Raw genomic sequence first — 56,541 nt, forward strand, 5'->3', positions numbered from 1 at the left:
CGCACGATCGGGATGGTCGCGAACGCGATGTTGCCGGCGGCCAGACCTTGCAGCTGCTCGACGAACTCCATCACATCCCAGCCGTCGGAGAGCACCACCGACCGCTGGATCGCCCGCTGGAGCCGGTCCAGCGTCGCCGGGCTGGACAGCGTCTTCGACGAGATGACCTCCCGGGCAAGCGAAGCCATCACGGTCTGCTGGCGGGTGACCCGGTCCAGATCACCGCGCGGCAGATCCTGGCGCTGCCGGACGAAACTCAGCGCCTGGGCGCCGTCCAGCCGCTGCCAGCCGGCCGGGAAGTCGGCGCCGGAGAGCGGTTCGTACACCGGGTTCTTCAAGCACACCTCGACCCCGCCCAGCGCGTCGGTGATCAGTGCGAAACCCAGCAGCCCGATCTCGGCGTAGTGGTCGACGGTGACGCCGGTGAGTTCGGCGACGGTCTCGATCAGCGCGCCGCGCGCGTCCTGGACGGCAAGCGGTTCGGCGACCTCCGGATCCATCCCCTGAACCTCGACGAGCTGCTTCATCGTCTCGAACTTGACCTCGCCGTACACCCCGTTGATCTTCATCTTGCCGCGGCCGGGCGCCTCCACGTAGGAGTCGCGGGGGATCGAGATCGCCGTCGCGGACCTGCCGTTGTTGGGGATCCGCACCAACACGATGGTGTCGGTGTTGGTGGCGACGTCGTTGCCGGCGCGCAGCGCGGCCAGTTCCTCCGCGGACAGCGGGTTGCCGTGCGCGTCGGTGCGGCTGTCCATGCCCACCAGCAGAATGTCGACCGCACCGTCCTCTCCGCCCTGACCCAGCAGCGGCGAGCTGATCTGGCTGATCCCGGCTTCGAAGGCGCGGATCCGGCTCCACGCCACACCGGTGCTGAGCACGATCACCACCGCGGTGGCGACCGCGAGGGCACGAATCAGTCGGGCGGGCACTTGCCCAGGCTACTGTCGAGACGTCCGCGAACGCGGTAGCCGTCACCGGCGTGCCAGACTCGACGCCATGACCAACAGCAGCGCCAAGCGCATCGTCATCCCCGGGGCCGGCGGCATGGTCGGAACTGTTCTGGCAGGTCAGGCCCGGACACAGGGGCGGGATGTGGCGGCGTTCACGTCGGCGCAGTGGGATATCACCGACGCCGCGGCCGCGGAGCACCTCATCCGCCCCGGTGACGTCGTGATCAACTGCGCCGCCTACACCGATGTCGACGGCGCCGAATCCGACGAGGACCGCGCGCACCTGGTCAACGCGGTCGGGCCGGGGCACCTGGCCCGGGCATGCGCCCGGGTCGGGGCGGACCTGGTGCACATCTCCACCGATTACGTGTTCAGCGGGGACCGGCGGGAGCCGTTCGAGATCGACGACGACACCACGCCGATGAACGTCTACGGCCGCACCAAGCTCGCCGGGGAACAGGCGGTGCTGTCCGCGCTGCCGTCCGCGCGGGTGGTGCGGACCTCCTGGGTCTACCGGGGCGACGTGGACGGCAAGGACTTCGTCGCGGTGATGCGTCGGCTGGCCGCCGGACCGGACCCGGTGAATGTGGTGGCCGATCAGGTCGGCTCACCCACCTACGCCGCCGACCTGGCGGCCGCGTTGCTGCAGGTGGCCGACGGGGCCGTCGACATCCCGGTGCTGCACGCCGCCAACGCCGGGGCGGCCAGCCGGTTCGAGCAGGCGCGGGCGGTGTTCGAACTCGTCGGCGCGGACCCGGACCGGGTGCGCCCCGTCACCAGCGATCAGGTGCCGCGGCCGGCTCCCCGGCCGGCCTACACCGTGTTGTCCGGGCGACGGTCCGCCGAGGCCGGGCTGACACCGCTGCGGCCGTGGCGGGAAGCACTTGCGTCTGCGCTGGCGAGTGCCGGTGAGCCCGCCGGTTACCCTCTACGCCGTGAGTGAGCATCAGGCGGTGACGTGAGCGATCATCTCGTCGTCGTGACGGTGACGTATTCACCGGGGCCGCACCTCGAGCGGTTCCTGGCGTCGTTGGAGCACGCCACCGAACGGCCGGTGACGGTCATCATGGCCGACAACGGGTCCACCGACGGCGCTCCGGAGGAAGCGCTCGAGCGGTACCCGAACGTCCGGTTGATGCGCACCGGCGCCAATCTCGGGTACGGCACCGCGATCAACCGGGCGGTCGCCGAACACCTCGCCGACACCGATCCGTCCGACTTCTTCGTCGTCGCCAACCCCGACGTGCAGTGGGGGCCGAACTCGATCGACAATCTGCTGGCCGCCGCCGCCCGGTGGCCGCGCGCCGCCGCGCTGGGACCGCTGATCCGGGACGCCGACGGCTCGGTCTACCCGTCCGCGCGGGAGCAGCCCAGCCTGATCCGCGGCGGCATGCACGCGGTGATCGGCCCGCTGTGGCCCGGCAACCCGTGGACGGCGGCATACCGGCAGGACCGGATGGAGCCCACCGAGCGTCCGGTCGGATGGCTGTCCGGATCGTGTCTGCTGCTGCGCAAGGCGGCCTTCGACGAGGTGGACGGTTTCGACGAGCGCTACTTCATGTACATGGAGGACGTCGACCTCGGTGACCGGCTCGCCAAGGCCGGCTGGCAGAACATCTACGTGCCGTCGTCGGAGATCCTGCACTACAAGGGCCACGCCGCCGGGCGAGATCCGGCCCGCAACTTGGTGGCCCATCACCGCAGCACCTACACTTTCCTGGCCGATCGGTATCCGAGATGGTGGCAGTCGCCGCTGCGGTGGACGATCAGGGGCGCCCTCGCCGTGCGGGCCAACCTGGCGGTCGGCAATTCCCGTCGCAAACAGGCACGAGTTCGCCCCGGCGAAGAACGTCCGGCGAGAAACCCGGCGAGAAACACTGACATGGGGACAACATGGTGAATCCGGCACAGGTGGATGCGGTCGTTCTGGTGGGCGGTCAGGGCACCCGGCTGCGCCCGTTGACGCTGTCGGCGCCCAAACCGATGCTGCCCACGGCGGGGCTGCCGTTCCTCACCCACCTGTTGTCGCGGATCGCCGAGGCCGGTATCGAGCACGTGGTGCTGGGCACCTCGTACAAGGCGCACGTGTTCGAAGCCGAGTTCGGCGACGGGTCCAAGTTCGGGCTGAACATCGAATACGTCACCGAGACCGAGCCGCTGGGCACCGGCGGCGCCATCGCCAACGTCGCCGACAAACTGCGGTTCGACACCGTGATGGTGTTCAACGGCGATGTGCTGTCGGGCGCGGATCTGCAGGGCCTGTTGGACACCCATGAACGCAGCGGCGCCGACCTGACGCTGCATCTGGTGCGGGTCGGTGATCCGCGGGCGTTCGGCTGTGTGCCCACCGACGCGCACGGTGTGGTGACCGCGTTCCTGGAGAAGACCCAGGATCCGCCCACGGATCAGATCAACGCCGGCTGTTACGTCTTCCAGCGCCACGTCATCGACCGGATCCCGCGGGGCCGTGCGGTGTCGGTCGAGCGGGAGGTGTTCCCGCAGTTGCTCTCCGAGGGGTTGCGCATCTGCGGCCATGTCGATGCGAGCTACTGGCGCGACATGGGCACCCCGGAGGACTTCGTGCGCGGATCGGCCGACCTGGTCCGCGGTATCGCGCCGTCACCGGCGTTGCGCGGTCAGCGCGGTGAGTCGCTGGTGCACGACGGCGCCGCGGTCGCACCGGGGGCGCTGTTGATCGGCGGCACGGTCGTCGGTCGCGGCGCCGAGATCGGGCCGGGCGCACGGCTGGACGGTGCGGTGATCTTCGACGGGGTGCGGGTGGAGGCCGGTTCGGTGATCGAACGGTCGATCATCGGGTTCGGCGCGCGGATCGGGCCGCGGGCGCTGATCCGCGACGGTGTCATCGGCGACGGCGCCGACATCGGCGCGCGCTGCGAGTTGTTGCGGGGTGCGCGGGTGTGGCCCGGGGTGGCCATCCCCGACGGGGGCATCAGATTCTCCACCGACGTCTGAGCGATTTCGGCGTGCGCACGGTCGCTCAGCGATCGTGAACACGCCGAAATCGCCCGACCAGCTGGGTCAACCCGAAGTCGGCGCCGGCGGGCAGGCCGTCCAACGGCCACCACCGCAGGTCCAGTGACTCGTCGCTGCAGGCGATCTCGGCGGCGGGCGGGGCGTGCACGACGAACTGCAGATCGAGGTGGCGGGTCGGCACGCCCAGCGAACAGGTGACCGGATGCACGTGCACCGCCGCGAGTTCGTCATCGACGCGCAGGCCGGTGATACCGGACTCCTCGGCGGCCTCACGCAGCGCCGCCGCCCGGATGTCGGCGTCACCGGGTTCACAGTGGCCGCCGAGTTGCACCCAGCGGCCGATGCGCGGATGCAGGGTCAGCAACGCCTGGGTGCCGGTGTGGTCGACCACCAGTGCCGAGGCGGTGATGTGGCCGGGCGCGCACTCCCGCCGGCAGCCGTCCGGGCGGGCGGCCAGGAACGACAGCACCGCGTGCCGCAGACTGTCCTGCGCCGGATCGGGCGCCCGCCACTCGGTCAGCAGCCGCACCGCCGAGGCGTGCAGCGGATCGCTCATCGGGTTCTTCGGCTCTTCGCGCAAGCGCTCATCGGGTTCTTCGGCTCTTCGCGCAAGCGCTCATCGGAAAACCAGCAGCCCCTCGGTCGGCGCCGGGTCGCGCGGGCCGGCCGGTTCGGCGGGATAGCCGATCGCCACCGCACCCAACGGTTCCCAGTCGTCGGGCAGCCCGAGCTCGGTGCGCACCACCTCTGGGGCGAAGATGGTCGATCCGACCCAGCAGCTGCCGATTTCGCGAACGGCCAGCGCCACCAACAGGGCCTGCACCGCGGCGCCGCCCGCAACGGTGAACATGGTGTGCTCGGCCGCGGCGCGGCGGGCGTCGGGGTAGTGGTGCGCACCGTCGGCGACCAGGAAGGGAACGATGAGTTCTGGTGCGTCGTAGAGGATTTGACCTCTCCCGACGCGCCGCTCCACGGCCTCGGGTGAGGCGCCGTCACCGGCGAGGTCGGCGCGCCATCGATCCTTCATCCGGTCCAGCAACCGGGTGCGGGCGGTCCAATTCTGCAGCCACACGAACCGCACCGGGCGGGTGTGGTGCGGCGCCGGCGCGGTGAGCGCCTCGGCGACCGCGGCCTCGATGAGGTCCGCGGGCACGGGCTCGGAGTCGAACCGCCGCACCGAACGGCGCAGCAGCTGAGCCTGGCTGCGGCCCAACCGGATGGCCTCCTCGGTGCCTAGCCAGAACAGATCGTCCTGGCCCGGCCGCACCAGCGTGCGGGCGGTGGACCCATCGTCGCGCAGGGTCAGACCCCGCACGACGGCCACCGGGACGTCGGTCAGCTTGCCCTTCACCAGGTCTGCGGCGGCGGCGATCTCATCGGCGACCGCCACCTCGGTGACGAACAACTCGTTGCCGTGCCGGTCGTGTGAACCGGCGTAGCCGTGCAGCACCGTGAGTCCGGCGGCGCCGATCGCGAAGTCGGTCTGCCCGGTGCGCCAGGCCCGCCCCATGGTGTCGGTGATGATCACCCCGACGTCCACCCCGAGCCGTTGCCGCAACCCCGCCCGCAGCGCGGCGGCGCTGGCGTCGGGATCGACGGGCAGCAACGCCAACTCGGTGGCCGCCACGTTCGACCCGTCGACCCCGGCGGCGGCCTGGACCAGACCCAATGCGTTCTCGGTGATCAGGGTGCGGCCCTTGCGGGCCAGCACCCGCACGGCCTCTTCATCGATGAGCTTGCGGCGCAATGCGTCCCGCTGCTCCGGATCGGCGGGGGCGGCGATGATGCGGCCCTCGCACTTGGACACCACCTTGCTGGTGACCACGACGACGTCGTTGTCGCGCAGCCACGGCGCGGCGGCCGCGACCGCGGCGGTCAGATCGTCACCGGGACAAAACTGCGGCAGACCGGTGACCGGGAACAGTTCGATGGCGGCCGCGGTGCCGTGGTCACCGGAACCCGTTTGCCCCGCGCCGCCGGCGGTGCTCACCGGCGCTCCCCGGCCAGACCGGCCAGTTGCAGGCCGGCGCGCACCATCTCCGCGGTGGCGGCCGGCTCGGTCATCAGCAGGGGGACGGCGCGGACGTCCACCCCGTCGATGTCGGCGTGGTCGCCTTCGTGGACCAGCCAGCCGTCCAGGATCCCGGTGTGCTTGCGGCTGCCGTAGTGCCGGCCGACTCCCTCGGAGGTGGACGGCACGCCGATCACCGACAGGCATTCATCGGCCATGCCGCGCAGCGGTTTTCCGGCGATGATGGGGGAGTACCCGATCACCGGTGCCGGGGTGGTGCGTAGCGCGCCGCGGATGCCGGGGACGGCCAGGATGGCCCCGATGCTGACCACCGGGTTCGACGGCGCGATCAGCACGACGTCGGCCTCGGTGATGGCCTCGACGACTCCGGGGCCCGCCTTGGCCTGTTCGGCGCCCACGAACGCGAAGCTGTGGGTCGGCACCTTCGCGCGGTGGCGCACCCACCACTCCTGGAAGTGGATGGCGCGCTGCTGCCCGGCGTGTTCGCCCGGGCCCGGGTCGGTGACCACCACGTGCGTCTCGACCCGGTCGTCGCTCGCCGGCAGCAACCGCGCCCCCGGCGACCACCGGTGACACAGCGCCTCGGTGACCTGGGAGAGCGGATAGCCGGCCCGCAGCATCTGGGTCCGCACCAGGTGGGTGGCCAGATCGCGGTCGCCCAGCCCGAACCAGTCCGGCTGCACCCCGTAGGCGGCGAGTTCCTCCTTGGCGTGCCACGTTTCGTTGCGGTGTCCCCACCCGCGTTCGGGGTCGATTCCGCCGCCCAGGGTGTACATGCAGGTGTCGAGGTCCGGGCAGATCCGCAGCCCGAACATCCAGGCGTCGTCACCGATGTTGACGACCGCGGTCAGCTCGCCGTCAACCTCGGCGTCACGTGCGCTGAACTGCCCCAGGCCGAGCAGGTGCTGCACGCCCAGCAGAAAGCGTGCCCCGCCGACCCCGCCGACCAGAACCGTGACCTTCACATCGATCGACATTAGGCGGTGTCCGCCGACGGGGGTCCGCCGCGGTCAAGATCGGGCGTCGGCGACTCGGTCACATTTGGACACGCCGAGTGAGTCGACACACCGAAATCGGGTCACGGGATGGTATGAAATCCTGTTCTTCCGCTTGACCGGAGCAGCTAACACGTGTGTAATCACACCAGTGTCATTTCCCGGTTGGTCGATCGCTTCTGGTGTCGCAGACCGAGATTCGATCACTTGTTCGAATCGAGATGGCCGCACAGCACAATAGTGAGGCTTTGTCCAGGGATCTACGAAACCAGTGAGGAGGCGGAGAATGTCTTATGGGCCAGGGGATTTCGAGCGCGCTCTTCGGTATGAGAACCGATTGCTCGGCTCCGTAGGCAGTGTGCCGCAGCCCGAAATCGGATCAGATCCGAAGAGGGCGGACACGCGGCCGAAATTGACATTGATATCCGATGAAATGGATGTTGCTCCGGCAACCATCGATAAACCCGCCGACGAACAATGGCAGGAACGCGCATTGTGCGCGCAAACCGACCCCGAGGCGTTCTTTCCGGAAAAGGGCGGCTCGACCCGTGAGGCCAAGCGGATCTGCATGGGCTGCGAGGTCCGCGACGAGTGCCTGGAGTACGCCCTGGCCCACGACGAACGGTTCGGCATCTGGGGCGGCCTCTCCGAACGGGAGCGTCGCCGCCTCAAGCGCGGAATAATCTAGACACCGCCACGATCAGTCATCGATCGTCGGGTCGATGACCGAAGGTTCCACGCCCAAATACGTAGCGACCTGAGCGACCAGAACTTCATGTAGCAACTCGGCGAGCTCCTCGGAATCCTTGGCCCGCCGTTCAATCGGCCTGCGGAACAGCACAATTCTCGCCCGCGTGGCATTACCGCGAACATCGACCCCGGCCGGTATCAGCCGAGCCAGCGCGACCGGCCCGTCCGCCACCACCTCCGGTGGCCACTGCACACTGTCGGGATCTCGCGGCGCGATCCGCGGAATCTCATCGACCGCGACGTCCAGCGCCGAGACCCGATCCTTCCACCGCCGCTCGATCGGCTCGTACGCCTCGAGCACCGCCATGTCGAACCGCTCGGCCCGGCTGCGCCACCCCGGAACGGTGGGCGGCAGCAGCGGGCCGCGGATCTCGCGCCGGCCACGCCGGCTGCCCGGAAGCCTCGGCAATGCCATTGCTCGATCGTATGACCCCATTCGTAACGGTTGGTTATCGGCCGACGGGCCGCTGCGCGTGTCCGGCACCCCCCGGCGGGGCCGCGCGATAGCCTCAGTCGCGTGAATGTTCCCCGTCGCTGCTGCCGGCCCGGGTGTCCACAGTATGCGGTCGCGACATTGACTTTTGTCTACTCGGACTCGACCGCAGTCGTCGGCCCACTGGCTACTGTCTCGGAACCGCATTCCTGGGATCTGTGCGTTGGCCACGCCAGCCGGATCACCGCCCCGCGCGGTTGGGAGTTGGTGCGCCACGCCGGCCCACTGCCCACACATCCGGACGAGGACGACCTCGTCGCCCTCGCCGACGCCGTCCGGGAGCGTCCACGGACCGCGCCACCCGCCAATGGCGTGGTTGCCGGTTTCAGCGACCCGGCTCCCGACCAGCCGGGTGGCGCGGTCATCGCACCACCCCGCCGGCCGGAGTCGGGTGGACGCCGCCGCGGCCACCTCCGAGTCCTGCCCGACCCGACCGACTAGCCGGAAGTAGATGCGGTAGCCGCCAGAACGGTCACAGATTGGCAGTAGGCTGGCGCCAAACGGTCCCCGTTCTCGAGGAGTCGAATGTCCTGGCCAGCCGAGGCTGTTCACCGCGTCATCAAGGCCTATGACGTGCGCGGCTTGGTCGGTGAGGAGATCACCGAGGAGTTCGTCGCCGACGTGGGGGCGGCGTTCGCCCGGTTGATGCGCAGTGAGCTCGCCGAGACCGCGACCACCGGGCCGACCGTGGTGATCGGCCACGACATGCGGGCCAGTTCGCCCGGACTGGCGGCGGCCTTCGCCGACGGCGTGACCAAACAGGGCGTCGACGTGGTCCGGATCGGGCTGGCGTCCACCGATCAGCTGTACTTCGCCTCTGGTCTGCTGGACTGTCCCGGGGCGATGTTCACCGCGAGCCACAATCCGGCCGCCTACAACGGGATCAAGTTGTGCCGGGCCGGTGCGAAACCGGTGGGCAGGGACACCGGGCTGACCCAGATCAGCGACATGGTGATCGCCGGCGTGCCCGAACACGACGGCGCGGCCGGCGCGGTCCGCGATCAGGATGTGCTCGCCGACTACGGCGACTTCCTGCGTTCGCTCGTCGACCTCACCGAACTGCGCCCGTTGCGGGTCGCGGTGGACGCCGGCAACGGGATGGCCGGCCACACCACCCCGGCGGTGCTCGGCGAGGTGCCGGCGATCACCCTGCTGCCGCTGTACTTCGAACTGGACGGCACCTTCCCCAACCACGAGGCCAACCCGCTGGATCCGGCGAATCTGGTGGACCTGCAACGGCACGTGGTCGCGACCGGGGCCGACATCGGACTGGCGTTCGACGGTGACGCGGACCGGTGCTTCGTCGTCGACGAGAAGGGCGGGCTGGTGTCACCGTCGGCGGTGACGGCGCTGGTCGCCGTCCGGGAGTTGAACCGCGAGATCGGCGCGACGATCATCCACAACCTGATCACCTCCCGTGCGGTGCCCGAACTGATCACCGAACGTGGTGGGACGCCGGTGCGCTCCCGGGTCGGGCACTCCTACATCAAGGCGCTGATGGCCGAGACCGGCGCCATCTTCGGCGGCGAACACTCCGCGCACTACTACTTCCGCGACTTCTGGGGTGCTGACTCCGGAATGCTGGCCGCGCTGCACGTGCTGGCCGCGCTGGGCGAGCAGGACCGCCCGCTGTCCGAGGTGATGGCCGACTACCAGCGGTACGAGGCCTCCGGGGAGATCAACTTCACGGTCGGCGACGCCGCCGCATGTGTCGAGCAGGTGCTCAAGGCGTTCGGCTCGGAGATCCAGTCCATCGATCACCTCGACGGTGTGACGGTGGACCTGGGCGGCGGCCGCTGGTTCAACCTGCGCTCGTCGAACACCGAGCCACTGCTGCGGCTCAACGTCGAGGCCCGCACCACCGAGGAGGTCGACGCGATCGTCGAGCGGGTGGCCGCCCGGATCACCGCGACGGGATCGGGTGCGTCGTGAACGCGACCCACGCCCCCGTGGACCTCGACGACCCCGACGGACTGCAGGCGGCCGACCGTAACGGGCTGCTGTGGTCCGCGGCGATGGCCGGCGCGCAGGTCCGTTCCACCGCGGCCGCGCTGGATGAAGGCGTGCTCGACCCGCTGCGGTCCGACGAACGTCCCCGCACGGTCATCTGGGTCGCCGGCCGCGGTGCGGCCGAGTCCGCCGGCTCCATGCTCGCCGCCGCGATGGCGAGTTCGGCGGCCGCGCCGATGGTGGTCCTGCCGGAGGCCCCGCCCTGGCTCGGCGCCCTGGATGTGGTCGTGGTGGCCGGCGACGATCCGGGCGACCCGGCGCTGGTCTCGGCGGCCGCGACCAGTGTGCGCCGGGGTTGCCGGCTGGCGGTCGTGGCGCCGTACGAGGGTCCGCTGCGTGACGCCGCCGCCGGCCGTTCGGTCGTGCTCGCACCGCGCGTGCAGGTTCCCGACGACTTCGCGCTGTGCCGGTACCTGGCTGCCGGGCTGGCGATCATGGACTGCGTCGACCCGCGGATGCGCACCGATCTGTCCGCGCTGGCCGACGACCTCGACGCGGAGGCGCTGCGGAACAGCGTCGGGCGGGAATCGTTCGTCAACCCCGCCAAGACGTTGGCCGACCGGATGCTGGGGCGTGCCGTGGTGCTGGCCGGCGACAACGCCGCCACTCTGGCGTTGGCCCGGCACGGCGCCGCGATCATGTTGCGGGTGGCCCACCAGCCGGTGGCCGCCACCTGTCTGGCCGATGTGCTCGTCGCCCTGCACGGCGGGCTCGGCGTGTCCTCCGGTGCGCGGTCGCAGTCGTCGATCTTCCACGACGAACAGATCGACGGCCCGCTGCCGCCACGTGTCCGCTCGTTCGTGCTGACCACCGGCGCGGACCGCCCGGTGGTCGCCGCGCGGGTCGGCGGATTCGACGACGTCGACATCATCGACGCTGAAGATGTCCCCGACGCGGTCGCCGCCGCCGACGAGGTGCCCGCCGGCGCGCCGACGCCCAGCGCCGGACGGTTGGAGCAGCAATTGGCAAGACTGGCCGTGCGATTGGAGATGACGGCCGTGTACCTGCGACTGGTTCGAGGTTGAAATAAGTGCACCTGCTACGCGGAGCGGTGCGGACCTATGCCTGGGGTTCGCGAACCGCGATTGCCGATTTCACCGGGCGGCCGAGCCCCACGATGCATCCGGAGGCGGAGTTGTGGTTCGGCGCCCATCCCGCGGATCCGGCCTACCTGCAGACCGACGACGGTGAGCAGTCCCTGCTCGACGCGCTCGCCGCGGACCCGGAGGGGCAGCTGGGCCCGGTCGCTCGCGGCCGGTTCGGTGACAGCGTCCCGTTCCTGGTCAAGGTGCTGGCCGCGGACGAACCGCTGAGCCTGCAGGCCCACCCGAGCGCCGAGCAGGCCGCGGAGGGCTACGCCCGCGAAGACCAACTCGGCATCCCGGTGTCCGCGCCGATGCGCAACTACCGCGACCGCAACCACAAGGCCGAACTGCTCGTCGCGCTCGGGCCGTTCGAGGCGCTGGCCGGTTTCCGTCCGGTCGCCGAGACCGTCGAACTGCTGCAGGCGCTGTCGGTGCCCGAACTGCAGACGGCGATCAACCTGCTGGACGGCCAGCCGGACGCCGACGGGCTGCGCACGGTGTTCACCACCTGGATCACCGCACCGCAACCGGATCTCGACGCTCTGGTCCCCGCGGTGCTGGAGGGCGCGGTCAGGTATGTCCAGTCCGGGCACACCCGGTTCGTCGCCGAGGCCAAGACGGTGCTGGAGCTGGGGGAGCGCTATCCGGGGGATGCCGGGGTGCTCGCCTCACTGCTGCTCAACCGGATCAGCCTCAAGGCGGGCGAGGGCATCTATCTGCCGGCCGGGAACCTGCACGCGTATCTGCACGGGATCGGCGTCGAGGTGATGGCGAACTCCGACAACGTGCTGCGGGGCGGTTTGACGCCCAAGCACGTCGACGTCCCCGAGCTGCTCCGGGTGCTCGACTTCACCCCGACGGCGGCCGCCGATCTGCATCCGGCCGTCACCCGAAACGACAGCGAACTGGTGTACCACACCCCGGCGCCGGAGTTCGCGGTGTCGGTGGTGACCGTCGACGGGGATCAGCTGGGCCACGAGATCGACGCGCCCAGCCGGCATGACGGACCGCAGATCCTGTTGTGCACCGAAGGCGCGACGATCGTGCGGGCCAAGACCAACTCGGTCACCCTGGAGCGTGGCGCGGCGGCCTGGGTGTCGGCCGATGACGGCCCGATCCGGTTGGAGGCCCACAAGCCGACGAAACTGTTCCGGGTGACGGTCGGGATCTAACCGCCGGTCTCGGGGCCGCGGCGCCGGTTGAGCCCCGGCAGGCGCCTGATTCCGGCCTGTGCGAGCGCGACGGCGGTGCCGACCGTCAACCCGATCACCGCCGACGCCAACGTGTTCACCAGCCATGCCAGTGGTCCGCCGAACGCCCCGGTGGCGGCGCGCACCGACTCCTCGGCGGAGTGGATGAGCCCGTAGGGCCAGTGCCAGCCGAGGGTGTCGGTGCCGAGCAGCAGGATGTGACCGCCCACCCACAACATGGCGATGGTGCCGATCACCGACAGCGCGGCCAGCACCTTCGGCATCGCGGTCACCAGGCTCCGGCCCAGCCGCCGGGTGGCCTGGGTGGCCCGTTGGGCCAGTCGCAGCCCGATGTCGTCCATCTTCACGATGAGCGCCACCACGCCGTACACCGCGGCCGTGATGACCAGCGCCACCACCACCAGGATGATCAGTCGCGGCAGGAACGGCTGGTGCGCCACCTCATTGAGCGCGATCACCATGATCTCGGCCGACAGGATGAAGTCGGTGCGGATCGCTCCGGACGCCATCTGATTCTCCGCGTCCGGGCCGACCAGGCTGCTCGGCACCGCGGGATGGTGGTGACCATCGCCCGGTCCGATGCGCGCCCACACCTTCTCGGCGCCCTCGAAGCACAGGTAGGTGGCGCCCAGCATCAACAGCGGGGTGAGCAGCCAGGGCAGGAACTGACTGAGCAGCAGCGCCGCCGGCAGGATGAACAGCAGTTTGTTGCGCACCGAGCCGATGGCGATGCGTTTGATGATCGGCAGCTCGCGCTCGGCGGCGATGCCGTGCACATACTGGGGCGTCACCGCGGTGTCGTCGATGACGACCCCGGCTGCCTTGGCCGTCGCCCGGCCCGCGGCGGCGCTGATGTCGTCGACCGACGCCGCCGCCATCCGGGCGAGGGCCGCGACATCGTCGAGCAGCCCGAACAGTCCCGCGCTCATCGCGTGCCGTCCATGGCATCGGAGGTTACCCGCGACGCCGCCGAACCGCGCATCACCTCGAGACGACGGGGCCGTCGCGCCACACTGGTGCTGAACACACTGGGTACATTCCCCTGAGCGGACCGGATTGAGGGGTGGTATGACCGACAGATTGCGGGTCAAATCGGTCGAGCAGTCGATCGCCGACACCGATGAACCTGACTCCCGGTTGCGGAAAGACCTGAGCTGGTGGGATCTCACGGTCTTCGGGGTGTCGGTGGTGATCGGCGCCGGCATCTTCACCGTCACCGCCTCGACGGCCGGCAACATCACCGGACCCGCCATCTCGGTGTCCTTCATCATCGCGGCGATCGCCTGCGGACTGGCCGCACTGTGCTACGCCGAATTCGCCTCCACCGTCCCGGTCGCCGGCAGCGCGTACACGTTCTCGTATGCGACCTTCGGCGAATTCGTGGCCTGGATCATCGGCTGGGACCTCATTCTGGAGTTCTCGGTGGCCGCCGCGGTCGTCGCCAAGGGGTGGTCCAGCTATCTCGGCGAGGTCTTCGAGTTCGCCGGGGCGACCACCCGGCTCGGGCCGATCACCCTGGACTGGGGCGCCCTGCTGATCATCGGCTTCGTCACCGTGCTGCTGGCCACCGGCACCAAGCTGTCGGCGAACGTCTCGCTGGCGATCACCGTCATCAAGGTGGGGGTCGTGCTGCTGGTGGTGATCGTGGGCGCGTTCTTCATCAAGGCCGCCAACTACACCCCCTTCATCCCGCCCGCCGAAGCCGGTGGTGAGGCCGGCAGGAGTCTGGACCAGTCACTGTTCTCACTCATCACCGGGGCCGAGGGCAGCAGCTACGGGTGGTACGGCCTGTTGGCCGGCGCGTCGATCGTGTTCTTCGCGTTCATCGGTTTCGACATCATCGCCACCACCGCGGAGGAGACCAAGAACCCGCAGCGCGATGTGGCCCGCGGCATCATGGCCACGCTGGGCATCGTCACGGTGCTCTACGTGGCGGTCTCGCTGGTCCTGACCGGGATGGTCCACTACACCGAACTGCGGGCCGCCGGTGAGAACGCCAACCTGGCGACCGCGTTCGCGGCCAACGGTATCGACTGGGCCGCCAAGGTGATCTCGATCGGCGCCCTGGCCGGGCTGACCACCGTGGTCATCGTGTTGGTGCTCGGCCAGACGCGGGTGCTGTTCGCGATGTCCCGCGACGGGTTGCTGCCGCGGCCTCTCAGCAAGACCGGGCCCCGCGGCACGCCGGTGCGGATCACGGTGCTGGTCGGTGCTCTGGTCGCGATCGCCGCTTCGGTGTTCCCGGTCGGCAATCTCGAGGAGATGGTCAATATCGGCACCCTGTTCGCATTCGCCTTGGTGTCAGCGGGTGTCATCGTGCTGCGGCGGACCCGGCCCGACCTCAAGCGCGGGTTCCGGGTGCCGTTCGTGCCCTGGCTGCCGCTGGCCGCCATTGCGGCCTGCCTGTGGCTGATGCTCAACCTCACCGGGTTGACCTGGGTCCGGTTCCTGGGCTGGATGGCGCTCGGACTGGTGCTCTACTTCTTCTACGGCCGGCATCATTCGATGCTCGGGCGGGGCATGACCGACATCTCGGCACGCCGGACGGGCTGACTCCTCTTTACAAATCGGTCATCGATGTCTAGACATCCGACAACGAGCTCTGTATCGTCTAATTCACGTGTGGTGCAGCTCTCAGGAGGAGTGAGTCATGACGACCGAGCTGTCGAACGTCGACGCCACGGTGTGGCGCGACAAGAAGCGGTATCTGTGGCTGCTGGGTCTGGTCGCCCCGACCGCCCTGTTCTTCATGCTTCCGGTGGTGTGGGCGTTCAACAAGCTCGACTGGCACATCGCCGCCCAGGTGCCGTTCTGGATCGGCCCGATCCTGGTGTACGTGCTGTTGCCGATCCTGGACCTCCGTTTCGGTCCGGACGGCCAGAATCCGCCGGATGAGGTGATGGAGCGGCTCGAGAACGACAGGTACTACCGCTACTGCACCTACCTCTACATCCCGTTCCAGTACGCCAGCTTCATCGTCGGGGCGTATCTGTTCACCGCCACCGACCTGGGCTGGCTCGGCTTCGACGGCGGCCTGGGCTGGCCGGCCAAGCTGGGTCTGGCGTTGTCGGTCGGCGTCCTCGGCGGCGTCGGCATCAACACCGCGCACGAACTCGGCCACAAGAAGGACTCACTGGAACGCTGGCTGTCGAAGATCACCCTGGCGCAGACCGGCTACGGCCACTTCTACATCGAACACAACCGCGGTCACCATGTCCGTGTCGCCACCCCCGAGGACCCCGCGTCGGCGCGGTTCGGGGAGACGTTCTGGGAGTTCCTGCCGCGCAGTGTCTTCGGCGGGCTGAAATCCGGCTGGCAGCTCGAGGCGCAGCGGCTCCGCCGGGCCGGCAAGAGCCCGTGGCATCCCAGCAACGACGTGCTCAACGCGTGGGCGATGACGGTGGTGCTGTGGGGCGTGCTGATCGCGGTGTTCGGCGTCGGAGTGATCCCCTACCTGCTCATCCAGGCGGTGTTCGGCTTCAGTCTGCTCGAATCGGTCAACTACCTCGAGCACTACGGTCTGCTCCGGCAGAAGACCGCAAGCGGCCGCTACGAACGCTGCACCCCCGAACACAGCTGGAACTCAGACCATCTGGTGACCAACCTGTTCCTGTACCACCTGCAGCGCCACAGCGACCACCACGCCAACCCCACCCGTCGGTACCAGACGCTGCGCAGCCTCGACGGCTCGCCGAATCTGCCCAGCGGCTACGCCACCATGATCGGGTTGACCTACATCCCGCCGCTGTGGCGTCGGGTCATGGACCATCGGGTGCTCGAGCACTACGGCGGTGACATCACCAAGGTGAACGTGCACCCGCGGGTTCGGGAGAAGGTGGTGGCCAAGTACGGAGGCGCCCGGTGAGCGCCTACCGCTGCCCGGTCTGCGACTACGTCTACGACGAGGCCAAAGGGGCCGCGCGGGAGGGATTTCCGGCCGGAACTCCGTGGAGTGAAGTGCCCGACGACTGGCCGTGCCCCGATTGCGGGGTGCGCGACAAGGTCGACTTCGAACCGGTGACCGGCTGACGGCAGACATCGGCGCAGAGGGCACATCGACGCAGAGATACGGAGAGAACCGTGGATTACAAGCTCTACATGTGCGTGCAGTGCGGCTTCGAGTACGACGAGGCCAAGGGCTGGCCGGAGGAGGGCATCGCGCCGGGCACCCGCTGGGAGGACATCCCCGACGACTGGAGCTGCCCGGACTGCGGCGCGGCCAAGTCGGATTTCGAGATGGTGGAGGTTGCCCGCTCCTGACCGCTAGATTTGCGGTGTGGTGAGCCGGCGCGACAAGCGGGTCCCGTACGCCGAGGCGTCCAGGGTGCTGCTCCGGGATTCGATCCTGGACGGAATGCGAGAGTTGCTGCAGACCCGTGACTGGTCTCAGATCACCCTGGCGGACGTGGCGAAGGCCGCCGGGATCAGCCGGCAGACCATCTACAACGAATTCGGGTCCCGTCAGGGACTGGCGCAGGGGTACGCGCTGCGGCTGGCCGATCGCCTCGTCGATGAGGTCGACGAGGCGATCGCGAACAACGTCGGCGACATCCATGCCGCGTTTCTGGCCGGATTCCGGAAGTTCTTCGCCGAGTCGGCCGCCGATCCGCTGGTGATCTCGCTGCTCACCGGAAGCGCGAAACCGGACCTGTTGCAGCTCATCACCACCGACAGCGCACCGATCATCACGCGGGCGTCGCAACGGCTCACCGAATCGTTCCAGAGCAGCTGGGTGCGGGCCAGCGAGGAGGACGCCGGAGTGCTGGCGCGCGCGATCGTGCGACTGGCCATGAGCTACGTGTCGATGCCACCGGAGGCCGACCACGACGTGGCCCACGATCTGGCCCGGCTGATGACGCCGTTCGCCGAACGTTACGGTGTCATTGAAGAGGTTTAGCGGCGCCGCCGATCGCGAGGCTAATCTCGACCGAATCAAGTAGTTCTGACTGCGCGAGTGAGGAAGTAGATGACCACGACCGAGAAGATGACCGCCGATGTCCGCAATGGCATCGACTTCAAGGTCGCCGACCTCTCGCTGGCCGAATTCGGCCGAATGGAGATCCGGCTCGCCGAACACGAGATGCCCGGGCTGATGGCGTTGCGCCGCGAGTACGCCGATGTGCAGCCGCTGAAGGGGGCGCGCATCTCGGGTTCACTGCACATGACCGTGCAGACCGCGGTGCTCATCGAGACGCTCACCGCGCTGGGCGCCGAGGTCCGGTGGGCGAGCTGCAACATCTTCTCCACCCAGGACCACGCCGCCGCGGCCGTGGTCGTCGGCCCGCACGGCACGCCGGAGGAACCCAAGGGTGTGTCGGTGTTCGCCTGGAAGGGCGAGACGCTCGAGGAGTACTGGTGGGCCGCCGAGCAGATGCTGACCTGGCCGGGCGAGCCGGCGAACATGATCCTCGACGACGGTGGCGACGCCACCATGATGGTGCTGCGCGGCGCTCAGTACGAGAAGCAGGGCGTGGTGCCGCCGGTCGAGGAGGACGACCCGGCCGAGTGGAAGGTCTTCCTGTCGACGCTGCGCAAGACCTTCGAAACCGACAAGACCAAGTGGACGAAGATCGCCGAGTCGGTCAAGGGGGTCACCGAGGAGACCACCACCGGTGTGCTGCGGCTGTACCAGTTCGAGGCGGCCGGTGAGCTGCCGTTCCCGGCGATCAACGTCAACGACTCGGTCACCAAGAGCAAGTTCGACAACAAGTACGGCACCCGGCACTCGCTGATCGACGGCATCAACCGCGGCACCGACGTGCTGATCGGCGGGAAGAAGGCGCTGGTCTGCGGCTACGGCGACGTCGGCAAGGGATGTGCGGAGTCGCTGGCCGGGCAGGGTGCGCGGGTGCAGGTCACCGAGATCGACCCGATCAACGCGCTGCAGGCGCTGATGGACGGCTTCGACGTGGTGACCGTCGAGCAGGCGATCGCCGACGCGGACATCGTCATCACCGCGACCGGCAACAAGGACATCATCACCCTCGAGCACATGCGGGCGATGAAGAACCAGGCCATTCTCGGCAACATCGGGCATTTCGACAACGAGATCGACATGGCCGGGCTGGAGCGGTCGGGGGCGAAGAAGACGAACATCAAGCCCCAGGTGGATCTGTGGACGTTCGAGGACGGCAAGTCGATCATCGTGCTGAGCGAGGGCCGGCTGCTGAACCTGGGCAATGCCACCGGGCACCCGTCGTTCGTGATGAGCAACAGTTTCTCCAACCAGGTGATCGCGCAGATCGAGCTGTGGACCAAGAACGACGAGTACGACAACGCCGTGTACCGGCTGCCCAAGCACCTCGATGAGAAGGTCGCCCGCATCCACGTCGAGGCGCTCGGCGGCACCCTGACCAAGCTCACCAAGGAGCAGGCCGAGTACATCGGGGTCGACGTCGAGGGCCCGTACAAGCCGGAGCACTACCGGTACTGATGATGACCACTCGTGCGGGGTGGTCGCGGCTGATCTTCGCAGCGGTCCTGTGCGCCGCCGGACTGCTGATCGCCCCGACCCCGAATGCTGTTGCCGCGGCGCCGAACTGGTCCTGGCTGGACGCCCGGCACTATGCCGGACCGATTCCGGCGGAACCGACGTTGCTGGAATCGGTGCGGCTCGACCCGGCGTTGTCGGTGCGCGGGGCGGGCGAGGCGTACCGGATTCTGTACTCGACGGTCAACCAATACGGTCAGCCTGCGGTGAGTACCGCCGCGGTGTTCGTGCCGCACGGCGAGGCGCCATCCGGCGGATGGCCGGTGGTCGCGTGGGCGCACGGCACGGTCGGATTGGGCGACGACTGCACCCCCTCGGCGTTGCCGCGCTCCGCACGTGACGACGAGTACCTGTCGCACTGGCTCGACCAGGGCTACGCGGTGGTCGCCACCGATTACGTGGGCCTCGGCACGCCGGGGCTGATGAGCTACCTCAACAGCGTGGCGACAGCCCACGCGGTCATCGATTCGGTGGTCGCCGCGCACCAGTTGGACCTGCCGTTGTCCCCGAAGTGGGCGATCGTCGGCCAGTCCCAGGGCGGCGGCGCGGCGGTGAACAGTGCGCGGTGGGCGACCGAGTTCAGTGCCGGCAGCGGTCTGGACTACCGCGGTGTGGTGGCGACCGGTACCCCGGCGAACATCGAGACCGTCGTCAAGATGGGTGCCCCGGACATGCAGCTGCCGCCGGAACTCGGGCCGGCGGCCAACAGCTACACCGCCTACATCCTGGCGGCGTTCCGGGAAGCGCGGCCGGACATCGACGTCGACTCGGTGCTGACGCCGGCTGGGCTGGAAGCCGTGGCCAAGGCCGAAACGGTGTGCAAACCGCAATTGGACTCCGAACTGGCCGGTATGACACCGGCGCAGTTCTTCAGCGCGCCGTTGGCCTCCGTGCCCGGACTCCCCGAAGCCCTCGACGAGTACATGGGCACCCCGGTCACCGGTTATGACCGTCCGATCTTCCTCGGGGTGGGCCTGCTCGACCGCGACGTGCCGCCGCAGTCGACGCTGAAGTTCTACGATCAGCTGGTCGCGCACAATCAGAACGTCGAACTGCGCATCTACCCGCACGAGGATCACAGCGGTACGGTGCTGGCGTCCCTGCCGGACTCCACGCCGTTCCTGGCCGCCGCATTCGCAGACTGAGTCCAAGCACGGGCGTCGCACAGCCCGCAGACCCGAGTGATGCTCATCGCCGCCTCCGCCCCGCACCCCCTGGTGCCTTGTTAACGTCACGAGATGGTGCGGGGATTCGCCGGATCGGTCTGCGTGCTGCTGATCGTGTCGATGGGTATGTCATCGCCGCTCGCACGGGCCGAAGATCCGTTCACACATGAACAGAAGTACACCGCGTTCTACACTCCGCCCGACCCGTTGCCGCCAGGCGAACCCGGGGACCTGATCCGCACCGAGCCGGCCCGCCTGGTGTTGGAACCGTCCGGTCAGCTCGGCGCGATCATGGCGACCGGTACGCGGATCATGTATCGCAGCACCGACAGTCGCGGCAACCCGAACGTGGTCACCGGGATGTACTTCGAACCACACAACGACTGGCCGCACGGCGGTCCACGCCCGCTGATCGCGTACGGTCCGGGCACCCAGGGCCAGGGTGATCAGTGCGCTCCGTCGCGGATGTTCAGCGAGGGCATCCACTGGACCAGTGGGGCGGACATCATGTTCAACTACGAGGAGATGTTCGTGGCGACGATGGTGGCGCGCGGGTTCGCCATCGTCATGACCGACTACGAGGGGCTCGGCACACCCGGGGTGCACACCTATGTGAACCGGTTGGCGCAGGGGCATGCGTTGATCGACGCCGCCCGGGCAGCCAAGCGGTTACCGGGAACATCGCTCGATCCCGATGGGCCGGTGGCGTTCTGGGGTTATTCGCAAGGCGGTGGGGCGGCCGCCTCGGCTGCCGAGCTGGCCTCGACCTACGGACCCGAACTCGACGTGGTCGGCACCTATGCCGGCTCCCCGCCGGCCGACCTGGTCGCACTGCTGCCGTTCGCCGACGGAAGCGTTCTGGTGGGTGCCCTCGGATATGCGCTCAACGGTGCGATCGCCGCGTATCCCGAAGCCGAAGAGAAGATCCGGGCGACATTGACCCCGCGCGGTGCGCACATGCTCGATGAGGTCAAAGACCAGTGTGTCGGTGAGACGTTGATGAAGTTCGCCTTCCGGCACCTGCAGCCGTACTTCAACGTGGACATCTTCACCGCGGTCGAGGAGGAACCCTTCAAGAGCCTGTTCGAACTCCAGCGGCTCGGCGGACTGAAACCCGAGGGGCCGGTGCTGATCAACGCCAACCGGTTCGATCCCCTGGTGCCGTGGGCGCCCGCCATGCAGATGGGCAGGGACTGGTGTGCGATGGGCGCCGACGTCGAGGCCCGCACCAATGAGCAGCCACCGCTGTTCAACAAGCTGATCGTCAATCACGGGCTACCCATGCTGGTGGACGGTGAACCGGCGATGCAGTGGATCGCGGACCGGTTCAAAGGGGTGCCGACCGCACCGAACTGCGGGCGGTTCTAGTGTCGGCCGGTGTGGCGTCACTGGATAGGATTCCGTCACTTACCACATGATCGCGGGGAGGACGGTCATCGACGGAGCGACAGACCACACCACGGCGGCCGGCGGTGACACCATCGCCGCGGCCGACGCCCACCTCGCCGCCGGTGACCATCGCCGTGCCGTGACGTTGCTGCGGTCCGCGTTGACCGACGCTCCCCATCATCCCCAATTGCTCGCACGCTGTGCGCAGGCATGCTACGGCCTGGGTGACTATGCGGGTGCGGCTGCGGCGGCGTACGCGGCGCTGACGGTCGCGCCGACTGACGAGAACGCCATGACGGTGTACGCGTTGGCACTGCAGCGTCAGGGCCGGTATGCCGAGGCGTTGCACATGGCGTGGACGACCGCCGACACCCATCGCGAGTCCGGACACGCCCAATACGTGTACGCCGGTGTGTTGGCCGAGTGCGGACATCTGACGGCGGCGCTCGACGTCATCGAGCGTGCGATCCGGCTCGACGGGGCGGTGGCGGACTATTGGACCCTGCGCGGCGACATCTACCGTCAGCTGTGGGGGCCGACCGGCGGCCGATCAGAGCCATCAGCAGGCGCTGCGTCTCGATCCGGACAATGCCGGCGTGATGCGGAATCTGGCGGCCAACAGATTGCCGCCCGGACCCATGGGCAAGAGACTTCGTCCTCTGGTGGCGGCGTACGAGACTCACCCCGAGATGCGGCCCTACCTGTACGGGGAGATCGCGAAGGCGTTGGCCCGGGTGCTTTGGGCCGGAATGCTACTGGCGATACCGCTTCTCATCGTGCTTGCAGCGCCTGAGGAGGGTCTCAACGGTTCGTGGGCCACGATCGCGCCCAGAGTTATCGCCGCAACAGGCACGGTGGCGTCGGTGGCGGTGATTGTGTGGGTGATGCGAACCGTTCCGGACCGCCTGTTGCGATCGATGTTACGACGGTACCGAATCGTGTCCGCGCGGCTGGTATTCGTGATCGTCGCGGTCTTCCTGGGGGTGACGGTCACCATCTTCGGTAAGACTCCGGTAACTCTTTCCCTTGCCCTGCCGCTGCTGATCATCGGTCTGTTCGTGTTGCGGTGGATGGGACCGTTCCGAATCAGTGATCGGATAGTGCGGCACGATTAGCGGCGGTCGGGAGGGTCTGCCGCCTTACCGCCTGAGCTTCAATTCGAAGGCTGTTCCTCGGTGTCCTCGCGATTTCTGACACCCAGATTGTTCAGGTTGCCGGCCGTATTCTCGATGTGATCGAGCACGGTTTCGTGAGCCGGCGGCTCGACTGGCGCGCGTTCACCGCCATGGCCGGCATCAGCGCGCTGCGCGGGCGGTCTCCCAGCCGGGGATGGGGCGGGCTCAACCCCACGTCCGGGGATGCCGGTTCCTGGAATCCCTGGGGTTCTCGCGTCGACTCCGCGGCCAAATGCGCTCGCAGCCCTGCCTAGGGATGTTGTCGCACGGGTTGTTCCGCCCAGCACGCCGACGGGGGTGAAGAAGGAGCCGACGTTGAAGATCGCTTCCCCAGCTGCACGGCCCGGATTTTCTCCTGACCACTTGTCCCACGCCACTATCGTTTTGCCCATTTCCGCAAGGATTTCCGGCATTTTCGTTGGGTCTGGTCCAACTGTGAGGGCCAGATTGGCCAGGCCCCTCCAGGTGTCGGCGTCGGCCAACGCCACCACGCCGGTGACCGTGCCGATCAGTCCCGTCACCACACCCACCCCGAGGTCGGTGCGGAGCTCGATGCGATCAGCCATGGCTCCACCCACCTGTTCGCCGAAGACCGCGACCAAGTTGGGCCGCAACCATTTCTGGAACGCGGTCGCAGCGTCGCCGATCAGGGTGGCGAGTTCCTCGAGGAGTCCTATCACCCCTTTGACCTGACGTTGGAAATTGTCCAGAACGGTGCGAACGTCGCGGGCGACCTCGCGAAGAATGTCCTTCCCGTCACCGGTGAGAATCCCCTTCACCGTGTGGAACAAGCCGCTGATCGACACTCTGCCCACCAGTCGGCGGATCGCGTCCTGGGTCCCTTGAACGGTGGCAGCGAAATCCTCGACCTCGCGTGCCACCTCCACGCTCGCATCCGTCAACGCCGAAATCCCCCGCGCCAGCTCGTCCAGGCCGGAGACAATGGCCGGGGTCTCAGGGGTGTTCTGCGCACTGACAACCGCTAGCACCGGCGCCAGCTGCGGCTCGAAGACGGCGAATCCGTGTGCGAAGTTGCGCCACTGCGCAACGGTCAACCTCAGCATCGCCGGATTTCCCGACGGCCACGCCATATTCAAGAACGGTCGGATCATCGCGAATCGAGGCGGAGGCGGCACCACCATCGAGTTCGGTCCGGCGGAGATGTCAGCGGCCGTCGTCATGCCCGGCTCACCGCCCAGACCGACCGGACCGCCTCCGCCGACAGTCGAAGCCGCGTCGGCGTTCTGGTAGTTCACACCGGTCGCCTCCAACCGGAATCCGACGCTAACCCGACCTTCACACCGGCCGGATCCAGACCGGACGCGATACCGCTCGACAATGCCGAGCCCAACGCGTCGGACAGCATGCCCAATTGCGAGCCGAGGGATCCCAAATGACGACCGGCGCGGATGACCGCTTCCGGATCAACCTCGATCCGCCCACCGGCTGTTCCGACAGTTACTGCCACATCTGCCCGTTCTTTGTCACCGCATCCGCATAGTTCCTGTGCGCAGTCTCAGCGACCTGGCGTAGTTGCGACAACGCCGGTCTTCATCTGCTCGACCCTGCCCGCAGCTGAGCGAAATCCACCACCAACACCGTCGATGTCTCCTACTCGGCCGGCCGGCTGCCGGCAGCCTGTCGTGCATCGCCGCTGAGGTGATGCGTGGCCGGCCGCTCCGAAACGTCATCGCGCTGCGCGGAGTCCGCAGACAGCTTCTCCGACGCTTCTGTGGGTACGGTTTCCGTTGCTCGGGACTCACCTACTTGCTGAGCCGGCCCGGTGGCGGGCTGACCGGCTTGCGCCACGGACTGGCCCGCGTGCATCTGCGAGCCGATCGCCTGAGCGCCGTGCTCATCGGTCTCGGCGTATTCCTTACCGGCCACCGTGAGCACCCGGACATCACGTGGACGGCGTGGATGACCTGCCCGGCGCCGTCATGCCACTGCTCCCATGCCGATCCGAACGCCGACGCCGCGTCACCTCTCCAGCCTGACCCGAGCGTCTCCCGGACTTGCAGATCCACGTTCGACAGCCCGTCCTGTAAACGCTGCCCGGCGTCGTGCAGGCGTGCGGCCGCCGTGTACAGCTCGGACACCGCGACTTGAAGCGAAGGTTCCATCTGGCGCAACCCCCGATCCCACCGACATCTGCCTCCTGCCTCGACCCTGATCGCAGCAAAGCGGGCTCCGGTGCACCAGTTACGCTGCGGCAGTGCTGATCGCTATTGAAGGTGTCGACGGTGCCGGTAAGCGCACGCTGACGGACGGGCTGCGGGCGGCGTTGGTGAGCAGCCACAGATCGGTCGCCGACCTGGCGTTCCCGAGGTACGGCCGGTCCATCACGGCCGACCTGGCGGCCGAGGCACTGCACGGTCAACACGGCGACCTCGCCTCGAGCGTGTACGCGATGGCGGTGCTGTTCGCGATCGACCGGGCCGGAGCCCGCGATCACATCACCGAACTGCTGGCCACCCACGATGTGGTGATCCTGGACCGCTACGTCGCGTCCAACGCCGCCTACAGCGCGGCCCGGCTGCATCAGGGCGTCGACGGCGAGGTTGTCGAGTGGGTGCGGGCGTTGGAGTTCGATCGGCTGCAGCTGCCCCGACCGGACCGGCAGATCCTGCTCGACGTGCCCGCCGAACTCGCGGCCGAGCGGGCGGAGCGCCGCGCCGAGCAGGAGGTGGACCGGGCCCGCGACGCCTATGAGCGTGACGACGGCCTGCAGCGCCGGACCGCGGCCGTCTACACAGCGCTGGCCGCTGCCGAGTGGGGTGGGCGCTGGTCGGTCGTCGGGCCCGACGTCGACCCGGCGGCACTGGCGGCGACGCTGGTGGACGGCTGACCGGCGAGGGTTCTGGCAGGAAACCCGACCGAAACGCGTGCGGATCTCCTAGCCTGGACCCTTCGGTGCACAAAACGCCCGGTGTGGTAGCTCCGATTTGTCGCGATTCGGTGACAACATGGACACCATGAGGCAGAGAATTCTCGTTGTCGATGACGATCCTTCGCTGGCCGAGATGCTCACCATCGTGCTTCGGGGCGAAGGATTCGACACCGCGGTCATCGGCGACGGCAGTCAGGCGCTCACCGCGGTCCGCGAGCTGCGACCCGATCTGGTCTTGCTGGACCTGATGCTGCCGGGCATGAACGGTATCGACGTCTGCCGGGTGCTGCGTGCCGATTCCGGCGTGCCGATCGTGATGCTCACCGCCAAGAGCGACACCGTCGACGTGGTGCTGGGCCTGGAGTCCGGCGCCGACGACTACGTGGTCAAACCGTTCAAACCGAAGGAGCTGGTCGCACGGGTGCGGGCGCGGCTGCGCCGCAACGAGGACGAACCCGCGGAGATGCTGTCGATCGGCGATATCGACATCGACGTCCCCGCGCACAAGGTCACCCGCAACGGCGAGCAGATCCAGCTCACTCCGCTGGAGTTCGACCTGCTGGTGGCGTTGGCGCGGAAACCGCGGCAGGTGTTTACTCGTGATGTGTTGCTCGAACAGGTGTGGGGCTATCGCCACCCCGCTGACACCCGTTTGGTGAACGTGCATGTTCAGCGGTTGCGGGCCAAGGTGGAGAAGGACCCGGAGAACCCGCAGGTGGTCCTGACCGTTCGAGGAGTGGGGTACAAGGCCGGCCCGCCATGATCCACACCGCCCGGCGGTGGCGATGATCTTCAGTTCCAGGCGCCGTATCCGCGGCCGGTCGGGTCCGCTGCTGCGCGGATTCGGCGCGCTCGGTCGTGCGCTGGGTCACCTGTGGCGGCGTTCCCTGCAACTGCGGGTGGTCGCACTCACGCTCGGGTTGTCGCTCGCCGTCATCGTCGTGCTCGGGTTCGTTCTGACCAGCCAGATCACCGACCGCATCCTCGAGGTCAAGGTGCAGGCGGCGATCGAGGAGATCGAACGGGCCCGCAACACCGTCAGCGGCATCGTGGGTGGCGAGGAAACCCGGTCGCTGGACAGCAGCCTGCAGTTGGCCCGTAACACCCTGATCGACCGCAAGGCCGATGAGGGGTCGGGGCTGGCCGGAACCTTCGACGCGGTGCTGGTCGTGCCCGGTGACGGGCCGCGTGCGGCGACGACGGCCGGACCCGTGCAGCAGATCCCCACCGGCCTGCGCGACTTCGTCAAGGCCGGTCAGGTGAGCTACCAGTACGCCACGGTGCACACCGACAACTTCGCCGGGCCCGCGCTGCTCGTGGGCAGCCCCACCGGGTCTTCGACGTCATCGGTGACCAACCTCGAGCTGTACCTGATCTTCCCGCTGAACAACGAGGAGAGCACCATCGCGTTGGTGCGCGGCACCATCGCCACCGGCGGTCTGGTGCTGCTCGGCCTGCTGGCGGCGATCTCGCTGCTGGTGGCGCGGCAGGTGGTGCTGCCGGTCCGTTCGGCGTCGCGGATCGCCGAACGGTTCGCCGAAGGGCACCTCACCGAGCGGATGCCGGTCCGCGGCGAGGACGACATGGCCCGGCTGGCGATGAGCTTCAACGACATGGCCGAGAGCCTGTCCCGCCAGATCACCCAGCTCGAGGAGTTCGGGAACCTGCAGCGGCGGTTCACCTCCGACGTCAGCCACGAGTTGCGCACTCCGCTGACCACGGTGCGGATGGCCGCCGATCTGATCCACGACAACAGTGCGGATCTCGACCCCGCGCTGCGTCGCTCGATCGAGTTGATGGTCAGCGAACTCGACCGGTTCGAATCGCTGCTCAACGATCTGCTGGAGATCTCCCGCCACGACGCCGGCGTCGCCGAGTTGTCGGTCGAGTCGGTCGACCTGCGTTCCACCGTGCGCAGCGCGTTGGACAATGTGGGGCATCTGGCCGACGACGCCGGTATCGAACTGCTCATGGATTTGCCCGAACACGAGGTGATCGCGGAGGTGGACTCGCGCCGGGTGGAGCGCATCCTGCGCAACCTGATCGCCAACGCCATCGACCACGCCGAACGCAAGCCGGTGCGGATCCGGATGGCCGCGGACGAGGACACCGTCGCGGTCACCGTCCGCGACTACGGGGTGGGGCTGCGGCCGGGGGAGGAGAAACTGGTGTTCAGCCGGTTCTGGCGGTCGGACCCGTCCCGGGTGCGCCGCTCCGGCGGCACCGGTCTGGGCCTGGCCATCAGCGTCGAGGACGCCCGCCTGCACCAGGGCCGGCTCGAAGCCTGGGGCGAGCCGGGCAAGGGGGCCTGCTTCCGGCTCACCCTGCCGCTGGTGCGCGGTCACAAGGTGACGACCAGCCCGCTGCCGCTCAAACCGATGGACGAGTCCGGTGCGCGGGCGGCCCAGCGGGCCAACAGACATCGGGAACCGGCGGGAGAAGGCGTGTGACCCGCCGTTTCCTGATCCTGATCGCCGTCACGATGATCGGGGTGCTCACCGGTTGCGCGGGGGTGCCCAGCTCGTCGTCCCCACAAGCCGTCGGCACAGTGGAACGCCCGGCGCCACCCACGCTGCCCAAGCCGACCCCGGACATGGTCCCCGACGTGCTGTTGCGCGAATTCCTCAAGGCCACAGCGGATCCCGCCAACCGGCACCTCGCTGCGCGGCAGTTCCTCACCGAGTCCGCGTCGCAGGGTTGGGACGATGCCGGCGGGGCACTGTTGGTCGACCGGGTGGGGTTCGTGGAGAATTCCGGACCACAACGGGTTTCGGTCAGCATGCGGGCGGACATCCTGGGTTCGCTGTCGGATATGGGGGTGTTCGAGACCGCCGAGGGGGAGCTGCCGGACCCGGGTCCGATCGAACTGGTCCGGACGCCGGACGGCTGGCGGATCGACAAACTGCCCAACGGCGTCTTCCTGGACTGGCAGCAGTTCCAGGAGACCTACCGACGCCACACCCTGTACTTCGCCGACAACACCGGCAGCACCGTGGTGCCCGATCCGCGCTACGTGGCGGTATCCGATCCGGATCAGCTGGCCACCGAACTGGTGAGCAAGCTGATCGTCGGTCCCCGGCCGGAGATGGCCGGCACGGTGCGCAATCTGCTGGAACCGCCGCTGCGGCTGCGCGGCCCGGTCACCCGCGCCGACGGTGGCCGCACCGGGGTGGGCCGCGGCTACGGCGGCGCGAGAATCGATCTGGAGAACCTGTCGACCACCGATCCGCAGAGTCGCCAACTCCTTGCCGCGCAGATCATCTGGACGTTGGCGCGGGCCGGGATCAACGGCCCCTACGTGATCAACGCGGACGGGGCCGCGTTGGATGACCGGTTCGCCGAGGGATGGAAGACCTCCGACGTGGCCGCCACCGATCCGGGTGCGGACGACGGCGCCGCCGCCGGCCTGCACGCCCTGGTCGACGGGCGGCTGGTCTCGGTGGACGGGCAGCGGGCGGCGCCGGTACCCGGGGCGTTCGGCCACGCCCCCAACCAGATTTCCGCGGCGTTGTCCCGCAACGGTCAACGGGTCGCCTCGGTGGTGACGGAACGGCCCGGCGCCCCCGACATGGCCGCCACGATGTGGGTCGGCCCGCTGGGCGGGCAGGCCGCGCCGGCCATCGAAGCCCGCAGCCTGTCGCGGCCCACGTGGGCGCTCGACGGGGCGGTGTGGGTGGTGGTGGACGGCCAGAACGTGGTGCGGGTGGTTCCCGAGACCGCTTCGGGTCAGCCGGCCCGGATCCCGGTCGACACCACCGCGGTGTCGACCGAGTTCCCCGGGCCGATCGCGGAACTGCAGCTGTCCCGTGACGGCACCCGCGCCGCGATGGTGATCGAGGGGCTCGTCGTGCTGGCCGGCGTCGAACAGACACCCGATGGGCAGTACGTGCTAACCCACCCCCGCCGGCTCGGATACGGACTGGGCAACACCGCGGTCTCGCTGTCCTGGCGCACCGGCGACGACATCGTCGTCACCCGCACCGACCCGCAGAACCCGGTCTCCTACGTCAACCTCGACGGCGTCAACTCCGACGGCCCCAGCCGTAATCTGCTGATGCCGGTGCGGACGGTGGTGGCCAGCCCGTCCACCGTGTACGTCGCCGACGCCCGCGGCGTGCTGCAGCTGTCGGGGTCGGCAGCCGAGGACAATCTCGGCTGGACCGAGGTGCGGTCGCTGATGTCGCCCGGGGCGATCCCGGTGTTGCCCGGCTGACCGGCCGGGGCGGGGCCGAACTCCTGCGCGGCCGAACCCCTGCGCGGCCGAACTCTGCGCGCGGGTGTCGGGGCCCGTCGGCACACTGACACAGTGCTCGATGGCCCGGTGCTCGATCTGGTGTTGCCGCTGCACTGCGGCGGCTGCGGGGCGCCCGCCACCCGCTGGTGTCCGGCATGCGCACGTGAGCTCTTTCTGCGTGCCGACGACCCGCGTCTCGTGACACCCCGGCTGGACCCCGGGGTGCCGGTGTTCACGCTGGGCCGATACACCGGTGCTCGTCGCTCCGCCATCGTCGCGGTCAAGGAACACGGCCGCGCCGACCTCCTCGCGCCGTTGGCCGGGGCCGTGCGGCAGGGCATCTCGCGGCTGTTTCAGTGGGGCTTGCTCGAGACACCGTTGACGGTGGTGCCGGCCCCGACCCGGGCCTGGGCGGCGCGACGCCGCGGCGGCGATCCGGTCCGCCGGATGGCCCAGGCCGCGGTGGCCGGCCGGCCGGATGTAGCGGTGGTGCCCGCGTTGCGCTCACGGGGGCTGACCCGTGACTCGGTCGGGCTGTCGCGCGCCGACCGGCAACGCAACATCGCCGGCCGGGTCCGGCTGCGGCGGCAGGTGACCGGGCCGGCACTGGTGATCGATGACGTCATCACCACCGGTGCGACCGCCGCGGAGTCGGTCCGGGTGCTGCGGGCGGCCGGCGCGAGCGTGCTGGCCGTGCTGACGCTCGCGGCGGCCTGATCCGCGCCGCACGTCCGCTCGCCGGACATCGACCGGGGTGACGGGGCCGCCGATCAGACCGGGCCGACGAAAGGTGACGAACTGGAAACTGGAGGGGCAATCCAGTGGCAATACCCGGTAAACCTGACTACCGTCGGCACCAACGACCGTGAACACCTCACGACGGCGTCACCGATCATCGAGTCGCCGATCATGAGGAGCCACTTCGCCGCACAACGGTAGGAGGTGAGTAGTCGACACCTTGCGCCGATGGGCGGAGCGAATGTTGGGCCCATCGACGCAACTCGAATAGCCCGGCACGCAGCGCGCGTGCGACTCCGGAGAGAGCGAGTTGCCAAGCATGACAAGCCGTTCCACTAACTCAAAGCGCACCATGGTGATCGAGGACGATCGTCCGGAGGCCGGACGGGGCGAACCCAGGGCCGAGATCGTCTTCAAGGGCCGCAACGTCGAGATTCCCGATCATTTCCGGGTCTACGTCTCCGAGAAGCTGTCGCGGCTGGAACGGTTCGACCGAACGATCTTCCTGTTCGACGTCGAACTCGACCATGAGAGGAACCGGCGGCAGCGCAAGAACTGTCAGCGCGTCGAGTTGACCGCGCGCGGACGCGGGCCGGTGGTACGCGCCGAGGCCTGTGCGGACAGCTTCTACGCCGCGATGGAGGCGGCGGTGGACAAGCTCGAGGAGCGGCTGCGCCGCGCCGCCGATCGGCGCAAGATCCATTACGGAGACAAGACCCCGCTCTCGGTGGCCGAGGCGACGGCGAACATGCCGCTGCCCGACATCACGTCACCGAATTCACAGTCTTCCGACGGCGCCGCCACGGAGGACGAGGGACCGGGCCGCATCGTCCGGGTCAAGGAGCATCCGGCCGTCCCGATGTCCGTCGACGACGCGCTCTACGAGATGGAACTGGTGGGCCACGACTTCTTCCTGTTCCACGACAAGGAAACCGACAAGCCCTCGGTGGTGTACCGGCGGCACGCGTTCGACTACGGGCTGATCCGGCTGGCCTGACCGGCCGGGCTGGATTCTCGACACGGCGCGGACCGGGTCCGACCAGCGGGCGGGCCCGGTCCGACGCTGGTCACACCGCTGCGGCCGGAGCCGGGCGGAATCGGTGCGTTGTTCGTCAAGTAGCTTCGACCTGCTTATTCGACGAGTCACCTACGATGGACGTCGTCAAACAGCTGACGAGACCCATCGAACCCACAGGGGAAAATTAGCGTGCTGTCGAAGTTGCTCCGTCTCGGTGAAGGCCGCATGGTCAAGCGCCTGCGCAAGGTCGCTGACTATGTCAACACCCTGTCCGATGACGTCGAGAAGCTGTCCGATGCGGAACTGCGGGCCAAGACCGACGAGTTCAAGAAGCGGGTCGCCGCGGGTGAGGACCTCGACGACCTGCTCCCCGAGGCGTTCGCGGTGGCCCGTGAGGCGGCGTGGCGGGTGCTCAGTCAGCGACACTTCGACGTCCAGGTCATGGGCGGTGCGGCGTTGCACTTCGGCAACGTCGCCGAGATGAAGACCGGTGAGGGCAAGACCCTCACCGCGGTGTTGCCGGCCTACCTCAACGCGTTGACCGGCAAGGGTGTGCACATCGTCACGGTCAACGACTACCTGGCCAAACGCGACAGCGAGTGGATGGGCCGGGTGCACCGCTTCCTGGGCCTGGAGGTCGGCGTCATCCTGTCGGGCATGACGCCCGACCAGCGGCGCGCCGCCTACAACGCCGACATCACCTACGGCACCAACAACGAGTTCGGCTTCGACTACCTGCGTGACAACATGGCGCACTCGCTGGCGGATCTGGTCCAGCGGGGCCACCACTACGCCATCGTCGACGAGGTCGACTCGATCCTCATCGACGAGGCGCGGACCCCGCTGATCATCTCGGGGCCGGCCGACAGCGGGGCCACGAACTGGTACGTCGAGTTCGCCCGGATCGCCCCGCTGATGCAGAAGGATGTGCACTACGAGGTCGACCTGCGCAAACGCACGGTCGGGGTGCACGAACTGGGGGTGGAGTTCGTCGAGGATCAGCTGGGCATCGACAACCTCTACGAGGCCGCCAACTCACCGCTGGTCAGCTACCTGAACAACGCGTTGAAGGCCAAGGAGCTGTTCCACCGGGACAAGGACTACATCGTCCGCAACGGTGAGGTCCTCATCGTCGACGAGTTCACCGGCCGCGTGCTGGTGGGCCGCCGCTACAACGAGGGCATGCACCAGGCCATCGAGGCCAAAGAGGGTGTGGAGATCAAGGCCGAGAACCAGACCCTGGCCACGATCACTCTGCAGAACTACTTCCGGCTCTACGACAAGCTCGCCGGGATGACCGGTACCGCCGAGACCGAGGCGGCCGAGCTGCACGAGATCTACAAGCTCGGGGTGGTGCCCATCCCGACCAACAAGCCGATGATCCGCGAGGACCGGGCGGACCTCATCTACAAGACCGAGGAGGCCAAGTTCCTCGCGGTCGCCGACGACATCGCCGAGCGGTACCAGAAGGGCCAGCCGGTGCTGGTCGGCACCACCAGCGTGGAGCGTTCGGAGTATCTGTCGCGGCTGCTGACCAAGCGGCGCATCCCGCACAACGTGCTGAACGCGAAGTACCACGAGCAGGAGGCGGCGATCATCGCCGAGGCCGGGCGGCGCGGCGCGGTCACCGTCGCCACCAACATGGCCGGCCGCGGCACCGACATCGTGCTCGGCGGCAACCCGGACTTCCTCACCGACAAGCGGCTGCGTGAGCAGGGGCTGGACCCGGTCGAGACCCCGGAGGAGTACGAGGCGGCCTGGCACGAGCTGTTGCCGAAGGTCAAGGCCGAATGCGCGCGGGAGGCCCAGGAGGTCATCGAGGCCGGTGGTCTCTACGTGCTGGGCACCGAACGGCACGAGTCCCGGCGTATCGACAACCAGTTGCGCGGCCGCTCCGGCCGGCAGGGTGACCCGGGTGAGTCCCGCTTCTACCTGTCGCTGGGCGACGAGCTGATGCGGCGGTTCAACGGCGCGACGCTGGAGGCGCTGCTGACCCGGCTGAACCTGCCGGACGATGTGCCGATCGAGGCGAAGATGGTCACCCGTGCCATCAAGAGCGCACAGACCCAGGTCGAGCAGCAGAACTTCGAGGTCCGCAAGAACGTCCTCAAGTACGACGAGGTGATGAACCAGCAGCGCAAGGTGATCTACGCCGAGCGCCGCCGCATCCTCGAGGGCGAGAACCTCCGCGAGCAGGCGCTCGACATGGTCCGCGACGTGATCACCGCCTACGTCGACGGCGCGACCGCCGAGGGGTACGCCGAGGACTGGGATCTCGAACAGCTGTGGACCGCGTTGCGGCAGCTGTATCCGATCAGCATCGACCATCACGACCTGATCGACTCCGATGCGGTCGGCGAGCCCGGCGACCTGACCCGCGACGAGCTGCTGCAGGTGCTGCTGGAGGACGCCGAACGCGCCTACGCCAAACGCGAGGCCGAGATCGACGAGCTGGCCGGCGAAGGCGCCATGCGGCAACTGGAGCGCAACGTGCTGCTCAACGTCATCGACCGCAAGTGGCGCGAACACCTCTACGAGATGGACTACCTCAAGGAGGGCATCGGACTGCGGGCGATGGCCCAGCGCGATCCGCTGGTGGAGTACCAGCGGGAGGGCTACGACATGTTCGTCGCCATGCTCGAGGGGCTGAAGGAAGAGTGCGTGGGCTTCCTGTTCAACGTCGCCGTGGAGCCGGTCGCCCCGCAGGTGGCGCCGGTGTCGGCGCCGTCCGGGCTGGCCGAGTTCGCGGCAGCCGCCGCGGCCCAGGCCCAGCAGCAGGCCGCCCAGGGAGGTGTCACGACCCAGGACCGGCCGGCTCCTGCGCCGGCGCTGCGGGCCCGCGGCATCGACAACGAGGCGCCGCCGCTGACCTACTCCGGTCCGGCGGAGGACGGTTCGGTCGAGGTGCAGCGGGGCAACGGCGGCCGGCATGCGGCGGCCCGCGGCGGCACCCGGCGGGAGCGCCGGGAGGCGGCGCGCCGCGAGGCCAAAGCGGCGAAGGCCCGCAACCGCGGTTGAACCGCGTGATCAGGCCCCGCGGTTGAACCGCGTGATCAGGCCCCGCGGTTGAACCGCGCGATCAGGCCCCGCGGTTGACTGTGCATGCACTGCGTCGAGTGTGCGGCCGGTGATCTCGAAGTGAGCTGACGGCGGGATTCGGCCCGGATTCGCGCCGCCTGTGCACGCTGGGCGCCGCCTCTGCACGCTCGGCGCCCCCAGTGCACCGTCGGCACCCGCAGTGCACACTCGCCGCGGCCAGCGCACGCGCAAGCCACCTCGAAATGCGGAACACCGCCGGGCCACCCCGTCGAGCAGCTACCCCATCTGCAGTGCCACCAGCTCCCATCGGTCGGTGCCGCTGACCCGTTCGACGCGCGCGGCGATCGCCCGCACGCGTTCGCCGCGGGTGTAGGTGCCGAACACCTCCGCGGCCACGGGTTGCCCGTCGGCCATCGCCGCGGTACGCAGCCGCACCCGGCGCAGCACGGCGGCTCCGCGGTGGTCGGGGCGCCCGGCGGCCAACGCGGCGACGGTGTCCAGCAGCGGGATCGACAGCATCGACCGCAGCTGGCCGATGGGCCGGCGCCGGTCGATGACCTCCAGGATGCGCCGCAGCGCAGCGTCGGCGAAAACCGCCGCGGCACGGGGTGGCGGCGCCTCTGCGGCCGGGTGCGCATGAACTCGCGCATGAACCCCGCCGGTCGGCGACGCCGCGCGGGTCCGGTGCCGGTGCCGCAGCGGGGACGTCGGCGGCGGGCAGGCAGCGGCGGGGGAGGCGATCTCGATCGGCGGCGGTTCGTAATCCACCACCGGCGACAGGTAACCGTTGGCGTCGCTCTGATGACGCGGGCCCGATCCGGGCACGGACCGGGGAACAGACTGGGGTCCGGGCAACGACACTCTCCAGCGCTCGACGTGACAGGGCGGCGTCTGCTGGAGAGTGGCAGACCATTTCATGATCTCATGGGGTGACGAACCCGCCGTGCACCTTTCCTGCGTGACCGGGAGCTCAGGATTAACGTAGGCGAAGGAAATCGACCGGGGGCAATTAACGTGAGGACGGCGGTTCACAGGGGCCGGACCGCGAAGACGTCAGCACCGCAGGGGAGGGTGACGCCGCAATGGTGACGAGGTTGTCGGCGTCGGATGCGGACTTCTTCCATCTCGAGGACACCTCGACGCCGATGTACGTCGGTTCACTGGCGATCCTCCGCAGACCCCGCGGCGGGCTGAGCTACGAAACCCTGTTGGCCACTGTGGAGCAGCGGCTGCCGCAGATTCCGCGGTACCGGCAGAAGGTGCGGAAAGCGCCGATCGGCCTGGCCCGGCCGGTGTGGGTGGACGATCCCGACTTCGACATCACCTACCACGTGCGCCGTTCCGCGCTGCCCTCACCCGGCAGCGACGCCCAGCTGCACGAGCTGATCGCTCGGCTGGCATCCCGGCCGCTGGACAAGACGCGGCCGCTGTGGGAGATGTACCTGATCGAGGGGCTGGCCAAGAACCGGCTGGCGCTCTACACGAAATCCCACCAGGCCCTGGTAAACGGGATGACGGCGCCGGAGATCGGCCACGTCATCGCCGACCGCACCCAGAAGCCGCCGCAGTTCGGCGAGGACATCTGGATGCCCGGCCGCGAACCGGGCACCGCCCAGCTGCTGATCGGGGCGATCGGCGACTGGCTGACCCGGCCCGGCGCGCAGATGATCGCGGTCCGCGACAACGTCCTGGGGATGGCCACCAACGCCGGGGAACTGGTCGACGCCGGCCGGCGGGCGTTGTCCGTCGCGCGCACGGTGGCCCGGGGAACCGCACCGAGCAGCCCGCTCAACACCCGGGTGTCGCGCAATCGGCGGTTCACCGTCGCCCGGCACCGGCTGGACGACTACCGCAAGGTCCGGGCCCGCTACGACTGCGACGTCAACGACGTGGTGCTGGCGGTGATCGCGGGTGCGCTGCGCAACTGGCTGTTGTCGCGCGGGGAACAGGTGTCGTCGACGGCGACGGTCCGCGCGATGGCGCCGCTGTCGGTGCAGTCCGATGCCGAACTGGATTCGACGGCCCCCGGTCAGGCGGTCAGCGACGTCGTCCCGTTCCTGATCGATCTGCCGGTGGGGGAGCGCAACCCGGTGGTGCGGCTGTCGCAGATCTCCCATGCCACCGAAACCCATCCCACCGCATCGAGCCTGGTCGACGCCCGAACCATCGTCACCTTGACCGGTTTCGCGCCCGCGACCCTGCACGCCATGGGGGTTCGGGTGGCGACGAACTTCTCGGCCCGTCAGTTCAATCTGCTGATCACCAACGTGCCGGGAGCGCAGAAGCAGATGTACATCGCCGGGACCAAGATGCTGGAGTCCTACTCGGTGCCGCCGTTGTTGCGGAATCAGGTTCTGGCTGTCGCGGTGACGTCATATCACGGCATGCTGTACTACGGCGTCAACGCCGATCGTGACGCGATGAGCGATGTCGAGGTGCTGCCGTCGTTGCTCTCCGAATCGCTCGACGAACTGTTGGAAGCAGCCCAATAGCAGCGACGGAGCGGAAAGGTGGTCGCTTTGACTAAGTTCGCGCAACACGGTCCAATGGCCGGGCCATGACGATGACCGACGACACCGCGGCCGCCGGGCCGAGGAAACCCAGAATCAAATCCGCAGCCGGCAACGTAGTCCCCCATCCGGCGCTCGACATCGCGCCGCGGAGCCAGGCCTTCGCCCGGCGGGGTCTGGACCGGGTGGTCTTCGGGGTCACCGCGGCACTGGCCCTGGCATTCCTGGTGTGGGGCTTCGTCGACACCGACTCGCTCGCCGGCGCCGCCGACCCGGCGCTGGGCTGGGTGATGGACAACATCGGCTGGTTGTTCGTGCTCAGCGCGTCCGGCTTCGTGGTCTTCGTGCTGTGGCTGGCGCTCAGCCGCTTCGGCAACATCCCGCTGGGCCGGGACGAGGAGGAGCCGGAGTTCCGCACCATCTCCTGGATTTCGATGATGTTCGCCGCCGGCATGGGGATCGGTCTGATGTTCTTCGGCGTCAGCGAACCGCTCACCCATTTCGTCACCCCGCCGCCCGGCGCCGGTCCGGGGGGTACCTCGCAGGCGGTGCAGACCGCGATGGCCACCACGCTGTTCCACTGGACACTGCACCCGTGGGCGATCTACGCCGTCGTCGGTCTGGCCATCGGTTACGGCGTGTACCGCAAGGGCCGGTTGCATCTGATCAGCGCGGCGTTCAGCCCGCTGATCGGGAAGAACGCCAACGGTCCGGCGGGCAAGGTGATCGACATCCTGGCGATCTTCGCCACCCTGTTCGGATCCGCCACCTCGCTGGGCCTGGGCGCCCTGCAGATCCGCAGCGGTCTGGAGATCGTCGGCGGTCTCGGCCGGACCGGCAACGCGGTTCTGATCGGCATCATCGTGATCCTGACTTGTGCGTTCGTCATCTCGGCGGTGTCCGGGGTGACGCGCGGCATCCAGTGGCTGTCCAACATCAACATGGTGCTCGCGATATCGCTGGCGGCGTTCATCTTCGTCGTCGGGCCGACGGTGTTCATGCTCAACCTCGTTCCCACCTCGATCGGCAGCTACCTGTCCGATCTCGCGATGATGTCGGCCCGCACCGGCGCCGAGGGCGCCGCGGTCAACGCGTGGCTGGAGGATTGGACGATCTTCTACTGGGCGTGGTGGATCTCCTGGACACCGTTCGTCGGGATGTTCATCGCCCGGATCTCGCGGGGGCGCACCATCCGGCAGTTCGTGTCCGGAGTCCTGGTGGTGCCCAGTGTGGTGTCGCTGGTGTGGTTCTGCGTCCTCGGGGGCTCGGCGATCCGGGTCGAACAGGAGAGCGGCGGGCTCACCGGACCGGGAACGACCATCGAAGGTCAGCTGTTCGGTCTGCTCGAGAACCTGCCGTTGACGGCGATCGCCAGCGTGCTGGTGATGGGCCTGGTTGCGATCTTCTTCGTCACCGGGGCGGACTCCGCCTCGATCGTGATGGGTTCGCTGTCCGAGCGCGGCACCATCGAACCGACCAAACGCACCGTCATCTTCTGGGGCGTTGCCACCGGCGCGGTCGCCGCGGTGATGCTGCTGCTCGGTGGCGAGGACGCGCTGACCGGTCTGCAGACTATCGTCATCCTGGCGTCGGTGCCGTTCGTGCTGGTGATGCTCGGCTTGGCGGTCGCGTTGATGCGGGATCTGCGGCGGGACCCGATGATGGTGCGCCGCCGGTATGCCCGCGAGGCCGTCGACGACGCGGTGATCGCCGGTGTCACCCAGCACGGTGACGACTTCGTGATCGCGGTCAAACGGGACCCCGCCGCCACGGGAGCGGGCGTGACGGGCACCGACGGCGATTCCGGATAACCTTCCACCGTGCGCATATTCGTTCCGGCCACGGTGGCCATGCTGCAGCAGCTCGTTGCCGATGGGTCGTTGTCGGCGGTCAACGGCACCGCATTCGCGGTGACCCCGGCGCTGCGGGAGGCCTACGCCGAGGGCGACGACGAGGAACTCGCCCACGTGGCGTTGCGTGAGGCCGCGCTGGCGTCGTTGCGGCTGTTGTCCGCAGAGGAGGGTTCCGGCGCACCGATGCGCCGCGCCGTGGTGGAGGCCGAAATCGACGGCGCCACACCGAGACCGGACCTCGACGATGCCGTGGTCCGGCTGTCCGGGCCGATCCGACTCGACGACGTGATCGCCGCCTATGTGGACAACTCCGACGCCGAAACGGCGGTGCGGGAGGCGGTGGAGGTCATCGACGCCGCCGATCTCGGGGATGAGGACGCCGAGCTGCTGGTCGGCGACGCCCAGGACCACGATCTCGCCTGGTACGCCACTCAAGAGCTGCCGTTCCTGCTCGATCTGCTCTGAGCCCCGTTGTTACGGTTCCGTAGGTTACGGTACCGTAGGTTTAACCTTGCTGCGGCGGGGCAGTCAACACCATGTGAGCTGGGGTTCCTTCATGGCAAAGAGCGAGATCAAGTACTCGGCGAGGGTGGTCGACACCGTCCGGCCGCAGGTCGCGGGGGTTGAGAACCGCCCGGTGCTGCATCGTCTGCGTAGGTTCGCCGAGCGCATCACCACGCCGCTGCTGCCCGACGACTATCTGCACCTGATCAATCCGTTGTGGTCGGCGCGCGAGTTGCGCGGCCGCGTGGAGGACGTCCGGCGCGAGACCGAGGATTCGGCCACGCTGGTCATCAAACCCGGTTGGGGCTTCAGCTTCGACTATCAGCCCGGGCAGTACATCGGCATCGGCCTGCCGGTCGACGGCCGCTGGCGGTGGCGGTCGTATTCGCTGACCTCGCCGGCGGTGACGTCCGGGCGTGGCGGCCGCACGATCACGATCACCGTCAAGGCGATGCCCGAGGGTTTCCTGTCCACCCACCTGGTGGAGGGGGTGAAACCCGGCACGATCGTCCGATTGGCCGCTCCTCAGGGCAATTTCGTGATGCCGAACCCCGCGCCGCCGCAGGTGCTGTTCCTCACCGCCGGGTCCGGTATCACCCCGATCATGTCGATGCTGCGCACCCTGGAGCGCCGCGATCAGATCACCGACATCGTCCACATCCATTCGGTTCCGACGCCATCCGACGCCATGTTCAGTGGCGAGTTGGCAGACCTGCAGCGCCGCCACCCCAGCTACCGGTTCCGGTTGCGCACCACCCGCACCGAGGGGCGGCTGGATCTGTCCCGACTCGACGACGAGGTCGGCGACTGGCGGTCCCGTCAGACCTGGGCCTGCGGGCCGGAAGGTCTGCTCACCGCGGCCGAACGGGTCTGGCTGGGTGCCGGCATCGGTGACCGATTGCATCTGGAGCGGTTCGCGGTGGCCCGGGTGGCCAATCCGGGCGGCGGCGGGACGATTGAATTCGCCCGGAGCGGTAAATCAACAGTCGTGGATGCGGCGACCTCCCTGATGGACGCCGGGGAGCAGGCCGGAGTTCAGATGCCGTTCGGGTGCCGAATGGGTATCTGCCAGTCCTGTGTCATCGGTCTGGTCGACGGACACGTCCGTGACCTGCGGACCGGCGAGGTCCACGATCCGGGAACCCGCGTGCAGACGTGCGTGTCCGCGGCCGCGGGCGATTGTGTATTGGACATCTGAGGATTACCCGCTGGTAACCTACGCCCTCGTAGGTTACGGTAGCGTAGGCGGAAGAAAGGAGGCCGACCATGGCGATCACCGACGTGCCGGCATACGCCCATCTCACGGAGGTCGACATTGATGCTCTCGCGGTCGAACTCGACGCGATCCGCCGTGACATCGAGGACTCGCTCGGGGAACGCGACGCCCGCTACATCCGGCGCACCATCGCCACCCAGCGCGGCCTCGAGGTCGCCGGGCGACTGCTGCTGGCCGCCAGTTCCCGCCGTTCGGCCTGGTGGGCCGGTGCCGTGACGTTGGCCGCGGCCAAGATCATCGAGAACATGGAGATCGGCCACAACGTCATGCACGGCCAATGGGATTGGATGAACGATCCCGAGATCCACTCGTCGACCTGGGAGTGGGACATGACGGGCGCCTCCAAGCACTGGCGGTTCACCCACAACTTCATGCACCACAAGTACACCAACATCCTGGGCATGGACGACGATGTCGGCTACGGGCTGCTGCGGGTCACCCGGGATCAGAAGTGGAAGCCGTTCAATCTCGGAAACCTGCTCTACAACACGCTTCTCGCGCTCGCCTTCGAGTGGGGCGTCGGGCTGCAGCATGTGGAGCTGGGCAAGATCTTCAAGCGCCGTCACGACCCGGACGAGAGCCGGGTGCGGGTGCGGGAGTTCCTCCGCAAGGCCGGCCGTCAGGTGTTCAAGGACTACGTCGCCTATCCGGCGCTCAGTTCGCTCTCACCGGCAGCCAGCTACCGTTCCACGCTGACCGCCAACGCGATGGCGAACGTGATCCGCAACGTCTGGTCCAACGCCGTCATCTTCTGCGGCCATTTCCCCGACGGCGCAGAGAAATTCACCAAGACCGACATGGTCGGCGAGAGCAAGGGGCAGTGGTATCTGCGCCAGATGCTGGGCAGCGCCAACTTCGAGGGCGGCTGGTTGTTGCGGTTCATGAGCGGCAACCTGTGCCACCAGATCGAACACCACCTCTACCCGGATCTGCCGAGCAACCGGTTGCACGAGGCCTCCATCCGGGTGCGCGAGGTGTGCGACAAGTACGACCTGCCCTACACCACCGGGCCGTTCCTGGTGCAGTACGCCAAGACGTGGCGCACCCTGGCCAAGTTGTCGCTGCCGGACAGGTTCTTGAAGGCCACCGCGGACAACGCACCCGAGACGCGCAGTGAGCGGATGTTCGCCGAACTCGGTCCCGGGTTCGCCGGCGTGGATCCCGCCACCGGGCGGCGCCGCGGCCTGAAGTCGGCGTTCGCCGCGGTGCGGAACTGGCGCCGGGACAAGCAGGCGGCCAAGGCGCTGCGCGCCGCGGCGGCCTGACCGGCGGCTCAGTAGGCGCGCGATTCCGCCAGCGCCGCAAGGAGTTTCCGGGCGCCGGCGGCGTGCAGCGTGGCGGTGCCCGACAGCGAGTCCAGTGCGCACTCCGGATCGGCGGGCGGCCCCAGGTGGCCGCAGCCCCGTGGGCAGTTCGTGATCGCCTCGGCGAGGTCGGAGAACGCCAACAACACGTCGTCGGGCCGGACATGGGCCAGCCCGAACGAGCGGATGCCCGGGGTGTCGATCACCCAGCCCGACCCGGACAGCGGCAGCGCCACCGACTGCGTGGAGGTGTGCCGGCCCCTGCCGATGTCCGATACCTCTCCGATCGCCCGCTCGGCTTCGGGCACGAGCCTGTTCACCAATGTCGACTTGCCCACCCCGGAGTGCCCGAGCAGCACGGTGACTCTGCCGGTGAGCAACTCGACGACAGTGTCGAGTGGGTCGTCCCGGCCGGCGGTGACGATGGTGAGATCCAGATCGGCGAACTGGTCGGCGAACGGTTTCGCCGGAGCGAGGTCGGTCTTGGTCAGGCACAACAGCGGGGTGAGGCCCCCGGCGTACGCGGCGATCAGCGCCCGCTGCACCAGACCGGTGCGCGGCGGCGGATCGGCGAGGGCGACCACGATCATCAGCTGATCGGCGTTGGCGACCACCACGCGTTCGGTGGGATCGGTGTCGTCGGCGGTGCGGCGCAACACCGTTCGGCGCTTGGCGCGACGCACGATGCGGGCCAACGTATTCGGCCGTCCGGACAGATCGCCGACCAGGCTGACCTCATCGCCGACGACGATGGGGGTGCGGCGCAGCTCCTTGGCCCGCATGGCCACGACCCGTCGGTTCGGATCGCCGCCGAGCGCGCAACCCCACCGCCCCCGGTCGACGCTGATCACCATGGCCTGTTCGGCGTCCTCGTGTTTGGGGCGCAGCTTGCTCCGCGGGCGTGACCTTCTGCGGGCCGGCCGCACCCGGACGTCGGACTCGTCGTAATCCCAGGAGCTCAAGCGCCTCCCCCGGGCATGTCGACGTCACGAGTGTCCTGGCCGGCCAGCATGGCGGCCCACAACTGGGGAAACTCCGGCAATGTCTTCGCGGTGGTGCCGATGTCCTCGATCTCGACGCCGGGTACCCGCAACCCGATGATCGCCCCTGCCATCGCCATCCGGTGGTCGGCGTAGGACTGCCACCGGCCCCCGTGCATCGGGCGCGCGGTGATCACCAGGCCGTCGTCGGTCTCCTCACACTGGCCGCCGAGCCGGTTGATCTCGGTGCTCAGCGCGGCGAGGCGGTCGGTCTCATGTCCGCGCAGATGCGCCACCCCGCTGATCCGCGACACCGAGCCCGGCACGGCCAACGCGGCCAGCGCGGCGATCGCGGGGGTCAGTTCACCGACATCGTGCAGATCGGCGTCGATGCCGCCGTACTGTGCGGCGCCACGTACCTCGATGTACGAATCACCACGCAGCACAACCGAATCCAGCTTTTTCAACAGGTTCACGACGATGTCGGCGGGCTGGATGCTCGATGCCGGCCAGCCCATCACCCGCACCGATCCGCCGCTGACCACCGCCGCCGACAGGAACGGCACCGCATTGGACAGATCCGGTTCGATCACCCAGTGCCGGGCGGCGACCGGTCCCGGCGCGACCCGCCACCGGCTGGGCCGGCTGTCGTCGACGTCGACTCCGGCCTGACGCAACATCGCCACCGTCATCGCCACATGCGGTGCGGAGGGAACCGAGTCGCCGGTGTGCACCACCGTCAGCCCGTCCCGGAACGCGGCGCCGCTCAGCAACAGCCCGGAGACGAACTGGGAGGACGCCGATGCGTCGATCTCCACCGTGCCGCCGATGACCTCGCCCCGTCCGTGCACCCGGAACGGCAGACCGTCCCCCTCGATCTGCACGCCCAGCCCGCGAAGCGCCTGCAACAGCGGTGCGATCGGGCGCACCCGGGCCTGTTCGTCACCGTCGAAGGTGACCGTCCCGGTGCCCAGCGCCGCGACCGGCGGAACGAATCGCAGCACGGTGCCGGCCAGCCCGCAGTCCACCCGGGCTCCGGGCGCGGGGGCGATACCGCCGCCGACGGTCAGTTCGCTGTCGGGATCCCCGTAATCCACTGTGACGCCGAGGGCGCGCAGCGCACCGACCATCAGATCGGTGTCGCGGCTCCGCAGGGCTCCGCTGATGGTGGAGGTGCCGTCGGCGGTGGCCAGCGCGGCCAGGATCAGCGCGCGGTTGGTCAGCGACTTCGAACCGGGCACGGTCACCGTCGCGTGTACCGGTGTCGTCGCCACAGGCGCCGGCCAGGCCTCATGGTTCTGGGCGGCGTCCTGGGCCGTGCCGCTCCCGGCTGGGCCGTGCTGGTCAGCTCCCACGTTCTTCACCTGCTCTATCCTGCCTTGTCCGTTCACTCTGCCACCATGGGATACATGTGCGGACGATTCGCGGTCACCACCGACCCGGCGCTGCTGGCCCAGAAGATCCAGGCCATCGACGAGAGCAGGGCCGCCGCCGACGCGCAGGGCGGGAACCCGCAAAGCCCGGGCCGGGGTTCCGCGGCCCCGAACTACGCGGCCCCGAACTACAACGTCGCGCCGACGACCGATGTGGCAACGGTGGTGCGCCGCCATCACGAGCCCGATGACCAACCCACCCGGCGCGTGCGGCTGATGCGCTGGGGTCTGATCCCGCCGTGGGCCAAGACCGCCGAGGACGGCCGTCCCGACACCAAGGGACCGTTGTTGATCAACGCCAGGGCGGACAGGGTGACCACCTCCCCGGCGTTCCGTAACTCGGCCAAGAGCAGGCGGTGCCTGGTGCCGATGGACGGCTGGTACGAGTGGCGCGGGGAGAAGGGGGCGAAAACCCCGTTCTACCTGCACAGCATCGACGGTGAGCCGCTGTTCATGGCCGGGTTGTGGAGCACCTGGCGGCCCAACGGCGCGGCCGGCTCCACCACACCGCTGCTGAGCTGCGCCATCATCACCACCGACGCGGTCGGTCCGCTGGCCGAGATCCACGACCGGATGCCGCTGTCGATCAGTCAGGACGACTGGGACCGATGGCTCGATCCCGACGCGCCGATCGACGAGGGGCTGCTGCGGGGGCACGGCGATCTCGACCGCATCGCGATCCGCGAGGTGTCGAAACTGGTCAACAATGTCCGCAACAACGGGCCCGAGCTGATCGAACCGGTCGACCCCCAACCCGAGCAGGCGACACTGCTCTGACAGGAATGGCCGTGACCGAAACCGCGTCGAACAGGGCTCCGCTGCAGTCCACCGCGGTGATCGACGCCATCGGAGCAGATCTGCGCAGCGCCGGATACACCACCGACGGTGTCACCGACTTCTTCGGCCCGGAGGTCGGCGCCGCATTCGACCGCGGACTGTGGTGGCCGGCGTTGCGGGCCACCGACCGTGCCCTGGCGGCCGGCGCGCCGGATCAGCACCGGCTGGCGGTGCTGATCCGGCTGTTCCTGCTGGGCACCGACGAGCCGCGGGAGCGGGTCGAGTCGGCCCTGCCCGGCGTCGGTGTGGAGGATCTGGCGGACAACGGTGTCATCGAGCCGACCGGAGCGGGGGAGTGGCGCAGCCTGCTCGACATCCGCCCGCACAGTGACGGCGTCCGCGATTTCCTGGTGGTGGCCGATCAGGACGCCGCGCTGCGCGGCGGCCCGGTGGCACCCGACCACGTGCTGGGCATCGGCGGCGCGTCGGCGTCACTGGCGCGTGCGACGATCCGCACCCCGGTGGGCCGGGCACTGGATCTGGGCACGGGCTGTGGTGTCCAGGCGCTGCACCTGTCCGCCCACTGCGCCGAGGTGGTGGCCACCGATACCAACGAGCGTGCGCTGGCGTTGGCCGCGGCGACCGCACGGCTCAACGGCATGTCGTGGGATCTGCGCTGCGGCAGCCTGTTCGAGCCGGTGGCCGGTGAACGGTTCGATCTGATCGTGGCCAATCCGCCGTTCGTGGTCGGCGACGGTGTCCGCCGGTACCTCTACCGGGACTCCGGGTTCTCCGGGGACGCGCTGAGCCGGCATCTCGTCGAGCAGGTGCCCGAGTACCTCGAGCCCGGTGGCACGGCGCAGATCATGGCGAACTGGATCGTGCGCGACGGGCAGGATTGGCGCGACCGGGTGCGGGAGTGGTTGGCCGGCACCGGGCTGCACGCCTGGGTGGTGCAACGCGAACTGGCCGATCCGGTCAGTTACATCTCGCTGTGGACCTCGGATGCCGGAGAATCGCCCCGGCAGGCCGCCCGTCGCGGGGCGCAGTGGCTGGACTGGTTCGACGAACAGGGCATCACCGCCGTGGGGATGGGCATGATCATCCTGCGCGCCCCGCGACGCGGCGACGACCGTCCGCCGGAGTTGGTGTTCGACGAGATCACCGCCCCCGACCAGGGCCTGACCGGTCCGGAGGTGGAGGCGTTCTTCGCCCGCCGGGAGTATCTGCACCGCACCAGCGACGACGAGCTGCTGGCGGCCCGGCTCAGCACCGCGCCGGTGTTCCTCGAGGAGCAGTCGCTGCCCGGGCCCGACGGTTGGCAGGTGGTCGGTGCGGCGGTCCGTCGCCCGGGCGGGCCCGGGGCCGTCCTCGGCGTCGACGAGGTGGTGCGGGCGTTGCTCGCCGGGTGCCGGGGCGAGGTTCCGCTGGGCGTGCTGATCCACCTGCTCGCCGCCCACCACGGTGTCGACGCCGATGCGCTGGCCGGTGCCGCGCTGCCGGTGGTGCGGGAGGCCATCGGGCGCGGAATCCTCTACCAGGCGGAGTGATCACCCGCGCCGGCGGGCGGTGACGATGACGTAGGGGGCGGTGAAACCCACCGTCCCGGCCGGGCCGGCGTGTGGGCGCAGAGCCGATCGGAATGCCGCGGCCAGACGCTCCCGCCGGGCGGGCCCGGCCCGGCGGAAAATCTCCACGTGCACCGGTGACTCGGTGCGCAGGAAATGCAGCGCGGTGGCCGGCGAATCGAATTCCCAGGGGTGCAGTCCGCGGATGAGGTCGATGGCGTCGAAGTGCGGGGTCAGCCGTTCGGTGAGCGTCTCGGCGTCACCCCACTGGTCCGGGGAGAACCCGGCCGGTGGCGGGCCGAGCACCTCGGCCACCGGATCGGAGAACGGGTTCTCGTCGGTACGAATCCATGCCGAAAAGCTCAGCACCCCACCGGGTTTCAGCAGCCGGGCGAGTTCGGCGACCTGACGGTCCGGCGGGACGAAGATGATGCCCATATTCGACACCGCGACGTCGAACGAGGCCGTCTTCAGGCCGGTGTCCGCCGCGTCGGCGGTCACCCAGGTCACCGTCGATCCGCCCGGTTTGCCGGCGGCCAGCGCGATCAGCTCGGAGGTGATGTCCACGCCCGTCACCGCGGCGCCCCGGGCCGTCGCCGACAACGCCGCACTGCCGGTGCCGCAGGCGAGATCCACCAGTGTGGCGCCGCGCAGCGGGGTTCGTCGCGCGGCCGCGTCGAGCACCTCGTCGGCGATGGGCGCGATGCGTTCGCCGACCGCCTCGTAGCGTCCGGCAGCCCAGTTCGTCGTCACGGGCCGGTGTATCCCGGTGGATTGGGGCTGTCCACCCACAGATCCACCCCGAGTTCGGAACCCGGGACGCAGTCATACACCGACAGGTCGGTGACACCGGACTCCAGCAGGACGTCCTCACACAACAGGGTGTTGCCGGTGTAGCTGGACGGTTTGTTCAGCACCACATAGGCGGCGTCGGCGTACACCTCCGGTTTGCGCGACCGGGCCATCGCCTCATCGCCGCCGAGCAGGTTCTGCACCGCGGCCGTCGCCACCGTGGTCCGCGGCCACAGCGTGTTCGAGGCGATTCCGGCGTCCCGCAGTTCCTCTGCGATTCCCAACGCGCACAATGTCATCCCGTACTTGGCCATCATGTACGGCGTCGGCCGCAACCATTTGGGTTCCAGCCGGATCGGTGGTGAGAGCGTCAGGATGTGCGGGTTGTCGCGGCCCTTCATGTGCGGGATGCAGGACTGCGACACCGCGTACGTGCCACGCACCTGGATCCCGTTCATCAGGTCGAACCGCTTCAACGGGACCTCTTCGATGGAGCCGAGGTTGATCGCCGAGGCGTTGTTGACGCAGATGTCGATGCCGCCGAACTGTTCGACGGTCTTGGCCACCGCCGCGGCGACCGCGTCGCCGTCGCGGATGTCGCCGACGATGGGCAACGCCTGACCTCCGGCCTCCTCGATCTCCTTGGCGGCCGTGTAGATGGTGCCGGGCAGTTTGGGATGCGGTTCGGCGGACTTGGCCACCAGCGCGACGTTGGCGCCGTCGGCGGCCACCCGCTTGGCGATCGCGAGGCCGATCCCGCGGCTGCCACCGGAGATGAACATGGTTTTTCCGCGCAGCGACATGGGGTCAGCTTAGGCCCGAGTCGGCCGGGTTCGGGCGGCCTTGCGCAGGGTGGCGGCCGCTGCGCCGACGGCTTCTCGGGGAGCCCGATCCGGTGCGCCCCGCGCCGTGGAACAACCGGGTCGATCCGTGTCGTTGTTCGATGCAGTCGGCGGCGACGAGAGGTTGTCGCGATCAGCCTCTAGGATCGACAGAAGGGATTTCGGATGCCCACCGCTTGCCTCGAGCACCCAGGAGACTTCCTGGGCCGTTTCGTCGGCGACGCTACAGAAGGGACGGTATCGGCCCAGATGACCGACATCGAGGGCACCACGCCAATCAGGTCCGAAGAGAGCGACGCCGAGCTGACGGCTCGATTCGAGCGAGACGCCATCCCGTTGCTCGACCAGCTGTACGGTGGCGCGTTGCGGATGACGCGCAATCCGGCCGATGCGGAAGATCTCCTTCAGGAGACCATGGTCAAGGCCTACCAGGGCTTCCGCTCGTTCCGGGAGGGGACGAACCTCAAGGCGTGGCTGTACCGGATTCTGACCAACACCTACATCAACAACTACCGAAAGAGGCAGCGCCAGCCCGCGGTGTATCCGACCGAGGAGTTCACCGACTGGCAGCTGGCCAGCACTGCGGAGCATTCCTCCACCGGGCTGCGGTCAGCGGAGGTGGAGGCCCTGGAGGCGCTGCCTGACACCGAGATCAAGGCTGCGCTGCAGGAACTCCCCGAGGATTTCCGCATCGCGGTGTACCTCGCGGACGTCGAAGGCTTCCCATACAAGGAAATCGCCGAGATCATGGACACGCCGATCGGAACGGTGATGTCCCGGTTGCACCGGGGTCGCCGCCAATTGCGGTCCCTGCTGGCCGACGTGGCCCGGGAGCGTGGCATCATCCGTGATCAGCAGGCTGGTACCCCTGAGGAGGTGTCGTCGTGAGCGACGAACGAAGCGGCCGCGACGACGGCGAGTGGTCGAGCCGGTCGGTCGGGGAGATCGATCCCGAGCATCCCGACTGCGCGGCGGTGGTCGCCGAGGTTTGGATGCTGCTCGACGGTGAATGCACACCGGAGAACCGGGACCGGCTCAAACGGCATCTCGACGAATGCCCCGCATGCCTTCGCCACTACGGCGTCGAGGAGCGCGTCAAGCGGCTGATCGCCAAGAAGTGCAGCGGTGAGAAGGCGCCGGACCGGCTGCGGCAGCGGCTGCAGATCGAGATCAGCCGCACCACCATCATCCGCAACGGCTGAGGCGTCACCGCAGCCAGTCCGAATGCTCGGCCCCCACAGGTCAGGGGCCCGAGCGGTCAGGCGTTGGGGCGCTTGCCGTGGTTCGCCTTGGTGTACTTGCGCGCGCGCTTCTTGCGACCACGCTTGGCCATGGTTACCTCCACCATCGAGTTTTCGTTGCGCTTCAGTGTCGCACGCCCCACCGACAGCCCTGCATCGTGCTGCTGACCGGCCGGGTCCCGGCCGAGGGGTGTGAGCAGGGGCGCTGATCGCACCCACGTCCGGCGTTGTGGTTCGATATGGGACAGCAGCCGGTTGGCCGGCGATGGCAACCAACAGAAGTGAGTGGGGTGAAAATGGCCGAGGATGTTCGCGCTGAAATCGTGGCCAGTGTGCTCGAGGTCGTGGTTCAGGAAGGCGATCAGATCGGCGAGGGGGACACCCTGGTGCTGCTGGAGTCGATGAAGATGGAGATCCCGGTTCTGGCCGAGGTCGCCGGCACGGTCAGCAAGGTCAACGTGGCGGTCGGCGACGTCATCCAGGCCGGTGATCTGATCGCCGTCATCGATTGACCGGCATCCGACGGTAGCCGATGTCAACCCTCGGTGATCTGCTCGCCGAGCACACCGTGCTACCGGGGGCTGCGGTCGACCATCTGCATGCGGTCGTCGGTGAATGGCAGCTGCTCGCGGACATGTCCTTCGCCGACTACCTGATGTGGGTGCGCCGCGACGATGGACGGTTGGTCTGCGTGGCGCAGGTCCGGCCCAATACCGCGCACACGGTGCTGTTGACCGACGCCGTCGGCACCATCGCCGAGCCCGACGAGATGCCGCTGGTCAGCGCCGCGTTCGAGACGGGTGCGATCGGCCGGGAATCCGGTGCCGAACAGCGGCTGCTGCCCGGTCTGAACGTGGAGGCGGTGCCGGTGCGCTACGGCGACAGTGTGGTGGCGGTGCTGACCCACCAGACGGCGCTGGAGGCTCGCCGCACGGCCAGCCCGCTGGAGGGCGCGTATCTGGACTGTGCCGAGGATCTGCTGTTGATGCTCAGCGAGGGCACGTTCCCCAATGTCGGGGATCTGCCGGTCTCCCGGTCCAGCCCGCGGGTGGGGGACGGGTTTATCCGCCTGGACCGCACCGGTGGTGTGGTGTACGCCAGTCCGAACGCGCTGTCGGCGTACCACCGGATGGGGCTGACCACCGAACTGGAGGGCCGCAATCTGGTCAACGTCACCCGGCCGTTGATCTCCGACCCGTTCGAGGCCCAGGAGCTGGCCAACCACGTCACCGACTCGTTGGCGGGCGGTTCCAGCATGCGCATGGAGGTCGACGCCGGTAGCGCGGCGGTGCTGCTGCGCACGCTGCCGCTGGTGGTGCACGGGGAGCCGGTCGGTGCGGTGGTGTTGATCCGGGACGTCACCGAGGTCAAGCGGCGGGACCGCGCGCTGCTGAGCAAGGACGCCACGATCCGGGAGATCCACCACCGGGTGAAGAACAACCTGCAGACGGTGGCGTCGCTGCTGCGATTGCAGGCCAGGCGCACGAACAACGCCGAGGCCCGGGAAGCCCTGCTGGAGTCGGTGCGGCGGGTGTCGTCGATCGCTCTGGTCCACGATGCGCTGTCGATGTCAGTGGACGAAGAGGTCAATCTCGACGCCGTGGTGGACCGGATCCTGCCGATCATGAACGATGTCGCGACGGTCGACACGCCGATCCGGATCCGGCGGGTCGGGGAACTCGGGGTTCTCGACGCCGATCGGGCCACCGCGTTGATCATGGTGATCACCGAGCTGGCGCAGAACGCCATCGAGCACGCGTTCGACAGGACCCAGGGCTGCGTGACGATCAGGGCGGAACGTTCGGCCCGGTTCCTGGATGTGGTGGTGCACGATGACGGCCGGGGGCTGCCGGCGGGGTTCAGTCTGGAGAAGTCCGACCGGCTGGGGCTGCAGATCGTGCGCACACTGGTCACCGCCGAGCTCGACGGTTCCATCAGCATGAACGAGAGTCCAAGCGGGGGAACGGAAGTCGCTCTGCGGGTCCCCCTCGGCCGCCGCGGCCGGGCCGCGCAATGAGGCACCGCGGCCGGGCCGCGCAATGAGGCACCGCGGCCGGGCCGCGCAATGAGGCACCGCGGCCGAGCCGCGCAATGAGGCACCGCGTACCCGACCGAACGGGTGGGGACAAACGTATGGCCCCGGCAGTGCCGGGGCCATACGTTTGCCGAACGATCGTCAGACGGTGCTGCGCGCCCGAGTCCGCGCGTTGCGCCGCTTCAGAGCGCGGCGTTCGTCTTCGCTCATGCCACCCCAGACGCCGGCGTCCTGACCTGTCTCCAGCGCCCAGGTCAGGCAATCAGTGGTCACCGGGCAGCGATTGCACACCAGCTTCGCTTCGGCGACCTGCGCGAGGGCCGGACCGCTGGTTCCCACCGGGAAGAACAGCTCCGGATCCTCGTCGCGACAAACCGCCTTATGGCGCCAATCCATGAATTAACTCTCCTCACTGAAAAACGCGCAGCAGGGCGCGTGAGTCATTGTTCTTCGGCTGTTAACACGTGCACACGAATTGTTTCTGCACCGTTGCCAACCGATGCTTTCACAGGCTCGACGGATGTCAATAGTGCTGAGTTAACACGTGGGCAATCTCACTAACCCACCTGGGTGGGACTTGGCTTACCCGCGTGTACTAAGCTGAGACCGATTGTGCCCACTTTCTCGGGGCGATTTCTATCTTCGCAGCTCAGAGCTATTTGTTAGGTGGGCTCACCACGTCGATCGCGTCCGGGACCGATCGGAACGTCATCTCCTCCCGCTTGCCGACGAAGTCACCGTCGATCTGGCACGACACCGGCTTGGAGCCGGTGATCCGTAGCCAGGGCAGGTCGTCATCGCGGATCAAATGGCTCGCTTCGATGCGGGGATTCTTGGAAACCATCTGCCGGACCAGGCGGAGATTGGCCCACACGCTCATACTTGTGATCGCAAACACACCCAGGCCGGTCTCGAATGTCGTCGTGGGATTGGTCCATACCGGCCGGCTATTGGCATAGGTCCACGGGCTGGCATTCGAGACGAATGCGAAGTGCACGCCCTCAATCGGTTCCTGATAGGGCAGATGCAGGGTGAGCGCTGGGTCCGCGAAGACGTTGCTGAGCATCTCGCGTACCGCCACCCGGACGTAACGCCCGGCGGTCACCTTGCGCCCCTTGGCGCGCTGCCTCTCCACCGCGGCGACCACATCGCCGTCCACCCCCATGCCCGCGGTGAAGACCGCCCACCGGTCATCGCACTTCATCAATCCGATCCGCCGCCACGGTTGGCCGCGGCGGTGGGCGCCGAGGAGTTCGACGAGTTGTTTGGTCGCCTCGATCGGATCCGGGCTGATTCCCAGGGCGCGGGCGAACACATTGGCCGAACCGCCCGGGACGACACCGATCGCGGGTCCGGCGCCGCCCGGTCCGCAGAACTGCAGCACGCCGTTGACCACCTCGTTCACCGTGCCGTCGCCGCCGTGGACGATGAGCACGTCGACGCCGTCCCGGCAGGCCTGGCGGCCGATCTCGATGGCGTGACCCCGGTGAGCGGTATGGACGACGGTGAGCTTCGTCTGACTTTCCAGGGCGTACGCGAGGAGGTCGCGGCCGGCTGGGGTGGTCGACGTCGCGTTCGGGTTGACGATCAGCACCGCGCGCACGGAGTGTGAGCCTATCGAAGCGGGGCGGCCGACCCGCCCCGCCCGACCCTCTACGCTCGAGGCTGTGACAACTCCTGCTCCGTCCACCGTGCGCCAGGCTGCGGTGATCGTCATCCTCGAAGGGTTGGCCGCCGCCGTGATGACGGTGATCTACATCGTCAGCGGATTCCGCGACGCCGAGGTGGACGGGTTGAACCGGTTCGGCACCGCCGCCTGGTTCGCGATCATGGGCGGCGGGGTCCTCGCCGCCGGCTGGGCGCTGTGGACCGGGCGCCGGTGGGGGCGGGGCATCGCGGTGTTCGCGAATCTGTTGCTGCTCCCGGTGGCGTGGTACCTGGCGGTCGGATCGGGGCAGTGGAGCTACGGCATCCCGGTGGCCCTGATCGCCGGTTTCGCCCTGGTGCTGCTGTTCAGCCCGTCCACGGTGCAGTGGTGGAGTCAGGATTCGGCCAGCGCGGACAACGCGGGGCCGGACAGCCGGTAGGTCGTCCACTCGTCGAGCGGTTTCGCGCGCACCGACTCATAGAGCGCGATCGCGTCGCGGTTCCAGTCCAACACCGCCCAGCTGAGCCTGGTGTAGCCGTTGGCGACGCACTCGCGGGCCAACGTCGCCAACAGGGCGCGTGCCACGCCGCGGCGGCGGAAACGCGGCCGCACGAAGAGATCCTCCAGATGGATGCCGGCCACTCCGTCCCAAGTCGAGAAGTTGTGGAACCACAACGCGCACGCGGCGACCTCGCCGTCCACCTCGGCGAGGTGCCCGCGCACGGTGACCGGATCCCCGAACAGCGCCGTGCGCAGTTGCGCCGGGGTGACGGTGCACTCCGCCGCGGCGTGCTCGAACTCGGCCAGTTCGTGGACCATCGCGGCCAGTTCGACCTCGTCGCCGAGGCGGGCGGGACGGATCTGCACAGTCACGGCTGCACCCCCAGGGCCTTCAGCATGGTGGTGAACTTCGTTGTGGTCTCGGTCAATTCGTCGTCGGGGTCGGATTCGGCCACGATGCCGCCGCCGGCGTGCGCGACGGCGCTGCGGCGATCCGCGGACAGCTGGGCGCACCGGATCGACACCACCCAACGGCCGTCGCCGCGGGCGTCGCACCACCCCACCGCGCCGGCGTAGAAGCCGCGATCGCCCTCGATACGGCTGATCGTGGCGGCGGCCACGTCGGTGGGGGTTCCGCCGACCGCCGGGGTGGGATGCATGGCGAGAGCGAGATCCAATGCGGTCGTAGATGGTTCGCGCAATCGTGCGGTGATGGGCGTGCTCAGGTGCCACACCGCGGCGGTGCGGCTCAGTTGCGGTTCCGGTGCGATCTGCAGATCGACGCACAACGGCCCGAGGGCCTGCCGGATCGCGTCCACGACCAGTTGGTGTTCGTGCAGATTCTTGGCCGATGCCGCCAGGGCGGCGCCACTTGCCGCGTCGGCCTCCGGATCGGCGAGCCGGGGCGCCGAACCCGCGAACGGACGGCACCGAACCAGCTCGCCGCGGCGGTCGACCAGCAGTTCCGGACTGGCCCCCACCAGCGCCGTTCCGCGGTGGCGGCCGCCCGCGGCGGACAGGTCCACCAAGAACGTGTTGGCGGTCGCATCGGCGGCGGCCAGGCGCCGGGCGACGACACCGGCGTCCAGCGGGGCGTCGGCGTGCAGGTGCAGCGCCCGAGCCAGCACCACCTTGTGCAGGCCGTGCCGGGGGTCGGTGAGCAGCTGCAGCGCGGTCTCGATTCGGGCCCGGTGTTCCTCGGGTGCGGGCTCGGTGCGGACGATCCGCACCGCCGGCAGCTCCCCGCCGGCCCAGGACGGGGCGGTGGCGGTGGTCCGCACCGACTCCGGCTGCCACAGCGCCGCCGGCGCGGTGAGGTCGAAAGGCAACGCGCCCACGAGGATCGGCACCTCACCGGTGGTGATGGCGGCGCGGGCGTCGGTCAGCCGCGGATAGCCGGCCCGACTGCCCTCCGCGACGACGGTGGCATCCGGCCCGGTGAGCAGGAAAGAGGGTTCGGTGTTCATCGGTCGGGGTGCTGGTAGCCGGTCAGGCCGAGAGCGCCGACCTGCCGGACGCCGTGTTCGAATCCGCATACCGCGATGGCAGCAGGGGTCATCGCGAACCGGATACCTTGGGAGACAGGGAGTTCCGCCCAGCGGGTGATCATGGCCCGGGAGAAGTGGCCGTGCCCGACGAAGACGACGTCGCGGTGGGCCAGCTGCTCGGTGGCATACGCCAGCGCCCGGTCGGCCCGCGCACCGACGTCGGCGACACTCTCCCCGCCCGGACAGCCGTGCGTCCACACCAGCCAGTCCGGAACCGAACGACGGATCTCGGCGGTGGTCAGCCCCTCGTACTCGCCGTAATCCCATTCGTGCAGCAGCTCGGACACCTCGGCGACGCGCAGACCGGCGAGTTCGGCGGTGTCGCGGGCGCGCCGCATCGGACTGCTCACCACCAATGGGTTGTCCAGTCCCAGGGCGGCCAGCGGTTCGGCGGCGAGTTTCGCACGGTTGCGGCCGGTTTCGGTCAACTCCAGATCGGTGCGTCCGGTATGACGGCCGGACCGCGACCACTCGGTCTCACCGTGCCGGAGCAGCACCAGCCGGTGCTGCCGCCCCTCCTGATCACCCACGACACCCGATTCTGCCGCACGTCCGGCGACCACAGCCGGGGGCGTGTCAGGATGGGTGCTGTGACGCGAGTACTTGCGGTCGCCAACCAGAAGGGCGGGGTCGCCAAGACGACCACGGTGGCGTCGCTGGGCGCGGCGTTCGCGGAGAAGGGCATCCGCGTGCTGCTGGTCGACCTCGATCCGCAGGGGTGTCTGACCTTCTCACTCGGCCACGATCCGGACAAGCTGGCGGTCTCGGTGCACGAAGTGCTGCTCGGGGAGGTCGAACCGGGCGCCGCGCTGGTGGAGACCGCCGAGGGGATGACGCTGCTGCCGGCGAACATCGACCTGGCCGGCGCCGAGGCGATGCTGCTGATGCGGGCGGGCCGCGAATACGCGCTCAAACGCGCGTTGGCCAAGGTCAGCGACGACTTCGAGGTGATCATCATCGACTGCCCGCCCTCACTGGGCGTGCTCACCCTCAACGGCCTGACCGCGGCCCAGGAAGCCATCGTGCCGTTGCAGTGCGAAACCCTGGCGCACCGCGGCGTGGGGCAGT

The 56,541-nt window shown here is 68.5% G+C and carries 56 protein-coding genes and 2 pseudogenes (2 of these 58 only partly in view); 38 read left to right on the top strand and 20 right to left on the bottom strand.

The features are described from left to right. Positions 1 to 932 carry the 5' portion of an LCP family protein gene (locus tag CKW28_RS05850; protein WP_003928001.1) on the bottom strand. It extends 544 nt beyond the left edge of the window, so 932 of the gene's 1,476 nt are visible here — the first part of the coding sequence; it begins with the start codon at positions 930 to 932; its stop codon lies off the left edge, out of view. Positions 933 to 999: 67 nt separating this feature from the next. Here CKW28_RS05850 and rfbD point away from each other — a divergent pair, with 67 nt between their 5' ends. Genes rfbD through manB form a run of 3 tightly spaced genes read left to right on the top strand, consistent with a single transcriptional unit; the run spans position 1,000 to position 3,926 of the window. Continuing rightward, positions 1,000 to 1,896 (top strand): dTDP-4-dehydrorhamnose reductase, encoded by an 897-nt coding sequence (gene rfbD, locus CKW28_RS05855; RefSeq protein ID WP_003928000.1) that lies wholly within the window; start codon positions 1,000 to 1,002, stop codon positions 1,894 to 1,896. Positions 1,897 to 1,938: 42 nt separating this feature from the next. After that, a complete protein-coding gene (locus CKW28_RS05860; RefSeq protein ID WP_435405807.1) occupies positions 1,939 to 2,853 on the top strand; it encodes a glycosyltransferase family 2 protein in 915 nt (304 codons plus the stop codon). Continuing rightward, positions 2,847 to 3,926 carry a mannose-1-phosphate guanylyltransferase ManB gene (gene manB, locus CKW28_RS05865; RefSeq protein ID WP_003927998.1) on the top strand — a complete coding sequence of 360 codons (1,080 nt, stop codon included), beginning with the start codon at positions 2,847 to 2,849 and terminating at the stop codon, positions 3,924 to 3,926. The genes CKW28_RS05860 and manB overlap by 7 nt, the downstream gene beginning before the upstream one ends. A gap of 25 nt (positions 3,927 to 3,951) precedes the next feature. Here the strand turns inward: manB and CKW28_RS05870 are convergent, their stop codons facing one another. From CKW28_RS05870 to cofD, 3 genes are read right to left on the bottom strand one after another with little or no spacing between them, the layout of a single operon-like run. Continuing rightward, positions 3,952 to 4,503 carry an NUDIX domain-containing protein gene (locus CKW28_RS05870; protein ID WP_040548631.1) on the bottom strand — a complete coding sequence of 184 codons (552 nt, stop codon included), beginning with the start codon at positions 4,501 to 4,503 and terminating at the stop codon, positions 3,952 to 3,954. A 60-nt stretch (positions 4,504 to 4,563) separates the two neighbouring features. Then, complete coding sequence (locus tag CKW28_RS05875) at positions 4,564 to 5,937, bottom strand: coenzyme F420-0:L-glutamate ligase (RefSeq protein WP_003927996.1); 1,374 nt, start codon at positions 5,935 to 5,937, stop codon at positions 4,564 to 4,566. Beyond that, on the bottom strand, positions 5,934 to 6,944 hold the full coding sequence (gene cofD / locus CKW28_RS05880; RefSeq protein WP_040548708.1) for a 2-phospho-L-lactate transferase: 1,011 nt from the start codon (positions 6,942 to 6,944) through the stop codon (positions 5,934 to 5,936). Before cofD ends, CKW28_RS05875 begins: the two co-directional genes overlap by 4 nt. A gap of 463 nt (positions 6,945 to 7,407) precedes the next feature. Here cofD and CKW28_RS24045 point away from each other — a divergent pair, with 463 nt between their 5' ends. Continuing rightward, positions 7,408 to 7,662, top strand: coding sequence for a WhiB family transcriptional regulator (locus CKW28_RS24045; protein ID WP_003927994.1), 255 nt, complete (start codon positions 7,408 to 7,410; stop codon positions 7,660 to 7,662). Positions 7,663 to 7,674: 12 nt separating this feature from the next. On the opposite strand, the gene CKW28_RS05895 is transcribed toward CKW28_RS24045, so the two are convergent. Beyond that, positions 7,675 to 8,094: a metallopeptidase family protein gene (locus CKW28_RS05895; protein WP_040548706.1), complete on the bottom strand. Its 420-nt coding sequence runs from the start codon at positions 8,092 to 8,094 to the stop codon at positions 7,675 to 7,677. 147 nt (positions 8,095 to 8,241) lie between these two features. Between CKW28_RS05895 and CKW28_RS05900 the strand changes: the two genes are divergently transcribed. From CKW28_RS05900 to manA, 4 genes are all read left to right on the top strand, one after another. Further along, positions 8,242 to 8,658, top strand: a complete 417-nt coding sequence (locus CKW28_RS05900; protein ID WP_081475615.1) for a DUF3499 domain-containing protein — start codon at positions 8,242 to 8,244, stop codon at positions 8,656 to 8,658. Between the two features lie 84 nt (positions 8,659 to 8,742). Next, positions 8,743 to 10,149 (top strand): phosphomannomutase/phosphoglucomutase, encoded by a 1,407-nt coding sequence (locus tag CKW28_RS05905; protein ID WP_003927991.1) that lies wholly within the window; start codon positions 8,743 to 8,745, stop codon positions 10,147 to 10,149. Next, positions 10,146 to 11,252 (top strand): hypothetical protein, encoded by a 1,107-nt coding sequence (locus CKW28_RS05910; RefSeq protein ID WP_003927990.1) that lies wholly within the window; start codon positions 10,146 to 10,148, stop codon positions 11,250 to 11,252. The genes CKW28_RS05905 and CKW28_RS05910 overlap by 4 nt, the downstream gene beginning before the upstream one ends. Before the next feature lie 5 nt (positions 11,253 to 11,257). Next, positions 11,258 to 12,484, top strand: coding sequence for a mannose-6-phosphate isomerase, class I (gene manA / locus CKW28_RS05915; RefSeq protein ID WP_003927989.1), 1,227 nt, complete (start codon positions 11,258 to 11,260; stop codon positions 12,482 to 12,484). Here the strand turns inward: manA and CKW28_RS05920 are convergent. Beyond that, positions 12,481 to 13,452 carry a DUF808 domain-containing protein gene (locus CKW28_RS05920; protein WP_003927988.1) on the bottom strand — a complete coding sequence of 324 codons (972 nt, stop codon included), beginning with the start codon at positions 13,450 to 13,452 and terminating at the stop codon, positions 12,481 to 12,483. The two genes, manA and CKW28_RS05920, sit on opposite strands and share 4 nt — an antisense overlap. 139 nt (positions 13,453 to 13,591) lie before the next feature. On the opposite strand from CKW28_RS05920, the gene CKW28_RS05925 reads away from it, so the two are divergent. The 10 genes and pseudogenes from CKW28_RS05925 to CKW28_RS24050 all read left to right on the top strand — a co-directional run bounded on the left by CKW28_RS05925 (position 13,592) and on the right by CKW28_RS24050 (position 22,683). Beyond that, the gene (locus CKW28_RS05925) at positions 13,592 to 15,076 is read left to right on the top strand and encodes an amino acid permease (protein WP_003927987.1); all 1,485 of its coding nucleotides are present in this window, start codon (positions 13,592 to 13,594) and stop codon (positions 15,074 to 15,076) included. Positions 15,077 to 15,173: 97 nt separating this feature from the next. Then, complete coding sequence (locus CKW28_RS05930) at positions 15,174 to 16,388, top strand: alkane 1-monooxygenase (protein ID WP_003927986.1); 1,215 nt, start codon at positions 15,174 to 15,176, stop codon at positions 16,386 to 16,388. Next, positions 16,385 to 16,552 (top strand): rubredoxin, encoded by a 168-nt coding sequence (locus tag CKW28_RS05935; protein ID WP_003927985.1) that lies wholly within the window; start codon positions 16,385 to 16,387, stop codon positions 16,550 to 16,552. The genes CKW28_RS05930 and CKW28_RS05935 overlap by 4 nt, the downstream gene beginning before the upstream one ends. A 69-nt stretch (positions 16,553 to 16,621) precedes the next feature. Beyond that, positions 16,622 to 16,783 carry a rubredoxin gene (locus CKW28_RS05940; protein ID WP_040548704.1) on the top strand — a complete coding sequence of 54 codons (162 nt, stop codon included), beginning with the start codon at positions 16,622 to 16,624 and terminating at the stop codon, positions 16,781 to 16,783. Between the two features lie 16 nt (positions 16,784 to 16,799). Next, positions 16,800 to 17,420 (top strand): TetR family transcriptional regulator AlkX, encoded by a 621-nt coding sequence (alkX, locus tag CKW28_RS05945; RefSeq protein ID WP_003927983.1) that lies wholly within the window; start codon positions 16,800 to 16,802, stop codon positions 17,418 to 17,420. A 69-nt stretch (positions 17,421 to 17,489) separates the two neighbouring features. After that, positions 17,490 to 18,956, top strand: coding sequence for an adenosylhomocysteinase (gene ahcY, locus CKW28_RS05950; RefSeq protein ID WP_003927982.1), 1,467 nt, complete (start codon positions 17,490 to 17,492; stop codon positions 18,954 to 18,956). Continuing rightward, positions 18,956 to 20,158, top strand: coding sequence for an alpha/beta hydrolase family protein (locus CKW28_RS05955; RefSeq protein ID WP_003927981.1), 1,203 nt, complete (start codon positions 18,956 to 18,958; stop codon positions 20,156 to 20,158). Before ahcY ends, CKW28_RS05955 begins: the two co-directional genes overlap by 1 nt. A 93-nt stretch (positions 20,159 to 20,251) precedes the next feature. Beyond that, entirely contained in the window at positions 20,252 to 21,547 is a 1,296-nt protein-coding gene (locus tag CKW28_RS05960; protein ID WP_003927980.1) for a lipase family protein, read from the top strand. A 46-nt stretch (positions 21,548 to 21,593) separates the two neighbouring features. Further along, positions 21,594 to 22,034, top strand: a pseudogene (locus CKW28_RS24420) (tetratricopeptide repeat protein); the annotation flags it as partial. 130 nt (positions 22,035 to 22,164) lie between these two features. Then, a complete protein-coding gene (locus tag CKW28_RS24050) occupies positions 22,165 to 22,683 on the top strand; it encodes a hypothetical protein (protein ID WP_234784986.1) in 519 nt (172 codons plus the stop codon). Positions 22,684 to 22,721: 38 nt separating this feature from the next. Here the strand turns inward: CKW28_RS24050 and CKW28_RS05975 are convergent, their stop codons facing one another. The 3 genes and pseudogenes from CKW28_RS05975 to CKW28_RS24060 form a co-directional block, all read right to left on the bottom strand. Beyond that, positions 22,722 to 23,999, bottom strand: a complete 1,278-nt coding sequence (locus CKW28_RS05975) for a hypothetical protein (protein ID WP_131588080.1) — start codon at positions 23,997 to 23,999, stop codon at positions 22,722 to 22,724. A gap of 355 nt (positions 24,000 to 24,354) precedes the next feature. Further along, the gene (locus tag CKW28_RS24055) at positions 24,355 to 24,630 is read right to left on the bottom strand and encodes a hypothetical protein (protein ID WP_234784991.1); all 276 of its coding nucleotides are present in this window, start codon (positions 24,628 to 24,630) and stop codon (positions 24,355 to 24,357) included. Between the two features lie 71 nt (positions 24,631 to 24,701). Then, positions 24,702 to 24,866 (bottom strand): annotated as a pseudogene (locus CKW28_RS24060) (WXG100 family type VII secretion target); the annotation flags it as partial. A 92-nt stretch (positions 24,867 to 24,958) separates the two neighbouring features. Here CKW28_RS24060 and CKW28_RS05985 point away from each other — a divergent pair. The 7 genes from CKW28_RS05985 to secA all read left to right on the top strand — a co-directional run bounded on the left by CKW28_RS05985 (position 24,959) and on the right by secA (position 34,641). Beyond that, complete coding sequence (locus CKW28_RS05985; protein WP_003927975.1) at positions 24,959 to 25,591, top strand: dTMP kinase; 633 nt, start codon at positions 24,959 to 24,961, stop codon at positions 25,589 to 25,591. Between the two features lie 118 nt (positions 25,592 to 25,709). Continuing rightward, positions 25,710 to 26,396, top strand: coding sequence for a two-component system response regulator MtrA (gene mtrA, locus CKW28_RS05990; RefSeq protein WP_040548698.1), 687 nt, complete (start codon positions 25,710 to 25,712; stop codon positions 26,394 to 26,396). A gap of 22 nt (positions 26,397 to 26,418) precedes the next feature. Continuing rightward, positions 26,419 to 28,083 carry an MtrAB system histidine kinase MtrB gene (gene mtrB, locus CKW28_RS05995; RefSeq protein ID WP_040548695.1) on the top strand — a complete coding sequence of 555 codons (1,665 nt, stop codon included), beginning with the start codon at positions 26,419 to 26,421 and terminating at the stop codon, positions 28,081 to 28,083. A gap of 11 nt (positions 28,084 to 28,094) precedes the next feature. Next, a complete protein-coding gene (lpqB, locus tag CKW28_RS06000) occupies positions 28,095 to 29,846 on the top strand; it encodes an MtrAB system accessory lipoprotein LpqB (RefSeq protein ID WP_276007756.1) in 1,752 nt (583 codons plus the stop codon). Positions 29,847 to 29,954: 108 nt separating this feature from the next. After that, entirely contained in the window at positions 29,955 to 30,584 is a 630-nt protein-coding gene (locus CKW28_RS06005) for a ComF family protein (protein ID WP_003927971.1), read from the top strand. Between the two features lie 340 nt (positions 30,585 to 30,924). After that, the gene (gene hpf, locus CKW28_RS06010; protein ID WP_003927970.1) at positions 30,925 to 31,602 is read left to right on the top strand and encodes a ribosome hibernation-promoting factor, HPF/YfiA family; all 678 of its coding nucleotides are present in this window, start codon (positions 30,925 to 30,927) and stop codon (positions 31,600 to 31,602) included. A gap of 210 nt (positions 31,603 to 31,812) precedes the next feature. Beyond that, positions 31,813 to 34,641 carry a preprotein translocase subunit SecA gene (gene secA / locus CKW28_RS06015; RefSeq protein ID WP_003927969.1) on the top strand — a complete coding sequence of 943 codons (2,829 nt, stop codon included), beginning with the start codon at positions 31,813 to 31,815 and terminating at the stop codon, positions 34,639 to 34,641. 297 nt (positions 34,642 to 34,938) lie between these two features. Here the strand turns inward: secA and CKW28_RS06020 are convergent, their stop codons facing one another. Then, positions 34,939 to 35,487: an Rv3235 family protein gene (locus tag CKW28_RS06020; protein WP_003927968.1), complete on the bottom strand. Its 549-nt coding sequence runs from the start codon at positions 35,485 to 35,487 to the stop codon at positions 34,939 to 34,941. 257 nt (positions 35,488 to 35,744) lie between these two features. Between CKW28_RS06020 and CKW28_RS06025 the strand changes: the two genes are divergently transcribed. The 5 genes from CKW28_RS06025 (at position 35,745) to CKW28_RS06045 (ending at position 42,070) form a co-directional block, all read left to right on the top strand. Beyond that, positions 35,745 to 37,154, top strand: a complete 1,410-nt coding sequence (locus tag CKW28_RS06025) for a WS/DGAT/MGAT family O-acyltransferase (protein WP_040548623.1) — start codon at positions 35,745 to 35,747, stop codon at positions 37,152 to 37,154. A 71-nt stretch (positions 37,155 to 37,225) separates the two neighbouring features. Then, complete coding sequence (locus tag CKW28_RS06030; RefSeq protein WP_003927966.1) at positions 37,226 to 38,983, top strand: BCCT family transporter; 1,758 nt, start codon at positions 37,226 to 37,228, stop codon at positions 38,981 to 38,983. A gap of 9 nt (positions 38,984 to 38,992) precedes the next feature. Then, the gene (locus tag CKW28_RS06035) at positions 38,993 to 39,490 is read left to right on the top strand and encodes a DUF6912 family protein (protein ID WP_003927965.1); all 498 of its coding nucleotides are present in this window, start codon (positions 38,993 to 38,995) and stop codon (positions 39,488 to 39,490) included. A 91-nt stretch (positions 39,491 to 39,581) separates the two neighbouring features. Next, positions 39,582 to 40,727, top strand: coding sequence for a ferredoxin reductase (locus tag CKW28_RS06040; protein ID WP_003927964.1), 1,146 nt, complete (start codon positions 39,582 to 39,584; stop codon positions 40,725 to 40,727). A gap of 68 nt (positions 40,728 to 40,795) precedes the next feature. Further along, positions 40,796 to 42,070, top strand: a complete 1,275-nt coding sequence (locus CKW28_RS06045) for a fatty acid desaturase family protein (protein ID WP_003927963.1) — start codon at positions 40,796 to 40,798, stop codon at positions 42,068 to 42,070. Positions 42,071 to 42,078: 8 nt separating this feature from the next. Here the strand turns inward: CKW28_RS06045 and rsgA are convergent, their stop codons facing one another. After that, entirely contained in the window at positions 42,079 to 43,071 is a 993-nt protein-coding gene (gene rsgA / locus CKW28_RS06050; protein WP_003927962.1) for a ribosome small subunit-dependent GTPase A, read from the bottom strand. Then, on the bottom strand, positions 43,068 to 44,363 hold the full coding sequence (gene aroA / locus CKW28_RS06055; RefSeq protein WP_040548620.1) for a 3-phosphoshikimate 1-carboxyvinyltransferase: 1,296 nt from the start codon (positions 44,361 to 44,363) through the stop codon (positions 43,068 to 43,070). Before aroA ends, rsgA begins: the two co-directional genes overlap by 4 nt. Positions 44,364 to 44,498: 135 nt before the next feature. On the opposite strand from aroA, the gene CKW28_RS06060 reads away from it, so the two are divergent. Both CKW28_RS06060 and CKW28_RS06065 read left to right on the top strand, forming a co-directional pair. Continuing rightward, positions 44,499 to 45,299, top strand: a complete 801-nt coding sequence (locus CKW28_RS06060) for an SOS response-associated peptidase (protein WP_040548685.1) — start codon at positions 44,499 to 44,501, stop codon at positions 45,297 to 45,299. A 5-nt stretch (positions 45,300 to 45,304) separates the two neighbouring features. Continuing rightward, on the top strand, positions 45,305 to 46,849 hold the full coding sequence (locus CKW28_RS06065) for a DUF7782 domain-containing protein (RefSeq protein WP_003927959.1): 1,545 nt from the start codon (positions 45,305 to 45,307) through the stop codon (positions 46,847 to 46,849). Here the strand turns inward: CKW28_RS06065 and CKW28_RS06070 are convergent, their stop codons facing one another. Beyond that, positions 46,850 to 47,620 carry a class I SAM-dependent methyltransferase gene (locus CKW28_RS06070; RefSeq protein WP_003927958.1) on the bottom strand — a complete coding sequence of 257 codons (771 nt, stop codon included), beginning with the start codon at positions 47,618 to 47,620 and terminating at the stop codon, positions 46,850 to 46,852. It abuts the gene before it with no gap. Further along, positions 47,617 to 48,462: an SDR family oxidoreductase gene (locus CKW28_RS06075; RefSeq protein ID WP_003927957.1), complete on the bottom strand. Its 846-nt coding sequence runs from the start codon at positions 48,460 to 48,462 to the stop codon at positions 47,617 to 47,619. The genes CKW28_RS06070 and CKW28_RS06075 overlap by 4 nt, the downstream gene beginning before the upstream one ends. Positions 48,463 to 48,750: 288 nt before the next feature. On the opposite strand from CKW28_RS06075, the gene CKW28_RS06080 reads away from it, so the two are divergent. Beyond that, a complete protein-coding gene (locus CKW28_RS06080; protein WP_003927956.1) occupies positions 48,751 to 49,389 on the top strand; it encodes a sigma-70 family RNA polymerase sigma factor in 639 nt (212 codons plus the stop codon). After that, positions 49,386 to 49,703, top strand: coding sequence for a mycothiol system anti-sigma-R factor (rsrA, locus tag CKW28_RS06085; RefSeq protein ID WP_003927955.1), 318 nt, complete (start codon positions 49,386 to 49,388; stop codon positions 49,701 to 49,703). Before CKW28_RS06080 ends, rsrA begins: the two co-directional genes overlap by 4 nt. 56 nt (positions 49,704 to 49,759) lie before the next feature. Here the strand turns inward: rsrA and CKW28_RS24480 are convergent, their stop codons facing one another. Continuing rightward, entirely contained in the window at positions 49,760 to 49,834 is a 75-nt protein-coding gene (locus CKW28_RS24480) for a 50S ribosomal protein bL37 (protein ID WP_110844500.1), read from the bottom strand. A 204-nt stretch (positions 49,835 to 50,038) separates the two neighbouring features. On the opposite strand from CKW28_RS24480, the gene CKW28_RS06095 reads away from it, so the two are divergent. Together CKW28_RS06095 and CKW28_RS06100 are read left to right on the top strand one after the other, a co-directional pair. After that, positions 50,039 to 50,254: a biotin/lipoyl-binding carrier protein gene (locus tag CKW28_RS06095; RefSeq protein ID WP_003927953.1), complete on the top strand. Its 216-nt coding sequence runs from the start codon at positions 50,039 to 50,041 to the stop codon at positions 50,252 to 50,254. Positions 50,255 to 50,274: 20 nt separating this feature from the next. Further along, positions 50,275 to 51,759, top strand: a complete 1,485-nt coding sequence (locus CKW28_RS06100; RefSeq protein ID WP_003927952.1) for a two-component system sensor histidine kinase PdtaS — start codon at positions 50,275 to 50,277, stop codon at positions 51,757 to 51,759. A gap of 159 nt (positions 51,760 to 51,918) precedes the next feature. On the opposite strand, the gene CKW28_RS06105 is transcribed toward CKW28_RS06100, so the two are convergent. Both CKW28_RS06105 and CKW28_RS06110 read right to left on the bottom strand, forming a co-directional pair. Then, positions 51,919 to 52,173, bottom strand: a complete 255-nt coding sequence (locus CKW28_RS06105) for a WhiB family transcriptional regulator (RefSeq protein WP_003927951.1) — start codon at positions 52,171 to 52,173, stop codon at positions 51,919 to 51,921. Between the two features lie 259 nt (positions 52,174 to 52,432). Next, positions 52,433 to 53,380, bottom strand: a complete 948-nt coding sequence (locus tag CKW28_RS06110; protein WP_003927950.1) for a diacylglycerol/lipid kinase family protein — start codon at positions 53,378 to 53,380, stop codon at positions 52,433 to 52,435. A gap of 64 nt (positions 53,381 to 53,444) precedes the next feature. Between CKW28_RS06110 and CKW28_RS06115 the strand changes: the two genes are divergently transcribed. After that, on the top strand, positions 53,445 to 53,864 hold the full coding sequence (locus CKW28_RS06115) for a hypothetical protein (RefSeq protein ID WP_040548612.1): 420 nt from the start codon (positions 53,445 to 53,447) through the stop codon (positions 53,862 to 53,864). Here CKW28_RS06115 and CKW28_RS06120 read toward each other — a convergent pair. Genes CKW28_RS06120 through CKW28_RS06130 form a run of 3 tightly spaced genes read right to left on the bottom strand, consistent with a single transcriptional unit; the run spans position 53,819 to position 56,003 of the window. Then, the gene (locus CKW28_RS06120) at positions 53,819 to 54,298 is read right to left on the bottom strand and encodes a GNAT family N-acetyltransferase (RefSeq protein ID WP_003927948.1); all 480 of its coding nucleotides are present in this window, start codon (positions 54,296 to 54,298) and stop codon (positions 53,819 to 53,821) included. The genes CKW28_RS06115 and CKW28_RS06120 overlap by 46 nt on opposite strands. Next, positions 54,295 to 55,392: an isochorismate synthase gene (locus tag CKW28_RS06125; RefSeq protein WP_003927947.1), complete on the bottom strand. Its 1,098-nt coding sequence runs from the start codon at positions 55,390 to 55,392 to the stop codon at positions 54,295 to 54,297. The genes CKW28_RS06120 and CKW28_RS06125 overlap by 4 nt, the downstream gene beginning before the upstream one ends. Further along, positions 55,389 to 56,003 (bottom strand): acid phosphatase, encoded by a 615-nt coding sequence (locus tag CKW28_RS06130; protein ID WP_003927946.1) that lies wholly within the window; start codon positions 56,001 to 56,003, stop codon positions 55,389 to 55,391. Before CKW28_RS06130 ends, CKW28_RS06125 begins: the two co-directional genes overlap by 4 nt. A gap of 51 nt (positions 56,004 to 56,054) precedes the next feature. Here CKW28_RS06130 and CKW28_RS06135 point away from each other — a divergent pair, with 51 nt between their 5' ends. Beyond that, positions 56,055 to 56,541, top strand: partial view of a ParA family protein gene (locus CKW28_RS06135; protein WP_040548610.1) — the 5' portion only. It continues 317 nt past the right edge of the window; only the first 487 of its 804 coding nucleotides appear in the window; it begins with the start codon at positions 56,055 to 56,057; its stop codon lies beyond the right edge, outside the window.

Source organism: Mycolicibacterium thermoresistibile (assembly GCF_900187065.1).
GTDB lineage: Bacteria > Actinomycetota > Actinomycetes > Mycobacteriales > Mycobacteriaceae > Mycobacterium > Mycobacterium thermoresistibile.

What these genes read in the sequence shown, in the direction of transcription:
- rfbD (WP_003928000.1), top strand. Translation starts at nt 1,000, where the DNA reads ATGACCAACAGCAGCGCCAAGCGCATCGTCATCCCCGGGGCCGGCGGC.
- manB (WP_003927998.1), top strand. Translation starts at nt 2,847, where the DNA reads ATGGTGAATCCGGCACAGGTGGATGCGGTCGTTCTGGTGGGCGGTCAG.
- CKW28_RS05870 (WP_040548631.1), bottom strand. Translation starts at nt 4,503, where the DNA reads ATGAGCGATCCGCTGCACGCCTCGGCGGTGCGGCTGCTGACCGAGTGG.
- CKW28_RS24045 (WP_003927994.1), top strand. Translation starts at nt 7,408, where the DNA reads ATGGATGTTGCTCCGGCAACCATCGATAAACCCGCCGACGAACAATGG.
- CKW28_RS05905 (WP_003927991.1), top strand. Translation starts at nt 8,743, where the DNA reads ATGTCCTGGCCAGCCGAGGCTGTTCACCGCGTCATCAAGGCCTATGAC.
- CKW28_RS05920 (WP_003927988.1), bottom strand. Translation starts at nt 13,452, where the DNA reads ATGAGCGCGGGACTGTTCGGGCTGCTCGACGATGTCGCGGCCCTCGCC.
- CKW28_RS05925 (WP_003927987.1), top strand. Translation starts at nt 13,592, where the DNA reads ATGACCGACAGATTGCGGGTCAAATCGGTCGAGCAGTCGATCGCCGAC.
- CKW28_RS05930 (WP_003927986.1), top strand. Translation starts at nt 15,174, where the DNA reads ATGACGACCGAGCTGTCGAACGTCGACGCCACGGTGTGGCGCGACAAG.
- CKW28_RS05940 (WP_040548704.1), top strand. Translation starts at nt 16,622, where the DNA reads ATGTGCGTGCAGTGCGGCTTCGAGTACGACGAGGCCAAGGGCTGGCCG.
- ahcY (WP_003927982.1), top strand. Translation starts at nt 17,490, where the DNA reads ATGACCACGACCGAGAAGATGACCGCCGATGTCCGCAATGGCATCGAC.
- CKW28_RS05955 (WP_003927981.1), top strand. Translation starts at nt 18,956, where the DNA reads ATGATGACCACTCGTGCGGGGTGGTCGCGGCTGATCTTCGCAGCGGTC.
- CKW28_RS05960 (WP_003927980.1), top strand. Translation starts at nt 20,252, where the DNA reads ATGGTGCGGGGATTCGCCGGATCGGTCTGCGTGCTGCTGATCGTGTCG.
- mtrA (WP_040548698.1), top strand. Translation starts at nt 25,710, where the DNA reads ATGGACACCATGAGGCAGAGAATTCTCGTTGTCGATGACGATCCTTCG.
- mtrB (WP_040548695.1), top strand. Translation starts at nt 26,419, where the DNA reads ATGATCTTCAGTTCCAGGCGCCGTATCCGCGGCCGGTCGGGTCCGCTG.
- hpf (WP_003927970.1), top strand. Translation starts at nt 30,925, where the DNA reads ATGACAAGCCGTTCCACTAACTCAAAGCGCACCATGGTGATCGAGGAC.
- CKW28_RS06025 (WP_040548623.1), top strand. Translation starts at nt 35,745, where the DNA reads ATGGTGACGAGGTTGTCGGCGTCGGATGCGGACTTCTTCCATCTCGAG.
- CKW28_RS06030 (WP_003927966.1), top strand. Translation starts at nt 37,226, where the DNA reads ATGACCGACGACACCGCGGCCGCCGGGCCGAGGAAACCCAGAATCAAA.
- CKW28_RS06040 (WP_003927964.1), top strand. Translation starts at nt 39,582, where the DNA reads ATGGCAAAGAGCGAGATCAAGTACTCGGCGAGGGTGGTCGACACCGTC.
- CKW28_RS06045 (WP_003927963.1), top strand. Translation starts at nt 40,796, where the DNA reads ATGGCGATCACCGACGTGCCGGCATACGCCCATCTCACGGAGGTCGAC.
- CKW28_RS06060 (WP_040548685.1), top strand. Translation starts at nt 44,499, where the DNA reads ATGTGCGGACGATTCGCGGTCACCACCGACCCGGCGCTGCTGGCCCAG.
- CKW28_RS06065 (WP_003927959.1), top strand. Translation starts at nt 45,305, where the DNA reads ATGGCCGTGACCGAAACCGCGTCGAACAGGGCTCCGCTGCAGTCCACC.
- CKW28_RS06075 (WP_003927957.1), bottom strand. Translation starts at nt 48,462, where the DNA reads ATGTCGCTGCGCGGAAAAACCATGTTCATCTCCGGTGGCAGCCGCGGG.
- CKW28_RS06080 (WP_003927956.1), top strand. Translation starts at nt 48,751, where the DNA reads ATGACCGACATCGAGGGCACCACGCCAATCAGGTCCGAAGAGAGCGAC.
- CKW28_RS06095 (WP_003927953.1), top strand. Translation starts at nt 50,039, where the DNA reads ATGGCCGAGGATGTTCGCGCTGAAATCGTGGCCAGTGTGCTCGAGGTC.
- CKW28_RS06100 (WP_003927952.1), top strand. Translation starts at nt 50,275, where the DNA reads ATGTCAACCCTCGGTGATCTGCTCGCCGAGCACACCGTGCTACCGGGG.
- CKW28_RS06105 (WP_003927951.1), bottom strand. Translation starts at nt 52,173, where the DNA reads ATGGATTGGCGCCATAAGGCGGTTTGTCGCGACGAGGATCCGGAGCTG.
- CKW28_RS06125 (WP_003927947.1), bottom strand. Translation starts at nt 55,392, where the DNA reads ATGAACACCGAACCCTCTTTCCTGCTCACCGGGCCGGATGCCACCGTC.